This window comes from Cohnella endophytica (assembly GCF_003628305.1).
Classification (GTDB): Bacteria; Bacillota; Bacilli; order Paenibacillales; family Paenibacillaceae; genus Cohnella; species Cohnella endophytica.
Window position 1 is genome coordinate 115343 of the sequence record NZ_RBZM01000006.1, and the last position, 57671, is coordinate 173013.

At 52.9% G+C, this 57671-nt stretch carries 47 protein-coding genes (2 of these 47 running past the window's edge); 39 read left to right on the top strand and 8 right to left on the bottom strand.

Going from position 1 to position 57671, the window contains the following annotated elements; genetic code table 11:
• The 9 genes from D7Z26_RS14435 to D7Z26_RS14480 form a co-directional block, all read left to right on the top strand.
• Positions 1-1944 carry the 3' end of an Ig-like domain-containing protein gene (locus D7Z26_RS14435; protein WP_158602318.1) on the top strand. 4230 nt of this gene lie to the left of the window's left edge, so 1944 of the gene's 6174 nt are visible here — the last part of the coding sequence; its start codon lies beyond the left edge, outside the window; its stop codon occupies positions 1942-1944.
• A 137-nt stretch (positions 1945-2081) separates the two neighbouring features.
• Complete coding sequence (locus tag D7Z26_RS14440) at positions 2082-3884, top strand: glycoside hydrolase family 36 protein (protein ID WP_120977687.1); 1803 nt, start codon at positions 2082-2084, stop codon at positions 3882-3884.
• 136 nt (positions 3885-4020) lie between these two features.
• Complete coding sequence (locus D7Z26_RS14445; protein ID WP_120977688.1) at positions 4021-4971, top strand: ABC transporter permease; 951 nt, start codon at positions 4021-4023, stop codon at positions 4969-4971.
• A 19-nt stretch (positions 4972-4990) separates the two neighbouring features.
• Entirely contained in the window at positions 4991-5866 is an 876-nt protein-coding gene (locus D7Z26_RS14450) for a carbohydrate ABC transporter permease (protein WP_158602319.1), read from the top strand.
• A gap of 81 nt (positions 5867-5947) precedes the next feature.
• Positions 5948-7609, top strand: a complete 1662-nt coding sequence (locus D7Z26_RS14455; protein ID WP_120977690.1) for an extracellular solute-binding protein — start codon at positions 5948-5950, stop codon at positions 7607-7609.
• Positions 7610-7690: 81 nt separating this feature from the next.
• Entirely contained in the window at positions 7691-13813 is a 6123-nt protein-coding gene (locus D7Z26_RS14460; RefSeq protein WP_158602320.1) for an S-layer homology domain-containing protein, read from the top strand.
• A 98-nt stretch (positions 13814-13911) separates the two neighbouring features.
• Positions 13912-15753, top strand: coding sequence for a cache domain-containing sensor histidine kinase (locus D7Z26_RS14465; RefSeq protein ID WP_158602321.1), 1842 nt, complete (start codon positions 13912-13914; stop codon positions 15751-15753).
• The gene (locus tag D7Z26_RS27190) at positions 15746-16552 is read left to right on the top strand and encodes a response regulator transcription factor (RefSeq protein ID WP_158602322.1); all 807 of its coding nucleotides are present in this window, start codon (positions 15746-15748) and stop codon (positions 16550-16552) included. The genes D7Z26_RS14465 and D7Z26_RS27190 overlap by 8 nt, the downstream gene beginning before the upstream one ends.
• Positions 16553-16589: 37 nt before the next feature.
• The gene (locus D7Z26_RS14480; protein ID WP_158602323.1) at positions 16590-17675 is read left to right on the top strand and encodes a glycoside hydrolase family 88/105 protein; all 1086 of its coding nucleotides are present in this window, start codon (positions 16590-16592) and stop codon (positions 17673-17675) included.
• 158 nt (positions 17676-17833) lie between these two features.
• Here D7Z26_RS14480 and D7Z26_RS14485 read toward each other — a convergent pair whose 3' ends face one another.
• Positions 17834-18697, bottom strand: a complete 864-nt coding sequence (locus tag D7Z26_RS14485; RefSeq protein WP_120977694.1) for a helix-turn-helix transcriptional regulator — start codon at positions 18695-18697, stop codon at positions 17834-17836.
• A 108-nt stretch (positions 18698-18805) separates the two neighbouring features.
• Between D7Z26_RS14485 and D7Z26_RS14490 the strand changes: the two genes are divergently transcribed.
• Positions 18806-20701: a beta-L-arabinofuranosidase domain-containing protein gene (locus tag D7Z26_RS14490; RefSeq protein ID WP_120977695.1), complete on the top strand. Its 1896-nt coding sequence runs from the start codon at positions 18806-18808 to the stop codon at positions 20699-20701.
• Between the two features lie 99 nt (positions 20702-20800).
• On the opposite strand, the gene D7Z26_RS14495 is transcribed toward D7Z26_RS14490, so the two are convergent.
• Complete coding sequence (locus D7Z26_RS14495) at positions 20801-21805, bottom strand: N-acetylglucosamine kinase (protein WP_120977696.1); 1005 nt, start codon at positions 21803-21805, stop codon at positions 20801-20803.
• A 2-nt stretch (positions 21806-21807) separates the two neighbouring features.
• Entirely contained in the window at positions 21808-23106 is a 1299-nt protein-coding gene (locus tag D7Z26_RS14500) for a 6-phospho-beta-glucosidase (protein ID WP_120977697.1), read from the bottom strand.
• Positions 23107-23358: 252 nt separating this feature from the next.
• On the opposite strand from D7Z26_RS14500, the gene D7Z26_RS14505 reads away from it, so the two are divergent.
• The 11 genes from D7Z26_RS14505 (at position 23359) to D7Z26_RS14555 (ending at position 35258) form a co-directional block, all read left to right on the top strand.
• Positions 23359-24222 (top strand): MurR/RpiR family transcriptional regulator, encoded by an 864-nt coding sequence (locus D7Z26_RS14505; protein ID WP_120977698.1) that lies wholly within the window; start codon positions 23359-23361, stop codon positions 24220-24222.
• A gap of 200 nt (positions 24223-24422) precedes the next feature.
• Complete coding sequence (gene murQ / locus D7Z26_RS14510) at positions 24423-25337, top strand: N-acetylmuramic acid 6-phosphate etherase (protein ID WP_120977699.1); 915 nt, start codon at positions 24423-24425, stop codon at positions 25335-25337.
• Between the two features lie 51 nt (positions 25338-25388).
• Positions 25389-26828: an ABC transporter substrate-binding protein gene (locus tag D7Z26_RS14515; protein WP_120977700.1), complete on the top strand. Its 1440-nt coding sequence runs from the start codon at positions 25389-25391 to the stop codon at positions 26826-26828.
• 99 nt (positions 26829-26927) lie between these two features.
• Positions 26928-27830 (top strand): carbohydrate ABC transporter permease, encoded by a 903-nt coding sequence (locus D7Z26_RS14520; RefSeq protein WP_120977701.1) that lies wholly within the window; start codon positions 26928-26930, stop codon positions 27828-27830.
• A gap of 18 nt (positions 27831-27848) precedes the next feature.
• Positions 27849-28706: a carbohydrate ABC transporter permease gene (locus D7Z26_RS14525; protein WP_120977702.1), complete on the top strand. Its 858-nt coding sequence runs from the start codon at positions 27849-27851 to the stop codon at positions 28704-28706.
• Position 28707: 1 nt separating this feature from the next.
• Positions 28708-29904, top strand: coding sequence for an anhydro-N-acetylmuramic acid kinase (locus D7Z26_RS14530; protein ID WP_120977703.1), 1197 nt, complete (start codon positions 28708-28710; stop codon positions 29902-29904).
• A 20-nt stretch (positions 29905-29924) separates the two neighbouring features.
• Positions 29925-30911 carry a GNAT family N-acetyltransferase gene (locus D7Z26_RS14535; RefSeq protein ID WP_407643519.1) on the top strand — a complete coding sequence of 329 codons (987 nt, stop codon included), beginning with the start codon at positions 29925-29927 and terminating at the stop codon, positions 30909-30911.
• A complete protein-coding gene (locus D7Z26_RS14540; protein ID WP_120977704.1) occupies positions 30908-31615 on the top strand; it encodes a PIG-L deacetylase family protein in 708 nt (235 codons plus the stop codon). The genes D7Z26_RS14535 and D7Z26_RS14540 overlap by 4 nt, the downstream gene beginning before the upstream one ends.
• Positions 31612-32751, top strand: coding sequence for an exo-beta-N-acetylmuramidase NamZ family protein (locus tag D7Z26_RS14545; protein WP_120977705.1), 1140 nt, complete (start codon positions 31612-31614; stop codon positions 32749-32751). Before D7Z26_RS14540 ends, D7Z26_RS14545 begins: the two co-directional genes overlap by 4 nt.
• A gap of 14 nt (positions 32752-32765) precedes the next feature.
• Positions 32766-34334 carry a glycoside hydrolase family 3 protein gene (locus D7Z26_RS14550; RefSeq protein ID WP_120977706.1) on the top strand — a complete coding sequence of 523 codons (1569 nt, stop codon included), beginning with the start codon at positions 32766-32768 and terminating at the stop codon, positions 34332-34334.
• Between the two features lie 15 nt (positions 34335-34349).
• Positions 34350-35258, top strand: coding sequence for an N-acetylglucosamine kinase (locus D7Z26_RS14555; RefSeq protein WP_120977707.1), 909 nt, complete (start codon positions 34350-34352; stop codon positions 35256-35258).
• Between the two features lie 123 nt (positions 35259-35381).
• Here the strand turns inward: D7Z26_RS14555 and D7Z26_RS14560 are convergent, their stop codons facing one another.
• A complete protein-coding gene (locus tag D7Z26_RS14560) occupies positions 35382-35810 on the bottom strand; it encodes an SRPBCC family protein (RefSeq protein ID WP_120977708.1) in 429 nt (142 codons plus the stop codon).
• Positions 35811-36130: 320 nt separating this feature from the next.
• On the opposite strand from D7Z26_RS14560, the gene D7Z26_RS14565 reads away from it, so the two are divergent.
• Both D7Z26_RS14565 and D7Z26_RS14570 read left to right on the top strand, forming a co-directional pair.
• Positions 36131-36928: an SRPBCC family protein gene (locus D7Z26_RS14565; protein WP_158602324.1), complete on the top strand. Its 798-nt coding sequence runs from the start codon at positions 36131-36133 to the stop codon at positions 36926-36928.
• 55 nt (positions 36929-36983) lie between these two features.
• A complete protein-coding gene (locus tag D7Z26_RS14570) occupies positions 36984-37316 on the top strand; it encodes a hypothetical protein (protein ID WP_120977710.1) in 333 nt (110 codons plus the stop codon).
• 63 nt (positions 37317-37379) lie between these two features.
• Here the strand turns inward: D7Z26_RS14570 and D7Z26_RS14575 are convergent, their stop codons facing one another.
• On the bottom strand, positions 37380-37835 hold the full coding sequence (locus D7Z26_RS14575) for a hypothetical protein (RefSeq protein WP_120977711.1): 456 nt from the start codon (positions 37833-37835) through the stop codon (positions 37380-37382).
• A 308-nt stretch (positions 37836-38143) separates the two neighbouring features.
• On the bottom strand, positions 38144-38905 hold the full coding sequence (locus D7Z26_RS14580) for a Crp/Fnr family transcriptional regulator (protein ID WP_120977712.1): 762 nt from the start codon (positions 38903-38905) through the stop codon (positions 38144-38146).
• A 232-nt stretch (positions 38906-39137) separates the two neighbouring features.
• Here D7Z26_RS14580 and D7Z26_RS14585 point away from each other — a divergent pair, with 232 nt between their 5' ends.
• From D7Z26_RS14585 to D7Z26_RS14635, 11 genes are all read left to right on the top strand, one after another.
• A complete protein-coding gene (locus D7Z26_RS14585) occupies positions 39138-39605 on the top strand; it encodes a GAF domain-containing protein (protein WP_120977713.1) in 468 nt (155 codons plus the stop codon).
• 43 nt (positions 39606-39648) lie between these two features.
• Complete coding sequence (locus tag D7Z26_RS14590; RefSeq protein ID WP_120977714.1) at positions 39649-40302, top strand: response regulator transcription factor; 654 nt, start codon at positions 39649-39651, stop codon at positions 40300-40302.
• Entirely contained in the window at positions 40295-41416 is a 1122-nt protein-coding gene (locus D7Z26_RS14595; RefSeq protein WP_407643520.1) for a PAS domain S-box protein, read from the top strand. The genes D7Z26_RS14590 and D7Z26_RS14595 overlap by 8 nt, the downstream gene beginning before the upstream one ends.
• A gap of 781 nt (positions 41417-42197) precedes the next feature.
• Positions 42198-42749 (top strand): hypothetical protein, encoded by a 552-nt coding sequence (locus tag D7Z26_RS14600; RefSeq protein WP_120977715.1) that lies wholly within the window; start codon positions 42198-42200, stop codon positions 42747-42749.
• A 123-nt stretch (positions 42750-42872) separates the two neighbouring features.
• Complete coding sequence (locus D7Z26_RS14605; protein WP_120977716.1) at positions 42873-43412, top strand: DoxX family protein; 540 nt, start codon at positions 42873-42875, stop codon at positions 43410-43412.
• Between the two features lie 25 nt (positions 43413-43437).
• Positions 43438-43923: a hemerythrin domain-containing protein gene (locus tag D7Z26_RS14610; RefSeq protein ID WP_120977717.1), complete on the top strand. Its 486-nt coding sequence runs from the start codon at positions 43438-43440 to the stop codon at positions 43921-43923.
• Between the two features lie 26 nt (positions 43924-43949).
• A complete protein-coding gene (gene adhE, locus D7Z26_RS14615) occupies positions 43950-46559 on the top strand; it encodes a bifunctional acetaldehyde-CoA/alcohol dehydrogenase (protein WP_120977718.1) in 2610 nt (869 codons plus the stop codon).
• A gap of 28 nt (positions 46560-46587) precedes the next feature.
• Positions 46588-48864 (top strand): formate C-acetyltransferase, encoded by a 2277-nt coding sequence (pflB, locus tag D7Z26_RS14620; RefSeq protein WP_120977719.1) that lies wholly within the window; start codon positions 46588-46590, stop codon positions 48862-48864.
• Positions 48865-48903: 39 nt separating this feature from the next.
• Positions 48904-49638 (top strand): pyruvate formate-lyase-activating protein, encoded by a 735-nt coding sequence (pflA, locus tag D7Z26_RS14625; RefSeq protein ID WP_120977720.1) that lies wholly within the window; start codon positions 48904-48906, stop codon positions 49636-49638.
• Positions 49639-49703: 65 nt separating this feature from the next.
• On the top strand, positions 49704-50348 hold the full coding sequence (locus D7Z26_RS14630; protein WP_158602325.1) for a molybdenum cofactor guanylyltransferase: 645 nt from the start codon (positions 49704-49706) through the stop codon (positions 50346-50348).
• A 27-nt stretch (positions 50349-50375) separates the two neighbouring features.
• Positions 50376-50807 carry a universal stress protein gene (locus tag D7Z26_RS14635; RefSeq protein ID WP_120977722.1) on the top strand — a complete coding sequence of 144 codons (432 nt, stop codon included), beginning with the start codon at positions 50376-50378 and terminating at the stop codon, positions 50805-50807.
• 148 nt (positions 50808-50955) lie between these two features.
• Here the strand turns inward: D7Z26_RS14635 and D7Z26_RS14640 are convergent, their stop codons facing one another.
• Positions 50956-51792: an AraC family transcriptional regulator gene (locus tag D7Z26_RS14640; protein WP_120977723.1), complete on the bottom strand. Its 837-nt coding sequence runs from the start codon at positions 51790-51792 to the stop codon at positions 50956-50958.
• A gap of 143 nt (positions 51793-51935) precedes the next feature.
• Here D7Z26_RS14640 and D7Z26_RS14645 point away from each other — a divergent pair, with 143 nt between their 5' ends.
• From D7Z26_RS14645 to D7Z26_RS14655, 3 genes are all read left to right on the top strand, one after another.
• Positions 51936-53999: a beta-galactosidase gene (locus D7Z26_RS14645; protein ID WP_120977724.1), complete on the top strand. Its 2064-nt coding sequence runs from the start codon at positions 51936-51938 to the stop codon at positions 53997-53999.
• Positions 54000-54254: 255 nt separating this feature from the next.
• Positions 54255-55040: a phytanoyl-CoA dioxygenase family protein gene (locus D7Z26_RS14650; RefSeq protein WP_120977725.1), complete on the top strand. Its 786-nt coding sequence runs from the start codon at positions 54255-54257 to the stop codon at positions 55038-55040.
• 71 nt (positions 55041-55111) lie between these two features.
• Positions 55112-55996 carry a helix-turn-helix transcriptional regulator gene (locus tag D7Z26_RS14655; protein ID WP_120977726.1) on the top strand — a complete coding sequence of 295 codons (885 nt, stop codon included), beginning with the start codon at positions 55112-55114 and terminating at the stop codon, positions 55994-55996.
• A gap of 491 nt (positions 55997-56487) precedes the next feature.
• Here D7Z26_RS14655 and D7Z26_RS27195 read toward each other — a convergent pair whose 3' ends face one another.
• On the bottom strand, positions 56488-56841 hold the full coding sequence (locus D7Z26_RS27195) for a hypothetical protein (protein WP_147423861.1): 354 nt from the start codon (positions 56839-56841) through the stop codon (positions 56488-56490).
• 198 nt (positions 56842-57039) lie between these two features.
• Here D7Z26_RS27195 and D7Z26_RS14665 point away from each other — a divergent pair, with 198 nt between their 5' ends.
• Positions 57040-57393 carry a CidA/LrgA family protein gene (locus D7Z26_RS14665; protein WP_120977728.1) on the top strand — a complete coding sequence of 118 codons (354 nt, stop codon included), beginning with the start codon at positions 57040-57042 and terminating at the stop codon, positions 57391-57393.
• Positions 57380-57671 carry the beginning of an LrgB family protein gene (locus D7Z26_RS14670; protein ID WP_120977729.1) on the top strand. 401 nt of this gene lie beyond the right edge of the window, so only the first 292 of its 693 coding nucleotides appear in the window; the start codon lies at positions 57380-57382; the stop codon falls past the right edge of the window. The genes D7Z26_RS14665 and D7Z26_RS14670 overlap by 14 nt, the downstream gene beginning before the upstream one ends.

Below are 57671 nucleotides of genomic sequence, written 5' to 3' on the forward strand. Positions count from 1 at the left end.
AAGGTTGATGTGACCGGCGTAACGTTGAATCCGAGCACAGTGTCACTTACAGCAGGAGGATCAGCGACGTTGCTTGCAACGGTAACTCCTGCAGAAGCGACGAACAAAGCGGTAACGTGGGGTACGAGCAATTCTTCGATCGTAACCGTTGACAGCAGTGGGAAAGTCACAGCAGTCGGAGCTGGTACAGCAGTGATTACGGTAACGACAACTGACGGCGACCACACAGCAAGCAGCGAAGTAACCGTAACTGCGGCAGAAGTAAGCGTACCTGTAACCGGTGTATCGTTGAATCCGAGCACAGTGTCACTTACAGCAGGAGGATCAGCGACGTTGCTTGCAACGGTAACTCCTGCGGAAGCGACGAATAAAGCGGTAACGTGGGGTACGAGCAATTCTTCGATCGCATCCGTTGACAGCAGTGGGAAAGTCACTGCAGTCGGAGCTGGTACAGCAGTGATTACGGTAACGACAACTGACGGCGACCACACAGCAAGCAGCGAAGTAACTGTAACTGCGGCAGAAGTAAGCGTACCTGTAACCGGAATATCGATGGATCAAGAGACGTTGTCGCTCAAAACGGGAGACACTGCAACACTGCAGGCAACTATAAGTCCTGTGGATGCAACGAACAAAGCGGTAACTTGGAGTACAAGCAACCCATTGTTCGCTACCGTGGACAACAACGGAAAAGTAACTGCCGTTGGAGCAGGAAATGTGGTGATAACAGTAACGACAGTTGATGGTGGTTACACCGCAAGCTGCAATGTAACCGTAACTGACACACCACCCACAACGACTGGAACCGGAAATGATCAACCGGTCACGCCTTCAGCTTCCGGAATAATAACAGTTCCGGCGAATTCACTCAAGAATGGCTCCAATGGCAGAAGCACTGTCGAGGTACCTGCGAATACGACGGAAGTTAAGATTCCCGCGAATGCAGCGTCGCTTCTCGCTGAGAACAATCTTGAAGTGAAGACAGATAAACTTGCGCTTGAAATTCCATCTGCTTTGTTCAAGCAATTAGCAGGCCAAATCTCGGCAGAAGAACTGCAAGGCAGCACGATATCGCTGAAGCTCGAGCCGCTGAAGTCTTCCGAGTCTCAGGCGCTTCTCGCCAAAGGGCAGCAATTGGCTAACGCGGCCATCAAACATGGCAGCGACGTATACGAGTTGAGCCTAACTCTTACAACGGCAAGCGGCGGTACCAAGAAGCTGACGAAATTCGATCAGCCGATCACGATCCGGCTGAAGATTGACTCTTCCATGAATCCGAAGCTTACAGGCATCTATTACCTCTCTGACGAGGGTCAGCTTGAATGGATCGGCGGGAAATATGTCGACGGTGAAATGATCGCGGAAATCCAGCACTTCAGTAAATATGCAGTTTTTGAAGTGAAGAAGGATTTCGCCGACCTTGCAACCAATCATTGGGCTTACAATGTGATCCAGGAATTGGCGGATAAGCAGATCATCCAAGGTACAAGCGCTGCGAAGTTCGAGCCTGGCCGTTCTATCACGCGCGCGGAATTTACAGCGATGCTGGTGAATGCGCTGAAGCTAACGAAGTCGGGCGAGAATTCATTCGCCGATGTGCCTGCGGATAAATGGTATGCGCAAGCGGTGTCCATCGCTTATGAAGCGGGAATCGTCACCGGTACGGGCGCAACGACGTTTGATCCGAACGGCCTCATTACGCGAGAGCAAATGGTGACCATGACGATGAAGGCGTATCGGTCCATCAACGGAAATATGACTGCCGATGCAAGCGCAACGTTTACGGATGCATCTCAATTCTCTGCCTGGGCTACACCGTACGTGAAGGAAGCGGCAGCGCTTGAGCTGATCCGCGGCCGGGCAGAGGGATTGTTCGTACCGAAGGGCCTCTCCACTCGCGCAGAAGCTGCTCAAGTGATCTATGGGTTACTGAATCTGCAATAGAATTTTAATGGGTGTATCGGATGCCATCCGCCAAGATGGCGTCCGATATACTATCATTCAAACAATGCCGGATTGCGCGTTGCTGCGGTCGGGCGCTCTTTCTTGCTGCCCAAATTCATGCTGGAGGTACCACAAACATGCCATTTGCACAGAAATCAAGACAGGATCACTATCAACTGATAGGCAGCGGAGACAGGTTTCAGTCGATTGTTGAAGTAGAAACTCCCGAGGAAGGCATTGACCTTGTTCATATTCGAATTACGGCTGACTCGCCGGATACGCCGCCGGTATTTCGGCTGATCTGGAAGCATCCGATTGTCGATATCCACGGCGTGTGGCACCCGAACGGTTATCGCAACCGTGGGCTCGCGCCGGATTGGACTAGCGGCTACACAAGCAAGTCTACGAATTCGGCGCCGGTCGTAAGTCTATTTAGCAGCACTGGCCAAAGCCGAATGACATTCGCCTACTCGGATACGCTCAATCCGGTTGTGTGCAAGGCTGGAGTCAACGAAGAGCTGGCGGAGTTTCATTGTTCGATTCATTTATTCGAGGAGCCGACATCCCCGATCGACAATTACGAGGCAACGCTTCGAGTAGATTATCGTGATCGGGCCTATTACGACTGCCTGAACGATGTACAGATGTGGTGGAGCGGATTCCCGGGCTTAACTCCGTCACCGGTTCCTGCCCCAGCGCGTGAGCCAATGTATTCAACTTGGTACAGCTTTCATCAAGACGTCGAGCCGGAAGCGATTGAGGAACAGTGCCGGTTGGCGAAAGCATTAGGCTGCGAGACGGTCATCGTAGATGACGGCTGGCAAACGGCCAACAGCGTGCGCGGTTATGCCTACTGCGGCGATTGGGAGGTCTGCACGGACAAGATACCGGATATGAAGGCTCATGTCGAACGGGTTCATAGCCTCGGAATGAAATATATGCTGTGGTATTCCGTACCCTTCGTTGGGATACACAGTAAAACTTGGGATCGATTCCGCGACAAGATGCTGTACACCATCGAATCACGGGGCTGGGGAATCGTGGACCCAAGATTTCCGGAGATCAGGGAATATTTGATCGGAATTTATGAACGGGCGATGCACGAATGGAATTTGGACGGCTTCAAGCTGGACTTTGTGGATAGCTTTAATCTGCCCGAGGAGAAGAAACAGGAATACGGCTGGGGAAGGGACTACGTCTCGGTACCGGAGGCGGTTGATCGGCTTATGTCCGATATTATGGACCGGCTTCGAGCGATTAATCCGGAGGTCATGATCGAATTTCGTCAAAGCTATGTGGGGCCATATATGCGCAAATACGGCAATATGTTCAGAGCGGCGGATTGCCCCAATGATTCTCTCGAGAACAGAGTCCGGACTCTGGATATTCGTCTGCTATGCGGCGATACGGCTGCACACGCCGATATGTTGATGTGGCATCCGGAGGATCCCGTGGAGAGCGCAGCGCTACAGCTTATCAACGTGCTGTTCGCGGTGCCGCAAATCTCCGTTAAGCTTGATCGATTGCCGGAGGAGCATGTCGAGATGGTTGCGTATTGGCTTAGCTTCTGGAACGAGCATCGTGGCGTCCTACTGGACGGACGATTGGAGCCGCATCATCCTGAGCTCATGTACCCGCTCGTCGAAGCGAGCGATTCCGACAAGCTAATTGCCGCAGTGTATCAGCGAACGATCGTTACGCTAGATCGCGACCGCAAGTTGCCAAAGACAATTATTCTTATAAACGGCACAAGGAGCGAGGGAGTGTATATTGAGCTGGCAGCAGACGGTGGAAGCCGGGAGATAGAGATCAAGGACTGCAAGGGGAACGTCGTTGAACGCTCTACGCTGCCGCTGCGATCCGGCGTTCGACGACTCCATGTTCCGCCGGCTGGCGTCATCACCTTAACGGAAAATGATCGCAACTCTCTCATCAGGTGACCTGATAAATATGACTTTTCACGGGTATTATCGTCCTTCATTCCGGTTTTCCGGCTCTATTTTTTCAGATAAGCTAGCTAATGGAAGCACTTACATGATTGCTAAACAGCTAGAGAGAAGATAGGAGGAAAGCAAGATGGAGCTGGTTGCCGCCAAGAAGACCAAAGAAAGAGCGCCGATGCCCAGGTGGAAGCTCAAGCAGATCTGGAAATACAAATTATTATACATTTTACTGCTTCCCGCATTTGTATGGGTTTTCATTTTCGATTACCTCCCTCTTAACGGGATCAGAATCGCATTTATGGATTACAACATAATTCAAGGTTTCCCGGCGAGCCATTGGGTTGGACCGAAGTATTTCAAAATGCTCTTCGAGTCTGAGATGTTCCGCAACGCGTTCATGAATACGTTGCTCATCAGCCTGTACAAGATGATTAGCGGTTTCCTGGCTCCGATTGTGTTAGCTCTTGCATTAAATGAAATCCGCACGATGTGGTTTAAGAAGACGCTTCAAACCGCCGTTTATTTACCGAGATTCGTGTCATGGGTTGTATATGGGGGAATTATTACCATCCTGCTCTCGCCAGAAACCGGTATTATCAACAAAATCATTGAGTTCTTCGGCGGAAAACCGGCGTACCTGCTCGTTGAACCGAATTACTTCCGGACCATCCTTGTCGTAACTGACGCGCTTAAAGAGATGGGGTGGGCAGCAATTATCTATATCGCCGCCATCGCCGGACTTAATCCAGAGGTTTACGAAGCAGCCACGATGGATGGAGCTACAAGGTTTAAGAAGATGCTTCACGTCACCTTGCCGGGTATAACCGGAACGATCATTGTCATTTTCATCCTAAGAGTGGGATACGTGATGAGCGCCGGATTGGATCAGATCATCAACTTGTACAATCCGATGGTTTTCGAGGTGGGGGACATTCTCGATACTTACATCTACAGAGTAGGAATCGAGCAGTTTAACCTTAGCCTTGCGGCCGCAGCAGATGTAATCAAGGGTGTCATCGGATTTGTGCTGGTGCTTATCGCGAACCAAATCGCCAAGAAAGTCAATGATTCGGGTATTTTCTGACAAGGGGGGGAGAAATCCTATGAAGCTCACAAGAGGGGAGTCCGTATTCGTCGCCTCCAACTATATTTTTCTCACGATCCTAACCTTAATCATTATTATTCCTTTTTGGTACGTCATATCCGTCTCGATTACGCCTTACCATCTATTCAGCGAGAAGAACGGAATGATCCTATTCCCATCTAACTTCAGCTTGGACTATTACAAATATTTATTGAAAGATGGCTCGATGATCTATACCGCTTATGGGAACACGCTCCGTAACACGGTGGGAGGCGTTGCGCTTGCCTTGTTTCTCACCGTTACTGCAGCCTATGCTCTGGCGGAGAAAAAACTGCCCGGCAGGCGGATCATTATGGTGTATTTTGTGCTCACGATGCTCTTCAAGGGCGGGATGATCCCCACCTACATTACGATCAAGCAATTGGGTCTGCTGAATACGAACTATGTCCTCATATTGATCATGGCCTACAGCGCATTCAACATGATCATCATGAAGTCATTCTTCGAAGGCATTCCCGAGAGCTTGCGAGAATCCGCTTCGATTGACGGAGCCTCCGAGTTCAGAATATTGTGGCGGATCGTGCTCCCTCTGTCTATGCCGGTCATCGCAACCGTCGGACTTCTCTATCTAGTCGTATATTGGAACGATTTCTTCAATGCCTTGCTGTATGTGACCGATTGGCACAAAGCACCTGTACAGCTCGTGCTTCGAACCATTATTGCCAGCTCCAGTCTTCCTCCTGAACTGCTTGAGCAAGCGGGAACGGCGCCACCGCCAACGATTGGCATTCAGATGGCCGCGATCGTGATCGTGGCACTGCCGATGATGGTTATCTACCCGTTCATTCAAAGGTTTTTCGAGCAGGGGATGTTGATTGGATCGGTTAAAGGTTAGGCGCTTGTTCGTTACCGCCGGTTTATCCCCACCAGGGTAAATATAAATGAAAAGGATTTCATCCAAGGAGGTCAATTGTACATGTCAAAACAAAAGAAAAAGCGGTCTTATGGCTTAGTTGCAGCTGTACTGGCTGGCGTGTTATTGGTTACCGGATGCAGCAAGGGCAATGATGCAAGCAATGCTTCCCCTTCCCTTACTCCTTCCGCATCGCCATCGGCATCAAGCTCGGAGTCAGCACCGGCGTCGCCCCAAGCAGAGGAGCCTTACGAACTCAAATGGTTGAAGGCCCAAGATATATCCAAGCCTTACGATCCGGCGCAAGACGTCGTCAAGCAAGCGATCGAAGAGAAGCTGAACATCAAGATCATTCCTGAAATGGTGGATGTCCAGCAGTATAAAACAAAGCTTAATCTGAAAATGGCAAGCGGCGATATTCCTGATGTGGTAAGAATCGACTTCGCCGATGATTTCCAGAAGTATGCGCAACAAGGCGCATTTGTCGACCTTACGGATCTTATCAACGAGACGGATACGCCGAATATTATGCGTGAGGTTTCGCCGGAAGTATTCGAGAAGGCGAAAGTTAACGGCAAAATCTATGGCATTCCGTACCAAGGCGGACCTGGAGCAGGATACCGTTGGGATTTGGTAATGCGGAAGGATTACTTGAAGGAAATCGGTGCCGAGGTTCCGCAAACGCTGGACGAGTATTACAACGTTCTGAAAACGATCAAAGCGAAGTATAAGGATGTCATTCCGTTAGGCGGATATACGGCACAAATCGGCGAGCAGAAATTCGCGAACAACTCCTTTGACAATATCTTCGGCGCTTTCGGCGTGACGCCGGGCTTCTTCACGGAGAAGGACGGAAAGTTCAGCAATTATGACATTGAGCCGCAAATGAAAGAAGCTCTTCTATTCCTGCAAAAAATGTATAAGGAAGGCCTCATCGACAAGGAGTTCGCGACGATCAAGGAAGAGCAGCTGCGGACGAAGCTATACAGCGGCAAGCTGTTCTCCTGGATGGGCTGGTGGTCTACGGCGGGCGGATACGATACGCAGATTGAAACGAACATGCTGATCAAAAGCGGGGATCTGAAGTCTGATGGAACTCTCCCGGATCAATCCAATGAAGAGTACAAATATTTGACTTTGAAGGACTCGCTTGTCGGTCCTGACGGCACGGCAGTAGCTCCGGCCGGGGCTCCATTCAGCCAGATGAACGCGATCAGCGTGAAAACGAAGGATCCGAAGAAGGTACTAGCTATAATCGAACAATCCTTGTCCCCGGAAAACCAAATGCTGACCGTATGGGGAATCGAAGGGGAAGATTACAAGATCGATAACGGTTCGATGAAAGCGGTAACCGATTTGGTCGATCCGACAACGATGAAGGATAAAGACGGGAAATACCGTGGTATTCAGAGCTATCTGTTTGCCCCGGGATTGAAAGGCTGGCCGCGTTATCTGGAATCGCTGCCGTTGCGGTTCTCCGAGTCGTTGGGCGTGGCGATCAATAACAAATACCAAATTACAGATGCTTCGAACTACCTGGAATCTCCGACGAAAATCGCCAAGCTGGTAGAATTGAACACGATGCGTGATGCCACATTTACGCAAATCATCATGGGCGGCGATATTAAGAAGTTCGACGATTTCGTTGAAAAATGGAAGTCTCAGGGCGGTACGCAAATCCTGAGCGAGCTGGAAGCGTCCTTCAAGACAAAATCAGGCAAATAATATTCGTATATCCCAAAGCCCCCGCCATGGTTTTCCTGAAATGGCGGGGGTCTTTAGACCATTATGGAAGGTGGTTATCGAATGAAAAAGATTCTCCGCAGCATATCCACGCTGCTGATCGTTTCTTTGTTGCTGCCCGTGTTACCGGTTTCGACTCAAGCGGCGGCACCGACTCCGTTATACGAAGACAGCTTTGCCGGGGGTTTGGGAAACTGGGATCTATTCGGGAGTACCTCGTGGCAAGTTCAGGGCAACGGAACGGAGGCCCAGCTCAAAGGTACAACGACGCTAACGGGACCCCAACGCGCGGTAGTCAAAGCGACCCAGCTTCCTTACACGGTCACGGATTACAATCTAGAGTTCAAGGCGCAAGGAGATCGCTTCCGGACGATATTCCGGTACTCCTCCAGTACGAGCTATTACTTTCTAGAATTTAAGAACTCCAATTTCGTAGAATTATGGAAATACCCGAATTCCTCGACAACCGAAATTGTCGGCGCTCCGGTGAATATCGCTACTGCGATCCCGGGTTTTAATCTGACGGATTGGCATCAGTATAAAGTAGAGGTAAAGGGGTCTGAATTCAAGCTTTATATCGATGGTACATTGGTGACCGTATTCACCGATTCCTCCTTAATGGCGGGCGGGATTGGCTTTTCTCTGAAAAGTCTGACTGCAGGTACGGCTGTCTATCTGAATGTGGATCAAGTAACGGTTGCGCCGATTGCCGCTGCACCCGCTGAATATTCCATTGCGCACATGCCTGTGACGGATGTTCCATACAATGCGAACGTGCCTGTTACCTTTTCCGTCACGGATGCCACCTATTCTACTTCAGCAATCATCCATTACGGTTATGGAAATGATGCGCTCGATCTCATGCTGCAACCGAGCGGAATTGGAAGCGGTGTCTTTTCGGGGACGATTCCGGGATCGAGCCAATCCGATCAGATCCGTTATTATATAACGGCGCAGAATGGGGAGGGCGGTATTGCTCGTTATCCGGAAACCGGCGAGATTACGGTTTCCTTGGGAGTGATTGCACCGTACACGAACAACTTTGACGGCGAGACGCCGAACACGGTTCCCGCAGGGTGGACGGTAGGCGGAAATACGAGGGTGATTGAGCTTCCGGACGGTAACAAGGTGTTCAATCTGAATGGTTCCGGAAGCGCTAAACTGAACCTTCCCATGTACCAGAACGTGGACAATTTTATCGTCAAATTCAAAGTAAAATATGAACGGACAAGCGATGCGGTGCAGAATACTTGGCGTTTCCGTTACCGCGCCATAGATGATGCGAACAACAACGCGATGGAATGGGCAACTCATAACTCGAAATATTTTATTATGCGCAAGACTACGCTCGGAGGTAACTACTATCTAGCGAACTACGTGAAATCATTGCTAGACGAGTGGCATGAGTATGAGCTGCAAGTAAGCGGTATCACCCACAAGCTGTTCATAGATGGTCTCGAGATCGCCAGCGGAGAGGATTCCGACTCGCTGGCGCTCACCAAGGGCTACTTTCAATGGAACGTAGTCGGCGGCATTAATCTCATGATTGATGATTTCTCTATTGAACCAGTACAGTCGCCTTACGTTGTAGATCTTCAACCATCCGGCAATTTCGTGGGAATCTATACGCAGGACGAGGTTCCAGGACTCGCCTTGGCATTGGACGCCGGAGCAGCAGCGCATGAGTTCCAGATGAACTATTCGGTGCGCCGCGCGGATGGCGACAAGGCGGTTGTTGCTTCCGGGACGAAAAGCTATAGCCTTGGTAAGTATGCGACAAGCAAAGATATAATCGCTTTCGAGCCGCGGCTTAACTCTGTCGGAACCTATGAGGTGTCAGCCGACTTTAAAGTAGACGGAGTGAAACAGTCTGATAAATCGAAACGAATGCGCCTTGCAGTCATAAAGAAGGCCGCACCGGTAAAAGGGCTTGATCTGGATAATGAGAGCAAGTTCGGACTAAACACGCACTATGCTCTGAATTGGAAGGACGACATAATTGACGGAGCCCGTAAGATGGGAGCCCGTCACCACCGATCCGGCATTACATGGGAGGACGTGGACAAGAATGTTAAGGATGCGTCAGGAGCAACCGTGTACGATTATAGCAGGGTCGATCCTCAACTGGATAAGCTGTTCTCGTACGGATTTAACCAAATTACGGTACTAGCTATCGACAAAAATGCGAATTATCAATCCGGCACCGTGAATACGACATCCGCCTTGAAAGCGATGGGCGATTTCGTTGCGAATACGGTTGCGAAATATAAAGGCAAGATCCGGCAATGGGAAATGCCGAACGAGCCGGAGATTTTCTCGAAGCCTTATTTCCCTGCGGAATTCGTACAGCTGCAGAAGGTCGCTTATCTCAACATGAAGAAGGCGGATCCGGATGCGATGCTGCTCGCCGGCGACCACACCTCCAGTGTGCTAAGCGTTCTTCCGAAGGAACTGGAGCTAGGATCATTTGATTATGCAGACGCCTATTCTTACCATCCGTATGTGTATAACTCCATGCCGGACGGCAACCTGCAGAACCTTATGAATGGCGTTAAGGATCTGGTCAACGCTTATGGAGGCTGGAAGGATTACTATTTGACTGAGGGCGGCTGGCCGACCGCCAATAGCGGCTATCCATCCGTGTCGGAAGAAATCCAACGGGATTATATCGTACGCGCCTTCCTGAATTATATGGTAACGGACCAGGTGAAGGCTTATGAATATTACGATTACAAGAACGATGGAACTGACGATCGTTATTACGACATCTTCTGGGGGATTACGGACAATAATGGGCGGCCTAAGCTTGCTTATCCGGCAGTCAACCAGTTGATGACGACGTTGGACAAGGCTCGTTACATTGGAACCTGGGATACCGGGAATCCGGACGTTACGGTTGAAGTGTTCTTGAGTGATGGACAGCCCGTGATTACGGCTTGGAAGAAGGTTGATCATAAGGACAATCCGGCTGTCAAGCCTCCTACTAGCACCATAACGCTTCCGTTCGGAGCAGCGGGATTGAAGGTTATGGATATTAATGGCGTTGAAATCCCTGTAACGGTAGGCGCAGGCGGTATCCAGCTCGTTGTGTCCGGATCGCCCGTCTATCTTACAGGGGCTCCTGCGGACTTCGTGTTCCAATCTGCGGCCCAGCTTCTTCAAAACAAGAAGCAGGAAGCGATCGTCAAGCTGAACAAGACGCGGGTTACGGGCAATGCTGCTCTTATCGACAGCGATGCGGCCGAGATTGCGCGAATCATGCTGCAGTTGGCTGCGGCTAGCGGGAATGGAAGCCATTCTGCAGGTTTGGAGCAGGGAATCAAAGATATTTACACGCTGATGGTACAGATTGCTGGCCAGATCAAGAACGGCTCCATGGAGAGCGCTCCTGGATATGTTGCGTTGGAAGCCTTATACAACCTAGCGGAAAGCGCTTCGGTCGCATTAGTGTATGCGCTTGACGGTGCTGGCACGAACAGCTTGGACTACAGCGCCGCTGTACAAACGGCAGTTGCTTCGTTCAATGCTAAGAAAGGCGACTACAGCGTCATGCCGGTATCCGCGTCAGCGGTGCTCCGTCTGAATAGATACGGCAGACTGGCAGAGGCTGCATTCTTACGAGGCAGTCATGCGGAAAGCTATGCTTATAATTTACTGGCGCGGGAATTCGCGGGCGTCGCGTCAGCGATGGTCGACTCTGAGCAGGCCAAGTTCATTGGAGTGTTGTCCAATGTTACACCGACTCAGGTTAACGGGGAGGCCGGCTATGCCACTGAGCTTAATCTTTCCTTAGTAAATAGCACGGAAGCTCCGCAGCAGGTAAAGGTAAATTTGAAGTTACCGAATGGTTGGGAGTCCTCGCAAACGGAGCCTAGCATGAGAGATTTGACGATTCCTGCCCAAGGTTCGCTAGACCAGCCTTATCAGGTGCTCGTACCGGAGGGGACGCTTAAGGGTCGTTACGAGATCGAACTTGAAGTCGTGCACGACGGAGCAGCGTTCGACACGAAGAAGGTTCAGTTGACCGTTGAGGACGGGCTGGATGTAAAGCTTCTTCCTGTTAAGAAGACGATTGAGGAGCTGGATGTGGTCACTGTGCAATTGACGGGAACATCATCCTCGGAAAAGTCGGGTAAAGTGAGCATCAAAGGACCTGATGGAAGTCTGCTAACTCCGGTTATCTCGAGCGCCTTCAGCGGGCTGAAGAAGGGCGATCGTATTCAAATGGATTTCCGCTGGACACATCATGAGCGCGCTGATTTCAATGAATATCATGTCGACCTGCAAGTGGAGGAGACATCGAGCGGCAAGGTGATTTTCCACGACATGGCTATGCCGCTGGACTTTAACCTTATTCAGTCGATAAACGGCGTGACGGTTGATGGAAACTTGAAGGATTGGAAGGACGCCTATCCGATTCATCTCCGCAGAAAGGACCAGAATGCGACAGGACACCACGATCCTGATAATCTTGAGGCGGTAGCGTATGCCAAGTGGGCTGCCGACGGGATGTATTTCGCGGTATCCGTCCGAGACAACGTACACAAGCAATCGGAAAATGCGGCGAATATGTGGAAGAACGACTCGGTACAGGTAAGTCTGGATCCTCTGAATAATCGGCAGTCCCCTTACGGTTCCGACGATGTCGAGTGGGGTCTTGCGTTGGCGGATGATGGCACGCACCTTGTTAATATTTTCTACTCGGCGCCGCCTAATCCGAATGGCGATGTAAGCGGGCAAGTTCCTTTCAAAGCGATTCGGGATGAGGCAGCGGGCAGAACAATTTATGAATTTAAGATTCCGACTGCGTACGTCAAGGATTTAATGCCGAAGCTTGGCCATACCATTGGATTTAACATCGCGGTCAACGATGCGGATTATCAGAACGGCAGAGATAACTTTATTCAATGGACTCAAGGAACGGCTGACTCGAAGAACACCGCGCTATACGACGCCTTCGAATTCATAGATCATCATCCAGTGCCTCCCGATGAAAATGAAGGAAGCGGTGGAGATGGCGAGGGTCCGTCATTGCCGCCAACGACGGGAACCGGAATAGGTCAACCGGTCACGCCTTCAGCATCCGGAATAGTAACAGTTCCGGCGAATTCACTCAAGAATGGCTCCAATGGCAGAAGCACTGTCGAGGTGCCGGCGAATACGACGGAAGTTAAGCTGCCCGCGAATGCAGCGGCCCTTCTGGCGGAGAACAAGCTTGAAGTGAAGACAGATAGGCTTGCGCTTGAAATTCCGTCTGCTTTGTTCCAACAATTAGCAGGCCGAATCTCGGCAGAGGAGCTGCAAGACAGCACGATATCGCTGAAGCTCGAGCCGCTGAAGTCTTCCGACGCCCAGGCGCTTCTTGCCAAAGGTCAGCAATTGGCTAACGCGGCCATCAAGCATGGTAGCGACGTCTACGAGTTGAGCCTAACCCTTACAACGGCAAGTGGAAGTATCGAGAAGCTGACGAATTTCGATCAGCCGATCACGATCCGGTTGAAGATTGACTCTTCCATGAATCCGAAGCTGACAGGCATCTATTTCCTCTCCGAAGAGGGTCAGCTTGAATGGATCGGCGGGAAATATGACGACGGTGAAATGATCGCGGAAATTCGGCACTTCAGTAAATATGCGGTTCTTGAGGTGAAGAAGGATTTCGCCGACCTGTCGACCAAGCATTGGGCTTACAATGTGATCCAGGAATTGACGGCTAAGCAGATCATCCAAGGTACAAGCGCTGCGAAGTTCGAGCCTGGCCGTTCCATCACGCGCGCGGAATTTACAGCGATGCTGGTGAATGCGCTGAAACTAACGAAGTCGGGCGAGAATTCATTCGCCGATGTGCCTGCGGATAAATGGTATGCGCAAGCGGTGTCGATCGCTTATGAAGCGGGAATCGTCACCGGTACGAGCGCAACGATGTTTGATCCGTACGGCCTCATGACGCGAGAGCAAATGGTGACCATGACGATGAAGGCGTATCGGTCCATAAATGGAAATATGGCTTCCGGTGCAAGCGCAACGTTCACGGACGCATCTCGAATCTCTGCCTGGGCTTTACCATACGTGAAGGATGCGGCAGCATTTAAGCTGATCCGCGGCCGGGCAGAGGGCTTGTTCGTACCGAATGGCATCTCTACTCGCGCTGAGGCGGCTCAGGTGATTTACAATCTAATCAACGTATAAGTTCTGACAATCTAAGATGGAGGAGCCCCTCGGACGGTGAATACCGGCCGATGGGGCTTCTGCGATAACAACGGTGAAGGAAGAGGGAGAGGATGACCATGCGTAAACGAACGAAGAACGGGAGTTCCGGATTGCTTTCACGTCTCAGTCTTCCTATCTTTGCGCTGATCGTCATCATCATCACTTTTTTTGCCTCTGCAGCCAGCTACATTCTCATTCGAGTTCAGAATGATCATACGCTCAACATGGCAGATCAATCGATGAAATTCGTCTATAGGAACGTATGGTATCAATTCGATACGATGAATAATGTGGCAGCCTTTATTTTATCCAATCCATCGATAGAAGGCTTGCTCGAAAACAGGTACCAACAATCTTATGAAGCGGTCGGAGATTATTTCGCCTTGCAGACGAATCTGGAGAATCTGTCCCTGCTATCCCTCCTTAACGATTTTGGTTCGCGCAGCGCCGCCAAGAAGTCTTACGTAGTTTCCGTTGCTCTGGAGCCGGAAAGCGGTCTATTTGACATAGCAACCGATCATTTCGATCCAACGACAGGTATCTACAAATACGATGATTTACAAAATCAGGAGTGGTATCGCAGCTTGAAACGCGGTGCACGGCAGACCGAGTGGTGGGGGCAGAGGACGGGACAATCCAATTCTACCATGATCTATTCGGCGAGAACGAAGACTAGCATTAAAGACGGTCGGAGCATTGGCACCGTCATCATCGGAGCGGACACGGGGAGCATTCAAAGCGTATTCGAAAATGCGCAGCTGGAGAAGGGGTATCATCTCTTGCTGGATGAGAGCAATCAAGTCATCTTTAGTGAGCGGTACAGTTTCTTAGAGCCTGTAGGAGAACTACCGTATGTGCGTGCAATGGAAGGAAATAAGGGGTCGTTGGTCTCGAGAATCGACGGCGAGCAGCACCGGGTGATGTACGAGACATTCGCGAATGGATGGAAGCTGCTGACGGTCGTTCCGGAAAGCCATTTCAGCCAATATACCTTCGCCATATCGGCAATAGGCGCGGCAACCGCAATCGCTGCCTTGCTGATCGCGGGCTTTATTCTTCGAAGGATCGTCGTGCGGGTAACCGTTCCGATTACTAGGCTGGTCTCGGCGATGCATCGTCCGGAGGTTCTAGAATTCAAGGAGCCGCTGCCCGAGCAGAATTCGGGGATTTACGAGGTGGATGAGCTGGGTCAGAAATTCTCCTCTATGCTCATTACTCTGCATGGACTCATCGAGAAGTCCTTCGTCGAAGAGATGGAACGCCGACAGCTTCAACTTGAGCTGTTGCATTCCCAGATTAACCCCCATTTCCTCTACAATACTCTGGATCTTATCAATTGCCGTGCGATTATGGCGGGAGATCGGGAAGCGAGCCAGATTGTTCGTTCTCTAGCCAACGTATTCCGTCACAGTTTGAATCGGGGAGAAGCTTGGATTTCCTTGGGGGATGAGGTGCGGATGGTCGAAGCTTATCTTCATATTCAACAGATGATGATGGACAATCTTCAGGTGGAGATCAGGGTGCCGGAGGATATTTTATCGGCCCTAATCGTACATCTTACGTTGCAGCCGTTAGTCGAGAATGCCATTATACACGGGTTCGCGGAGCGTACGTCCGAGTGCAGGATTGCCATTACCGCCCGGCTTAAGGACAAGGCGATCATTCTGCGCATCGAAGACAATGGAAGAGGCTGCGATCCCGAGCGGATGAATCGCATGCTTCGGGATCATACGGGCGGCGAGGTCGAGGGCAGGAACGGCGGCATGAAAACAGGTTACGGCACGTTAAACGTCCATCGGAGAATCCAATTGCATTGTGGCGAGGCTTACGGCTTGCGGTATGCGGATATCGAAGAGGGAACCTGCGTCGAAGTCGTCGTTCCTTACCGGATTAGAACGGAGGTGCTCGCGAATGTATAAGCTTCTCATTGCCGAAGACGTGAAAACCGTGCGGGATACGCTGGTTCGCTCTATTCCTTGGGAGACGTTAGGCATAACGTTACTTGGCGCCGTCCCTAACGGCAAAGAAGCATTGGATCGGCTGGAGGACGAGGATGCGGATCTCCTGTTAACGGATATCGGGATGCCCAAGATGAACGGATTAGAGCTGATAGAAGCCATTCAGGTCCGTAGGCCCGATATCCGGTGCATCATACTTTCCGGGCTGAACGAATTCGAGCATGCCAGGAAAGCGATCAAGCTCCAGGTGCTCGACTATGTGCTGAAGCCGATCGATCCGGCCGAGATTGAGACCGTCGTGTCTCGCGCGACCGCGACGATAAGCAAGGAACGGGAAGAACGCCGGGAGCGGGCGATCGCAGAACAGGTATCGAAGGATAAGCTGCCTCATCTATCGGAGATGTTGCTTCCCGGCGAGATGTCCGGCAATTTGAAAAAGAAGAAGTTGGTCGAGCAAGCGATTCGGTATGTGAAGGATCGATTCATGAGCAGGGATCTGGCTTTGTCGGACGTAGCGACGGCGGTCGGACTGAGCGAGAAATATATGAACCTGCTCGTGAAGGACGTGACCGGCACGACGATCAACCATCTGATCATCCGACTGCGCATGGAAGAAGCGGCGCGTTTATTGCTGGATCCCGGCAACCGGATTTACGAGATTTGCGACAGGATCGGCTATGCGGATCAGGATCATTTTCGCGAGAGCTTTAAGAAGCAGTACGGGCTGACGCCGACCGAATACCGCAATCAAGCGTGGTAAAGGTAACGGAGTCGAATAGAAAAAGGGGATGTTCAGGTTGAGAAGGAGCGATTTGGAAGCGGCGGCAGGCAAAGTCTACAGTTATATGATGCATGGCGAGCCTTCGGAATGGGGCGACCATGAATGGACGGACTGGGCGATGAATATCGATCGGTGGGATTGGAATTCCGGCGTGGGAATTATCGCTGCCGCGGAGTATGGGGAGGTGACGGGCGACGAACGCGCCATCGAAGAGGTAGCGGCTTGGGTGGAGAAGAACAAGGGGCAGTCCGATTCCGTCAAAGTCATCAATTCGATGGCGCCTTTCGCCATCTTCCCGCAGTTATACGCGAAAAAGGGAATGTTGTATTACGAATCGAAAGCAGAGGAAATCGCCTATTGGATGATGGAGCAGGCTCCCCGGACGAAGAACGGCGCTTTCGAGCATACGGTCACCGAGAACGCCTCGTTTCGCGAACAGATTTGGGCCGATACGATTTTCATGGCCGTTCTGTTCCTGGCGCGAACCGCTCGGATGTTAAAGGATCGCAGGATGGCGGACGAGGCGCTTCGGCAGGTGCTTCTGCACCTTCAAGCCTTGCAGGACGAAGAGACGGGTTTGCTCTTCCACGGTTGGAACTGCGAAGCGGGCGATTGGATGTCCGCGGCCAGATGGAATCGGGCGAACGCCTGGAACGTTTGCGGAATTCCGATGATATTGGAGGCGCTGGAGGGAGCGGGAGACTTCGGACTTGGCGATCCTGGGGTGCTGGAGGAGATCAATGCAAGGTATCGTAAGCTCGCCGAGGCGATAGTCGCGCGGCAGAACGAAAGCGGGCTATGGCCGACCGTATTGGACCACTCCGACTATTACGAAGAAACATCGGGATCGGCCGGCATCGCTTACGGCTTGTACAAGGCGGCCCGCATGGGACTCGTTCCCGAAGCGATGAAGAGCAGCGCAGACCGAACGGTAGCCGCCGTGCTGTCCAAGATCGCCGACAACGGCGCGGTCGATGGCGTTTCCGGCGGCACGCCCGTGCTCGAGAGCGTGGAGGCGTACGATCGGGTACCGATCTTCCCGACATTGTACGGGCAAGGATTGACGCTGTTGTTGCTGACGGAAGCCTTAACCTATGAATAATCGGTAAGTATATATAAAGAAAGGACAAGCGGATTCCGCTTGTCCTTTCTTATTGCTGAGAAAATAAGACCTCGGTGATGTTGCGATCGGACAATAAGTGTGTGTATTCGGATATCGGAAAAAGGGATCTATCGGTGCTATAGTAAAGTTATCCAATTTTATCCGTAAGGAGAGCGAAATCGCATTCGGAACGCCTTGGGCGTAGCCCCGACCTGCCGGCCGAAGCAACGGACGAAATAAGGGAAGGAGCCGAAGCCGGTTTCCTCGGCGATCCTGCCGACAGGCTCGTTCGTATCGATTAGCAGCCGCTTTGCTTGTTCTACGCGATAGCGGGTCAAGTACTCGAGCGGCGTGTAGCCGTAGGCACGTTTCATGCAGAGGGCGATATAATTGAAATGAAAGTGGAGCTCTTCGGACATCGCTTTATAGGATAACGACTCTTTGTAATTTCGGCGCAGGAAAGAGGCGGCTTCGTCGGCGATCTTCAAATAGGAGCTACTCTCGGGTAGCTTCGTATCATCTTGCAGGCGCAATAGCAACTCCTGGAAGACGAGCTGTTGCCGCCATTGCGAAGTCGAGGAGGAGTCCGTCTGCAAAGATATCAGTTGGCGCAACCAAGCGTACGCAGCGTCCGGAGACGACAATTTCCCGGATCGGGGCAAGTAAAAAGCGAAACGGTGGATTTCGCGGAAGGCGTCGTCCGGCCGGAGCTCGTCCGGACCAAGCTCCGCTTCCGTCTCGTGCCAACTGCCGAGCGTCTGGAAGTGTGCCCAGAAGAAATGGGTTTCCTCCCGGCAAGGCTCCGTCGTCCGATGCGCGCGATCCGGCCGAAGCAGGGCGAACGAACCTGAAGGAATGGTGAGCGATACCGACTCTTCAGCCATATAAAGGCATCCGCGCGTAACGATCAGAAGATCGAATTCGCCGATTCCGGAACGGTCGGAATGCCGACCACCGGCAGGATACGTGTCTTCCCCGCAGACGATGAAGTGCGGTAAAGGCGGAGAGATGAATCGGAACATTCGGTATCCTCCAATAACGACAGTCTCGTCTTTTAAGTATAAAGAAAACAAGGCGGCAAGTCTCTTTATTATCCTAATAGATATTACAAATAAGCGAGGTGCGAGACGATGAAAACAACCTATACGGCATTCGAAGAGCTACCGCTAGGAGCGATCAAACCCGGCGAGTGGCTTCGCGATCAATTGCGAATTCAAGCGGACGGCTTAACCGGTCATCTCGAGGAACATTGGGCGGACGTCGGCCCGGATAACGGCTGGATCGGGGGCAAGGGGGAGAGCTGGGAACGTGGCCCTTATTACTTGGACGGCTTGCTTCCGCTTGCTTATCTGTTGGAAGACGGACATTTGATCGCCAAGGCCAATCGCTGGGTCGAATGGTCGCTGGGAAGCCAGCGGGAGGACGGTTCCTTCGGTCCGGAGCGAATCGAGACGGTTAACGGCGACGTGGACAAGGAGCAAGATTGGTGGCATTACATGATCATGCTTAAGGTCATGACGCAATACGCGGAAGCTTCCCAAGATACGCGGGTGGTCCCGTTCTTGACGTCGTTTTTCCGTTATGTGCATAAAACGATCGAAGATCAGCCTTTAAGAGGGTGGGCCGAAGCCCGCGGCATGGAGATGCTGTTGACGATCCATTGGCTGCATAGGAAGACGAATGATTCGTTTCTCTTGGAGTTGGCGGCAATCGTTGCCGGACAGACGACGGGTTGGACCGAAGTGTTCCGCGACTTCCCGTTCTGGCGGAAAGTCGAGCAATGGGATTGGAAGACGCACGTAGTCAACGTAGCGATGGGCATCAAGGCGCCTGGCGTCCGTTACGAACTAACGGGAGATGCCAAGGAAAGAGACGCCGTGCATAGGGGCATCGACAGTCTGATGACTTACCACGGTCAAGCCCATGGCATGTTCTCGGGAGACGAGTGGCTATCCGGTACGCATCCGAGCCAAGGCGTCGAGCTGTGCGCAGTCGTGGAATACATGTTTTCCATGGAACAGCTAACAAGAGTGTTCGGGGAAGGCCGGTTCGGCGACATTCTCGAGAAGGTCGCGTTTAACGCGCTGCCCGCGACGATCTCCAAGGACTGGACGTCGCATCAATACGATCAGCAAGTCAACCAGATCGTGTGCAACGTCGCACCGCGTTCTTGGAGCAACGGCCCGGATGCCAACTTGTTCGGCCTGGAGCCTAACTTCGGCTGTTGCACCTCGAACATGCACCAAGGGTGGCCGAAATTCGTCTCGCATTTGTGGATGAAAGACGGAGCGGGCGGACTCGTAGCGGTGTCCTATGCGCCTTGCACGGTGAAGACGGAAGTGGGCTATGCCGGAGCAAACGAAGCGGCAGCGGAGCTCGAGGTTACCGGCAACTACCCGTTCCGTGAAACGGTCGAAATCTCGTTGAAACTGAGCCGTCAGGCGACGTTCGGCATCACGCTTCGAATTCCCGAATGGAGCATCGATCCTACTCTGACGGTGAACGGCGAGCTCGTCCAGCTTCAGGTCAACAACGGCTATGCCAACGTTACTCGCAATTGGGGGAGCGGAGACCGATTGTCATTGAACCTCCCGATGACGGTCAAGACGGTCAATCGCAATCTATATGCGGTTAGCGTGGAGAGAGGTCCTCTTGTCTACGCGCTTCCGGTCCAAGAGAACTGGCAACTGTTGACGAAACGGGAGAAATTCCACGATTGGGAAATCTACCCGGGTTCCCCGTGGAAATACGGCTTGTTATCCGAGAACGAATTCCAAGTCGAGTTGTCCGATATGGCCTATCAACCTTTCGACGTGAACGACTCGCCCATCCGGCTGAAAGCGAAAGGGCAGCTGATTCGCGATTGGAAAATGGAGGGCAACAACGCGGGTACTCCACCTCTTCATCCGAACTCGGACGGTCAACCGATCGTGGATCTTGAACTCGTGCCATACGGCGGTGCCAAGCTGAGAATCGGGGAGTTTCCCGTAATCGGGCATCCGCTGGAAGCTAGAAAACATATGTGAAGAAGTGGATAACATCGAGCTAGGGACATGGATACTATCGAAAAAAGAGGCAGAGCCAAGATCGTAATCAACCTTAGGCTCTGCCTCTTCCGTTTAGTTCTAACCCAACTGCTCCACAGCCTCGATGACCGACCTGCGAGTGTCCGAATCCACGGGCTGACCGTGGGCCAACTCGAGTGCCCACAATGCGGCTCCGGTCGCCGGAGGAATCCGCAGCCGGATGAAATTGCACCGCCGATCCGTCAGCCCGGCGACTTCCGCCCGGTAAAGGTCGAACAAGAGCGGGCTTTCCGCCTTGATCCAGACGGAGCCGGCCAGCACGACGTCGACTTCCTCGCCGAAGTCCAAGTTTCGGATGCAACCCGCGGTGGAGCGTGCCAACTGGCGTGCCGTATGTTTAACAACCCCGATCGCCGCGGCATCCCCGGCGTCCGCCGCGGAGAACAAGATCCGCATAAGCGCGGTGTTCGGAAGCGTCCGCTTCAGAACGCCTTCCACCGCATGCTCCATGAAGGATTCGCGGTTCGGGATTCCGAGCAGCTCCATAACCGGGTCGGCCATGGACGTGTCTTCGCCCATTCTATAGAAGGAATCGTACACGGTCCGGAGCACTTTCCTCGCGAGATAGAAACCTCCTGCCTCGTCTCCGGCCAGTTCGCTGCCGACTCCGCCGATCTGAAGACGCCTGCCGCTCGGCGAGATTCCGCCGGTAACGGTGCCCGAACCGTTGATGGAGCAAATGCCGTAGCCTTTCTCGGAGGCGGCCTTAATGCCGAGGAACGAGTCGTTGTCGACGGCATAATTCGTAAAGCCGATCCTCTCGACGACTCGACCTAGCTGATCCTTCTGGGAAGGGATATCCGCCCCGGCCAGTCCGAAGGCTCCGGCTTCCACGTCGTTCATCGAGAGGCGATTGCGCTCCAGCAAAAGCTTAATGTTCTCGTTCATGATGCGATGGGCACTCTCGTAAGCGTCCGGAAAACGTTCGTGGCTGCAGGTCCCGGCATTGACATGATCGACGAACCGGCCCTGCGTATCGAATAACAAATAATCGGTTTTGCTATTGCCGCCGTCTACTCCGATAACATAATCGCGTCTCGTCATGCTTACGGTTGATCGCGATAGAACTGAGGCAAATATTCTTTATGCGCTTCTTTTAACTCTTGGAAGCAATCGTACGCCGCGTCATAATCGCCGACGAGCGGGTTCATGAGAAGCGCGCGCATGGCTGCGTCTTCGCTGCCGGATACGGCGGCGGCCACCGTCTCGCGCTCGTATGCTTTCACCATGCGCATATAATCGATAATGTGTTGGTTGTCGAAGCCCTCGAGCTTGATCGGCTTCGCTCCGTCTTTGCCTACGACGCAGCACACTTCGATGGCGTCGGAATCTTCCATGAAGCTAAGCGCGCCGTTGTTAAGAACGTTGACGACATGAACTTCTTGTTTATCGTTATAGATAGCGTCTACCAAACTGATGGCTACCTCGGAATAATTGGCTCCTCCGCGGGTGGAGAGCAGCTCCGGTTTGGAATGCAATTCGGAGTCGGAATAGATGTTCAGAAGTTCATCTTCGATCTGGATGCACTTTTCTCCGCGGGACAGCTCGCTTTCCTTGACGATCTTCAGTTTCTTTTCTTTGAAGTAATAGTATTCCAAGTAAGAGGAAGGAATCGCGCCGACCATCTGGATGAGTTCTTTGCTAAAGCCGCTGGATGGAATGTTTTTCATCGTTTCGCTGTTCAGTCCCATGTCCAAAGCCGTCTTCAAGTAGTCTTTGCCATCTTGTTCGATAGCCGTAATCCAGCTGAGATGGTTCAGGCCGACATATTCAATGCGGGGCTGATCGAGCTGGAGAGATTCGCGAATGCTTTTGAACATATTATAGGGAACGTTGCACAAGCCCATCATTTTTACGCCGGTATGGTTCAGAATCGCTTCCGTGATAATGCCCGCCGGATTGGAGAAGTTGATGAGCCAAGCGTCGGGACAAAGAACCTTCATGCGTTCGGCGATCTCGAGCATGACGGGAATCGTGCGCATAGCTTTGAAGAAGCCGCCGATGCCGCAAGTTTCCTGGCCGATCAGATCGTATTTCAGAGGGATCTTCTCGTCCTGAACCCGAGCGGGCAGCTTGCCGACGCGTATTTGTCCGAGCACGAAATCCGCGTTAACCAAAGCTTCGTCCAGCTCGTGGGTCATGACGACTTTGCACGGAATATCCGCCGCGCGAATCATTCGCTCGCACAGCTCGCCGACGACGCGCAGTTTTCTATCGTCGATATCCATCAGCACAAGCTCGCCGATGGGGAGTACGTCTTTGCGCTTGATCATGCCTTCGATCAATTCCGGCGTATACGTGCTTCCGGAACCGATGATCGCGATCTTGATTTTGTCCTTGGCCATGAATTCCACCCTCTGATTCGTTATGACGTATGTTGCGACGTAATGTATGTGAATTATAACACGCTTAAACGTCATCTAACAATAAAAATCAGGTTTATAATTTCAACATGGAATATAATTTTGAAATAAAATTTCTTAAATTAACGAGCGGAGCGAGAGCGGGTTACGTCTGTTCTTCTTGTATTTTCCTAACGTACCGCTTAAGATAGAGTTGAAATTCACTCGGGATAATATGGGGCGAGTAGGAAAACCATGGCGATAAACGATAATATATTGATCAAGATTCGGGACATGAAGGATAGCCTGACTCCCGTAGAGAAGCTGGTTGCCGAATGTATACTCGAGAACACGGATGATATTCCGCATCTGTCGATCAAGAACTTGGCCCAACTCAGCAAGACAAGCGACGCATCCGTCCTCCGTTTCTGCAAGACACTGGGGTACAGCGGCTACCGAAGCTTTATCGTTAGCATTTCCGCATCTCTCGGATCCCGGGATGACGAGCAGAAAGACCAGTACACCGATATTCAACCCGGAGACGATCTATCCATTATTATTTCCAACATTTCTTTGAACAACATGAAGTCGATCGAAGACACGCTCAGCGTCATCAACCGCAATGAGGTTGCCCGCGCGGTGAAGGTGCTTCGCTCCAGCAGCCGTATCGTGTTTTTCGGTATCGGAGCTTCGGGTATCGTTTGCAAGGACGGGGAACAGAAGTTTTCCCGCATTAATAAAATGTGCCATGCCTACACGGACGGGCATAGTCAACTTACCGCGGCTACTTTGCTTGGCAAAGGCGACGTGGCGATCTTCGTCTCGAATTCCGGAGATACAGTAGAAATCATCGAAGCGCTGGAAGTCGTGAAGAAGAACGGCGCCACCTCGATTGCCATAACCAAGTACAATAAGAGCGAGCTTGCGGATAAGTCCGACATTCTGCTAAGCATCTCGACGCCCGAATTAACTTTCCGCAGCGGCGCTATGGGATCGCGAATCGCCATGCTTACTGTGATAGACATTCTGTTCGCGGGAGTCGCGAGCGCCGAATATCAGAACGTGAAGAAGTATCTCACGAAGACTCACAACATCTTAGCGAGCAAACACAGAAAATAGTTGTTCCTGGACATGGGCAATCTTATGATGACCATGTCTTTTTTATGCCTAAATACAAAATAAAAAAACAAATAAAAATTTTACAATAAAATTTTATTTCAGAATCTATTGACGAGATGGCGTCGGCGCAGGTAAGATGAGTCTAAGAAATAAGAATGTCAGATTACCTCACATCATGACATCAAGGTAGGAGAATGGCGATGAATGAATATCTTGCTGGATTAACGACGGAGGAGATTAACAATGACACTCGGATGATCGACGAATGCACGACGGAGGAAATGCTAAATCTGCTTAATCGGGAAGACGCCAAGGTTCCGGCCGCGGTGAAGGCTGAAATTCCGCAGATCGTGAAAGCGGTTGATATTTTGCATCGCTTGCTCAAGAACGGCGGAAGAATGTTCTACATCGGGGCAGGCACTTCCGGAAGATTGGGCGTGCTTGACGCATCGGAATGTCTGCCGACCTTCGGCGTCGATCCTTCGCTAGTGCAGGGTCATATCGCGGGCGGAGATATCGCCCTGAGAGTGGCCGTGGAAGGCTTCGAAGACAACGCGGAAGAGGGGGTCGCTTTAATCGATCGTTGCGGGGTGACGGAGAAGGATGCGGTCATCGGGATTTCGGCGAGCGGAAGCGCGAATTTCGTTATCGCCGGCCTGAAGAGAGCCGCCGAGCTCGGCGCGGCGACGATCGGGGTAGTTAATAATAAGAATTCCAAGCTGGAAAGCGTCTGCGATGTTTGCATAGCGCCGGTAGTCGGACCCGAAGCCATTATGGGTTCTACCCGATTGAAGGCGGGAACGGCCCAGAAGCTCGTACTGAACATGCTTACGACAAGCACGATGGTAAAGCTCGGTAAGACGTACAACAACCTCATGGTAGATCTCAAAGCTAGCAACAACAAGCTGAATGATCGGTCGGTTCGCATCGTAAGGACCGCGACGGGAGTCGATTCGGAGACTGCCGAGCAGTATCTCAAGAAAGCTTCGATGAGCTGCAAGCTGGCCATCATGATGATTATTACCGGTTTGAACGCGAAGGAAGCCGAACAAGAGCTGGAAAACAGCGAAGGCAACCTGAAAGCGGCGATACGGAGTTGCACGAAAATCGGTTAACTGGCTAGGAACAGGACATTATAATGCTGAATCCTGAGGAGGATTATTCTTATGAAGAGAAATTCGCGCGTATTGGCATCCGTATTGGCATTGAGCTTATCCGTAACGACATTGGCAGCATGTTCATCGAACAATAACGGTAACAACTCGGCACCTAGCGGGACTTCGAGCGCGGGCACATCCGAGGCTAAAGATACGATCACGGCGCTATTGCCTCCGGTTTCCCCGACTTACCAAGACAATTTCGAACAAATGGCCAAAGATTTTAATGCCCTCTACCCTAACCTGACTTTGAAAATAGAGCCCGCGAGCTGGGAAGACATGACGCAGAAGCTGGACACGCAAGTGAACGCGGGCAGTCCGCCGGATATCGCGTTCATCGGATCCGAAGGGATCTCCAAGTACGTTCAGCAAGGCATGGTTATGGATATCACGGATGCCGCGACCCCGGAAATGATCGGCGATTTCGATGCGGCGCCGCTTGAATACATGAAGAACGGTAACGGCATCTACGGTTTCCCTGCTTACATGGAAGCGCATGCTCTTGGCGGCAATAAAGCATTCCTAGAGCAAGCCGGCATCGACTATAAAGACGTTCAGAAAAACGGTTGGACTTACGATCAATTCCGCGAAGCCATCAAGAAAGGCGTCGTGAAAGACGGAAGCAAAACGAGCCGCTACGGTTTCGTGTTCGCGACCGCAGGCGTTGCTTCCAAAGACTACTTGAACATTCTGGTGAAAAACGCGGGCATGCCGTCGCCGTTCACGACGGACTTGAAATACGCTTACACGAGCAACAACTACCTGGAAGTATTGAAAGACGTTCGCCAACTTATCGACGACGGTTCTATGCCGAAAGAATTGAGCTCGGTAGACGCGGGCAAACGTTGGAACATGTTCCTTACCGGCCAAACGATGATCACGGGTAAAGGCCTGGCTACGTTCGAGAACTCCGCGAACAAAAACAACGCCAAAATCGAAGCGAACGACGGCAGCGCGGTACAAGGAAGCATCAAAGCGGAGTATATCGTTCTTCCGGTGCCGTCCTTCTTGGGTAAAGATCCCGTAACGACGGTTGCGGTAGACGGCTACGTCACCTTCCGCGGTAAAAAAGAGCCGACGGCCGAACACAAAGCCAACGTCGTTAAAGCGGCTTACTATTTGGCAAGCGGCAAAGTCGCGGCAACGACCAACAACGATCTGTTCGTAGCCCACATTACCAAAACAGGTAAAGAAGCGGCCGCAAGCATGATCGTAAACCGGAACCCCGACAACGTAGCCGCAGTTCAAGTCATGCTCTCCCATGCGGCTCCTGCCCGTCCCGACATTCCGGTCGAATTGGGCGCGAAAGCGATCAAGCTGGAAGACGAAGTCATCATCCCTAAATTGCAAGCGCTGATTGCCGGCGAGATTACTCCGCAAGCGATGTATGATGCCGTGAAGAAAGCGGCGATCAGCACGTTCGGCGAAGACGGAGTCGTCAAAGAATAATCAAGTCTCGAGGTTCGGATAGTTGCGCGGAGGTTCGGGCGACTATCCGAAATCTATTTTTAACGCGAATCATTGATTGTTGAAAAGAGGTGTTACCTTATGATGCAAGCAACGAAAACCATTAAAAAACGAAAAGTTAAAGGTGATGCGGGATGGGGGTATACCTTCATCGCGGTCGCATTGGTTATTTTCGCATTGTTCACGGCTTATCCGGTCGCCAGCGCTTTCATCATCAGCTTTCAAGAATACAAACCGTTAGGCTCCACCTTTATCGGTTTCGATAATTACGTCGAAACGTTAAGCGATTCGCTCTTCTGGAAATCCATACGCACGACTATCGTTTATACGATACTAACCGTTCCGGTAGCTTTGTTCCTTTCGTTCGCGGTGGCGATTCTGATTCTTCCGTTGAAAAAATGGATGCAAACGACTTTTAAGGCCGTTTTCTACTTGCCTGCCGTCGCATCCGGCGTTGCGCTGTCCGTCGTATGGCTTTGGATCTTCGATCCGATGCCGTCGGGTATTCTCAATAAGCTCATCGGCACGGTCGGCGCGGATAACCAGAACTGGCTCGGCTCCAGTAGCACGGCGATGTTATCTTTGGTTCTTATGGCTTGGCTATCCAGTCATGGCACGAGCATCATCATCTACTTGGCCGCATTGCTAGGCATCGACAACAGCTATTACGAAGCGGCCGATCTAGATGGAGCGACTTTCCTGCAGAAGCTTCGGTACATCGTCGTTCCTTGCTTGAAGCCAACGACGTTATTCCTGCTCGTGACCGGTGTTATCGGTTCCTTCCAAGTATTCCAGAACGCTTTCCTCATGACGGGCGGAGGCCCGGATAACGCGACCACGATGGTCGGTTTGCTGATCTTCAACAACGCATTCAAATATTTCGAATTCGGTAAAGCCGCAGCCCAATCGTTAATATTGGCGCTTCTGATCGCCGGGGTAGCCTTGGTCCAATTCAAATTCCTGGGCAAAGAAGTGGAATATTAAAGGAAGGGGGATCCGAAGATGCTTTTCAAAAATCACGCAAGCAACAGCATGACCAAATATATTCGCAACGGCACGATTACTTTGTTATTGCTTATTTTCGCCTTGGCGACGCTGTTCCCGATTTACTTCATGATCATTTCTTCCTTAGGGGATCCCGTCGAAGCCGGAGCGATGAACTATTCGCTGTTTCCCAGCAAAATCTCCTTCGCTTCTTATAAGTTTTTCTTCGACTATAGCGCGTATTCCCTGAGATGGTTGTTCAACTCGTTGATCGTGGCGGGGACCGTGACGGTGTCCAACGTATTTTTCGCCAGCATGGCGGGTTATGCGTTTTCCAAAATTCAGTTCAAAGGCAGAGCTTTCCTGTTTACTTTGCTGCTTATCGCGATGATGATTCCGTACCAAGTCACGCAAGTGCCCTTGTATATTCTCATCGTTAACATTTTCCACATTCAGAACACGTATAGCGCGTTGATCTTGCCGGGCTTAGTGTCCGTCTACAACATTTTCTTGGCGAAGCAATTCATGGGCTCCATTCCGAAGGAAATCATCGAAAGCGCGAAGATGGAAGGCTGCAACCAATTCCAGATTTACTGGAGAATCATTCTCCCGTTGTCCAAGACCGTCTTGGCCGTCATGGCGATTCTCACGTTCATGGAAAACTGGAATACTTTCTTCTGGCCGTTCCTCGTGACCAACACCATGGACATGCAGACGATCCAAGTCGGCTTGAAAAACTTCCGTTTCGCGAACACGACGTACTTCGCTCCGATGATGGCGGGCGCTACGATCTCGGCCTTGCCGATGTTCGTCCTGTTCTTCAGCCTGCAGAAATACTTCCTCGAAGGCGTTACCGTCGGCGCGGTGAAAGGCTAATATGGACGATCGGACTAGGTTGGAAAATAGGGAGCGTTATGTCGTCGGGCTAATGTCGGGAACGTCCGTGGACGGGATCGACGCGGCCGTCGTCCGGATTGCCGGCAAGGCGGGACAACAACCGGAAGTCAGTCTCGTAGCGTTCGAGAATCGATCTTATCCTTTGGACGTGCGAAGCGAGATTTTCGAGCTGTTCAATCCTTCCCGGGCTACGGTAGACAGGGTAGGGCGAATGAACGCGCATCTAGGCGAACTGTATGCGCAAGCCGCGTTGTCCGTGATCGCGAAGGCCGGACTTCGGCCCGAAGACATCGCGTCTATCGGATCGCACGGACAGACGATCTATCACGCCCCGGAAGCTTATATTAGAGACGGCTTCGACCTCCGTTATACCGTTCAGATCGGCGAGGGAGCGGTCATTGCCGCAAGAACGGGCATTCCCTGCGTGACGGATTTCCGCGTAGCCGATATGGCCGCGGGCGGGCAAGGCGCGCCGCTCGTGCCTTTCACGGAATATTTGCTCTACCGGGAAGAGAGCCGGACGCTGCTGCTCCAGAACATCGGGGGCATCGGCAACATTACGGTAATCCCGGCGGGCTGCGCGCCCGAGCAAGTGTATGCTTTCGATACGGGACCGGGAAACATGCTGATCGACGGCATCGTCACGAGACTCTATGGAGGCTCGATTACGATGGATACGGGCGGAGAGATTGCGAGAAAAGGCAACGTGAACGATGCAATGCTACGGTGGCTGCAGCAAGAGCCTTACTACGCGTCCCCGTTGCCCAAATCGACGGGCCGGGAAAGATTCGGCTCCGATTACGTCGAAGACCTGCTTCGCTATCAGCGGGAACATGGTTTGTCGTCCGAAGATCTCGTCGCGACGGTCACCAAGCTGACGGCTTGGTCTATCGGCGACGCCTATCGCCGTTTCGTGCGAAGCGAGAATCCGGCGGACGAGATGCTCGTAGGCGGAGGGGGGAGCTACAACCCGACGCTTATCGGATTCTTGAAGCAAGAGATGGAGCCGATGGGCGTTCGCGTACGGATACAGGAAGAAATCGGCCTGAGCAGCGACGCCAAAGAGGCGATCGCCTTCGCGTTGTTGGCCGATTATACGATCGCCCGATTGCCTAACAATTTACCTAGCGTCACGGGCGCAAGCCGAGCCGTCGTCATGGGGAAAGTATCATACTAGCGGAAAGCGCGGTGGGTACGGTGGAACGATTGAGGATCAGCGCTTACGAAAGGCGTTATTTGCGGCAAACGATCGAGCTGTGGAACTTGGAAGCCGTGCAAGAAGATTATAAGGAGCTCGACGAAGAAAGCTTCGATCGTATTTTCGCGGGCAATCCTTATTTCGATAAGTTTAACGCCTTCTTGCTGCTAGATTCGGAAGATCAAGTGAAGGGCTTCGCATGCGGATGCACGGGGGAGGATTTGCCCTTGGGCGATACGGCCGGCTATCTTACTTGCGTCGTGATCGCCGGCGAATTCCGGAACGACGAGAATTACGGTTTGCTGCTGGACGAGATTGAGCGTCGGTTCTTGGATTTAGGCAAGAAACAATCCGATGTCCTGTTCTTTAACCCGATGATGCTGCCGTGGACGATACCGGGCACTCCGAAGCACGAGCACAATAATGCTCCCGGAGTCCCGCTCGAAGGGGAGCTTTACGGTTTCTTGCTTCGACGAGGTTATGTTGAGCGGGCGAAGGAAAACGCCATGTACTTAGAACTTTCGGGCTTCTCCATTCCGGAAGAGATTCGGGCGAAAGAGGAGAAGGCGAGAGCGGACTCCTATGAAGTCGAGCTATACGATCCGAACAAGCACGAAGGATTGGACCGCATGCTCGGCGGGTTAAACAATCCGCTATGGATCAAGGAAATTTCGCGAAGCGCGGCCGAAGGCGTACCTTTCGTCCTTGCGGCGAAGGATGGAACTGCCGTCGGTTTCGCGGGTCCGGTCATCCGTCAGGACAACGGTAGAGGTTATTTCGCCGGAATCGGCGTGTTGCCCGAGCATGAAGGACATGGACTGGGCAGCATTTTGTTCTTCAAGCTATGCGAAGCGTTCCGGCAGATCGGGACGGAATATATGTCTCTCTACACGGGAAGCACGAATCCGGCGATCCGAATCTACGAGAAAGCCGGATTCCGAACGGTCAAACAATTTGCGGTGATGCGAAGGGAGCTCTTGCGATGAGCGATCAACGACTGACGATATTGGGAATCGGCGGACACGTAGGCGATATGGAATTAACGGCTGGCGGCGTATTGGCGAGCCACTCCTTAAAGGGCGACCGGATCGTAACGTTGGCGCTGACGGCGGGTGAGCGCGGCGTGCCGGCAGGCCGGGATCTTGCGGATTACCGCGCGCAGAAGGTGCGGGAAGCCGAACAATTCGCGGAAATGCTAGGCGGCGAAGCGATCGTATTCGAAACTCCGGACGGAGAGCTTCAAGATAGCGAAGAGATGCGTTACCGGGTATGCGACGTTATCCGTCAAGTAAAGCCGAACGTCATCATTACCCACTTCAAGAACAGCATGCACAAGGATCATATGACGACTCATCGGATCGTGAACGACGCCCGGTTTTTCGCCGGTCTGGCCGCCATGAAGCGGGAACTGCCTTCCCATTTCGCCTCCAAGCTGTATTACGCGGAGAACTGGGAGGATGCGGTCGACTATAAGCCGTACGTATACGTCGACTTCAACGAAGAAGCTTACGAGCTATGGGTCAAAGCCGTTTCCCAGCACTGGTTCGTGACGGGCAGCAAGTCGTTCCCGTATTTGGAGTATTACAAGCATTTGGCCAGAGTTCGCGGAATCGAAGCCAGGAAACAATACGCGGAGACGTTCATGGTACCGGAAGAAACGATGCGCGTCTTGCAGGGCGGCTTGGTATGATTCTGAACGGAATCGATCGTATCGGACAATACGCGCATTTGTTCCAAGGCAAAAGAATCGGATTGATCACGTCGCCGACAGGGCTTGCCGAAGACTTCCGGTCGACCATTCAGATCTTGCACGATCGCTTCCGTCTGACAGCCCTATTTTCTCCCGAGCATGGCGTTCGGGGGGATCAGGATGCCGGAGGTTTGGTGGACACTTACATCGACGATCAGACGGGCGTTCCGGTCCATAGCTTGTACCGCAAAGATTCCAAACGTCTCACTTCCGAAATGTTGGACGAGGTCGACCTCGTCGTCTACGACATTCAGGACGTCGGCATTCGTTATTATACATTCATCTACACGATGTTATATGCTTTGGAAGATTGCGCGAAAGCCGGCAAGGAGTTTGTCGTGCTTGACCGAATCAATCCGCTGGATGGCGTAACCGTAGAAGGTAACGTGCTGAAGCCGGGTTTTCACTCGTTCGTCGGCAATTATCCTCTGAGCGTACGCTACGGTTTAACCGCAGGAGAGATCGCCACGATGGCTAACGACGAGATGGGCTGGCAATGCCGACTGCATGTCGTCCCTTGCGACGGTTGGGAGAGGAGCATGGTATTTCCCGACACGGGCCGCATCTGGGTGCAGCCTTCTTTGGGCATCCCGCGCTTTCAAACCGCGCTGCTCTATGGCGGGACGTGTTTGTTCGAGGGAACGAACCTATCGGAAGGACGGGGGACTACTTTCCCATTCGAAATGATCGGAGCGCCTTTCATCGATGCGCAGCGACTCGCGGACGAGATGAACGGATATCGTCTTCCGGGCGTGATTTTCCGTCCGGCGTATTTCAAGCCGACGGCTTCCAAACATCAAGGGGAGCATTGCGGAGGCGTTCAGCTTCACGTGACCGACGAACGCGCGGTTCAAGCCGTGGCGACCGGGGTGACATTGATGTACGCCGTCAAACGCAACTACGAGCAATTCGCTTTCTTGCCGCCGCTGAAGGAAGGCTCGCGTCCGTTCATCGATCTGTTGGGCGGGGATAGTCTCTACCGGGACGACAACGTAGACGTCGCCGCGTTGCTTGAACATTTTCAAGAAGAGAGTAAAGCGTTCGCGGTTAGGAAGCAACGCTATCATCTATATTAATGGAGAGATCAAGCATGAAAACTCTGACGTTAAGGGAAAAGATCGGCCAGCTCATCGTTGCCGGATTCCCGGCGCCCAGCCTAACCGAGGATTTGAAACGGCTGATCCGGGATTACAAAATCGGGAATGTCATCTTGTTCTCTCATAACATAGAGAACAAGCAGCAGCTTCGGTCCTTGTGCGACGAGCTGCAAAGCTCGATTACGGAGCATACGGGATATCCCGCGCTTATCTCGATCGACCAAGAAGGAGGCCGGGTGACCCGTCTTCCGGCGGACGCCTCCAACGTGCCGGGCGCGATGGCGATCGCCTCGACTGGGCGTCCGGAGAACGCGTATGCCGCCGGACGATTGACGGCGCGCGAACTGCGCGCGCTCGGCGTGAATTTCAATCTTGCTCCCGTGCTGGACATTAACAACAATAAGCTGAATCCGGTCATCAACGTTAGAGCTTACGGGGATACCGCGGAGACGGTGGAAACTTACGGCTTGCAGATGATGAACGGTTTGCGCGACGGTGGCGTTCTTACGGCGGTGAAGCATTTCCCCGGGCATGGCGATACGGCGGTCGATTCGCACCTGGGCTTGCCTACGATAGACAAGACGCTGGAGGAGTTGCTGGAGCTTGAGCTTAAGCCTTTCCAAGCGGCGATAGACGCCGGAGCCGAGGGCTTAACGATCGCGCATATTTTGTACCCGCGGATCGAGCCGGAACGAGTTCCCGCGACGATGTCGAGGGCGATCGTGACAGATCTGCTCAAGATGAAAATGGGTTATCGGGGACTCGTCATTTCCGATTGCCTCGAGATGGATGCGATCAAGAAGTATTACGGCACGGCGAACGGAGCTCTGGGCGCGCTCCAAGCGGGCGTGCATCAGGTATTCGTCAGCCATTCGGCGCAGCTTGTCATAGAGACGGTGGAGACGATCGAGAATGCCGTCGCCTCCGGCGAGCTCGCGATGTCCGTCTTGGACGAAGCAGTCCAAGAAGTGCTGCGTTGGAAAGAGAAATACGGGCGCGTCGAGACGGACGAACTGTCCGTCGTCGGCTGCGAGGATCACTGCCGTGCGATCGCGGCGATTAGCGAAGAGAGCATTTGCTTGGTGCGAGGCAGCTTAGCGCCCGTTCGCAAGGGGGATGCCTCCGACACGTTCTTCGTCGGCAGCACGCCTTACCGGACGGATCTCGCTTCCAGCGTCGCGCGTACGGATCTGAACTTCCCTGCGACGATGGGCAAGGCGTTCTCCGCCGCCCACGCTTTGATCGGCATCGATCCGGATGACGGCGAGATCGAGCGGACCGTTGCTTTGATCGAGTCGGGTCGGCATACTCGCGTTGTCATCGGATTGTACAACGGCCGCGAGAACGCCGGGCAGCTGAAGCTCGCGAACCGCTTGATCGCGAACGGGCTTCGGGTTACGGCCGTCGCGCTTGGCAAACCCTACGATCTGGAGCTTCTCGAAGGAGAGTTCTGCGGCTTGGCCGCTTTCGAATACACCTCGCTCGCCCTTGTTTCCTTGGTCAGGATTTTGGGCGGAGAAGTCGTCCCGACGGGCAGATTAAGCGTTGCGGGCGAACGATAAGGACGTGAACGGAAGATGAAATACGTGGCCGGATTGGATGGCGGAGGAACGAAAACCGCCGTGACCGTCGCCGACGAGAACGGCAAGACGGTGCGTACCTTCGTTACTGGCGCGATCAACTATAACGGGCAAGACGAGATCAGCATTCGGGATAGCTTCCGGCGGATCATGGCGGAGATCGGCGACGCCTGCGGCGGGTTGGCCCATTGCGTGCAGATTTGCATCGGCGCGGCCGGCGTCAGCAATCCGACGGTTCATGATCGGATAACGGCAAACGTTAGGGAATCCGGCTACGAAGGCGGCTTGCTCATCGTCGGCGACCAGGAGACGGCTCTGTGCGGGGCGCTTGGAACGACCCACGGCATGATTCTGATCGCGGGCACCGGATCGATCTGTTTCGGCAGGAACGAAGCCGATCTCACTCATCGCGCGGGCGGTTGCGGCCATCTGATCGACGACGAGGGGAGCGGCTACAGCATCGGTCGCGACCTAATGACTGCGGTCGTTAAGGCAAATGACGGTCGGATCGCTCCGACGCTCATAACCGATTTGGTATTCGGGCGGCTGGGAATGGAGTCGGTACGGGAACTGATCGGATTCGCGCACGATAAGAAGACGAACAAGAAGGACATCGCGGCGCTTGCGCCGCTGCTGTCGGAAGCGTGCGAAGCGGGAGATGCTTCGGCGCTGGAAATTGTTCGGAAGAGCGCGGCGTCTTTGCTGGAGCTGGTCGTCCCGGTGGCGAACACGCTCGACATGAGCGCGGGAAATCTCGTTCTAGCGGGCAGCGTGCTGCTCAAGAACGCGTTTATTCGGATCGCGTTCGAAGGTCGGCTGAAGGAAGCCTATCCGAACATGCGCTGCGTGTCCGCTCCGGAGGATGCATCCCAAGGCGCGGTGACGATGGCTTTAAGCCGATTATAATCGCATAGCTGTGCGTATTCGGCCCTCGCCGCGAAAGGTTTCTCGCGGCGAGGGTTGTTTGTGTTTTTGCGTAAAAAAACCTTCCGGAAGGAAGGTTTAATTGAATGTGATCAAGAATTGTTCTTATTTAGAAGATTCGCTATATTTTTTGAAGTTGTCCAGAATCGCCTGAAAGCCTGCTTGTTGCATTTCGATGGGGTTGGTGGATTCTGCTTCAAAGGTTTCAATTACTTTAGTATCGTTATCTTGGCTAATAAAAGTAATCGCTACTTTTCTTCCGTCACCAATCGTGTAAGAAATAAACTCGTTTATTCTCACTTCATCATAAACGCCGCCAAAATCAAATCCAAAGCTGCCATCCTTGGCTTCCATTCTGGTTACAAAGCTCCCGCCAGCCCGCAAATCATTTTCGGCATTTGGCGCATGCCAGTCATCGGAAGCGAAACACCATTTTGTTATATGCTGCGGCTCCGTCCAATAACTCCACACATCCCCAACCGGCTTATGAACTGTAGTTTCTACCGTCAATGTTACGCGATTACCTGTTTCCATTTTTATTAGCCACCTCACTTAATAAAATTTTGCTCAATTATACCATTAAACAAATGGGACACAAAAGGACTTGTGAACAGAGGTTCTACGTTTTTTAGTACCCCATCTTAATATGCCTCCCATAAAAGATAGAACTGAACGGATTCCGTCCGGGAGGTTATGATCGAGACAAGAACAATCAGCGGGAGATGATTTGTAAGCATGAACAGGAAACTAGCGATCGGACTCGGCCTTATGATTTCGAATGCGTTGGGCTCTTAGTTGTAAAATTGACTTCGTTCACCTTCGAACAGTTTTATGATGTAGACGGAATTGTGATTTTGGCAGAATTTGTTCTGCTTCCATTCGCGATGGGCATCATCAATACGTATTTTTGGAAAGATTACGATGTATCCGGATCTGCGAGTTGGGGTTACGGCTTCATAAGCTTCATCATCGCCTTGTTTGGTAGCGCGTTCTTCATGGGAGAAGGCTACATTTGCCTAATCATAGTTTCCCCGCTGATATTCCTATTTATGATGTCCGGCATTTGGGCTGGCCGGGCTATATTCAGGCAGGGCAATAACAAGTTAAACGTTAGCGTGGCAGGGGCTATTGTAGCTTTTATGGCTATCAACGTCGCTTTCGCCGGACCCTCGGAGAAAGTGGTTTCCGACCGTATCGTCATTCAGGCAAGTCCGGATCAGGTATGGAAGTATATCGTTTCGTTCCCGGCAATCGAGGAAAAGCCCTCATACTGGATGTTCCGGATCGGCCTGCCGGCCCCTGTTCAATCGGTTGCAGAAGGCGAGTTCGTCGGGGCGAACCGCCAGTGCGTTTTTAACGGCGGAATCGTGTTTGATGAGAAAATCGTCGAGCTTGTCCCTGGTCGCAAATTGACATTCGATATCGTGAAACAGCCGGAGGATCCGGAGATCATGGGTCATCTCGAATTACGCCGCGGCCAATTCGTTCTCGAGGACAATGGCGACGGTACAACGACCTTGATCGGTAATAGTTGGTATGATCTCAAGGTGAGGCCCTCTGCGTATTTTGACTGGTGGACGCAAGATATCATCCGCGCAGTTCATATTCGCGTCATGGAGCACATCAAGGCTTTGGCAGAAAATGATAATTGAACGAATTATGCGAGGCAACGATACCGCTCATATCAAGCGGCAAAGAGGTGTGATTATGAAAATCTCCTTTTCTGGAATGGCTGCGTCCGTCGGATGTATGATTCTTTGTTTCATCTTTCTGTATTGGAATCCTTATTCAGGTGATGAACCCAATAGCGGTACGGTGAGAATCATGTTTATGATGTTGATTCTTCCCGCATGTATAGGCTTAGTGAATTCGTTTTTTAGAAATCGGACCTTAATGTATATCGTGTTTGCTTGGTCGCTTCCTTATGGACTTTATGTAGCTGTTGCATCAATTCCGAGCATTTGGAATCTCTATGTTGGAGTGCTGGTTCTATATCTTGTTTCCTCCATTTGGGAAAATAAGCGCGAAGCAATCAAATAATCTCCCGGAATATAGGAGAAGGATGTTCATTAAATACTGAACATCCTTCTTTTTTATAGATAATCACTCTATCCCCAGCGTTTTGACGATTTTCGGAACGTCCTCGTTCACCATACGTTTAAGCAGGCGAATCGGTCTGCCGTATTTTTTATAATCGTAGTCCTGTTTCGATTTGCTGAGAAAATCAGCAGGAAGTTCTCCCGGAACCGTATAAGCAAAAATTAATCCATTTCGCTCTGCAAGGAAGATAATAGGGGAGTCATCATAGCCTTTTTTACGCCATTGCTTCCGAGTCATCCGGAAAACAAGCAGAGACAACACCTCCTCATACACCTTTCCCTTGTATTTAAAGAAGAAAAATACGCCGTACTCGGCATCGATCAACCGTTTGTTACTTTTAACGACTATGAATCTCTTCCACCAGCTAGGAAGCCGTAGGCTAAAACCATATTTCGGATCCTTGTAAGAAAGTTTAGAGATGGATGTCGATCTTCCCAGTATGATTTTATTGCTTATCATAATCACTCCCTCTGGAACCATCATTATCAGATGCTTATCATTAAAGTTAGGATATTCAAGCACTCAAATGTGTGACTGTGCTTTCGAATATTCATTGGCCACAGATTTATATAAGTGAGTGCGTATATGAAAATTTATCGAAGCGGGAGAGAGGAAATAACAATGGACGAGCCGGAAGGTAGAGTTGGAAGGTAAAGCGGGAAGGTAGAGTGGGATTACGAGGTTTGGGATAGATTTCTCGGCCGTCTGAGAAAATAATCGCGAACGAAGCCTCGATCATCCGCCTTGGCGGCCGATCAAGGCTTTTTTTAGATACGGCATACTTCCTTCGGGCAGGCCGGGGAAGAAGGACAGCGGCATATGCCCCGGAGATCGCTTAACTTCAGGATAATGATGCGACCGTTGCGGATCGCGATCGTGCCTTCATCCTTCAGTCCGTTCAGCATTCGGTTCACGCTCTCTCGCGAAGTCCCGATGAAATCGGCCAACTCGGCATTCGTCAGCTTGATGTTGATTCGAATGCCTTCGGCGCATGCTACGCCATACGAGTTGGCGAGGCGAATAAGCGTTGAAGCAAGCGCGCCGGGTTTGCCGAACAGCAGCAGGTCGCGGAATTTGGAATCGGTCACGCGGTGCATGAGAGCCATCCAGTTCATGAACCGGACCGCGAAGTCACCATGCCGGTACAAAAGAATTTCGAGATCCTGCCACTGAATGACGCCGAGCTCGGCATCCTCCATCGCTTCCGCGCTGAAGCTGTGAACGGCGCGCATTCCGTCCTCCGGTTCGCACAGCATATCGCCTGCCTGCAGAATCGAGAGAATGAAGTCTTTTCCGTCTTCCGTGGACTTTCTTAGCTTTATTTTTCCCGAACGAATATAGTAAAGCTTGCCCGTGGGTTCTCCTTCCCAGAACAAGTAACTGCCGGCTTCCGCATGTTTCGGGTACATCAATTCCTCCAGGCGGCCGAACTGCTCGGGAGAGAAGAAGCTGGTTATCGCATGCGGATGAGAAGCCCGTTTTTCCGAGTGAACCCTCTCGTTTGTCGGAATTGCTTTAACAATAGCCATCGTTCCGCTCTCCCCTTCCAATCGTTGCTCATACTTTCATCTTACGCTAGCCGTTCTCGCGACGATATCGGGGAAACTCCTGAATTCCTCGGGGTATTTCCCTTATTTTGACTTGAAGAGCAGGATAACGGCGTAAAAATCAGGACTTTCCCCCCTAGCGAAATCAGGGAGTTCCCCGAATTACCCCGAACGGAGTTTCCGTTACACTTAATGTACGGAAGGGGAGATTGCTTTGGAGGATCGGAGCTCGGACGAAAGGATGCTAGAGGAACTGCACCGGTTGAGATCGGATATCGGCTGCGATTTTGGCGCGATAGGATTAGCTGAAGGGCAGTCCGGAGAGCTTCGTTGGAAACTGGTTTCCGGCAACGGAAACGATAAGTATAGGGAGATGACGGAGCGGCAGGGCAAGGGCTTTTCCGGTTCGGTCATCAAAGTCGGAAGAGCGATGACTTTCCAACTCGTAGAGATCGTGGCGACGCGCCGGCTTCATGAATACCCGCTGCTGCTCGCCGAGAATTTGAGATCGGCTTACGCATCTCCCGTTACGGAAAGCGCGGGACCCGTTCGGGGCGTATTGTTGGTCGGCGATCGGAAAAGGCGTATTTATCGTCCGGAGGATCGGCAAAGGGTGGCTGAAGCGAGCGAACGAATTTTCGAGATCATCGTAGGCAAACCCGCGATACTGCGCTCGCTATGATAAAATAAAGGGATAAGAACGCGCAGACGGGAGGAGCAGTCAAATGATTCGAATCGTTGTAGTGGACGATCATGCTATCGTACGTTCGGGACTGGTCATGCTGCTGAACGGCAGGCACGGCATGGAAGTCGTCGGTGAAGCGGCGGACGGGGACGAAGCGATTAGGAAAGCCGAAGAGCTTAGCCCGGACGTCGTGCTCATGGACTTAAGCATGCCGCATGGCAAGGACGGATTGACGGCGACGGGAGAGCTCAAGAAGCGGGTACCCGATACGGCCGTGCTCGTCTTGACCATGCACGACGACGAAGAATATTTGTTCAGGGCGATACATGCGGGCGCATCCGGCTACATTCTCAAAAGCGCTCCCCACGAGGAGATGCTTTCGGCGATTCAGCATGTTGCCGCAGGCAACGCTTATTTATATCCGTCGGCAACGAAGCGGCTAATGAGCGATTACTTAGAGAAGATGAAAAGCGGCGAGCACGCGGGAGCTTACGGTACTTTGTCCGACCGCGAGAAGGAAATTCTGGCGAAGATCGCCCAAGGCTACTCCAATCGCGATATCGCGGAGCAACTCGTCATCAGCGTGAAGACGGTAGAGTCCCATAAGAGCAATCTGATGGATAAATTGGACTTGCGAACGAGGCCGGATCTCGTCAAATTCGCGATGAAGAAGGGGCTGCTGAATTTTGAGTGAGCAAATCGGACAGGAACGTTACCCTTCGGAAAATATCGCCGAGAACGTGAAGCCGCTATTGAGCCAGATAGAGACGAATATTACCGATCCGGAACTTCGAGTAGTGCTGCAGCGTTCACTTAAGCAGTTGGCGGACGTCAAGTTCGCGTTGGACGAAGCGTCGATCGTAGCCGTGACGGATCGCAAAGGCAAGATTCAATACGTTAACGATAAGTTTTGCGAGATCTCCGGTTACTCCCGAGACGAGTTGATCGGCAACGACCACCGGATCGTGAACTCGGGCAACCATGGCCAACCGTTCATGCGCGAGCTGTGGGATACGATCTCCTCGGGACGCGTATGGCGGGGAGAGATCAAAAACCGCGCCAAACACGGAGGTTACTATTGGGTAGATACGACGATCGTTCCGTTCGTAGACGGGAATGGCGCGCCCTACCAGTATTTGGCGATCCGTCATGAGGTGACCCGGTTGAAGGAAACCGAGGTGCAGCTTCAGTTGATGATGACGCAGATCATGCAGATACAGGAGGAGGAGCGGAGGCGATTCTCCCGGGATTTGCACGACGGGATCGGGCAAAGCTTGTTTTCTCTGAAAATAACGCTGGATCGCATGATGCCGGACGGAGGAGACGCCAACTTGGAGGCGCTCGGGCGGCAGGTGTCGCAATTGATGGAGGAAGTGCGGGGACTCGCATGGGAGCTTCGACCGTCGGTGCTCGACGACTTGGGCGTCGTCCCGGCGCTGCGAACGTACATCGACAATTTCGAGCGGCATTACGGAATTCGCGTCCGGTTCGATTGCGACCTGCGGACAAGGCCGGATCTGCTCGCGGAGACGACGATCTACCGCGTCGTTCAGGAAGCGCTAACGAACGTGGGCAAATACGCAGACGTGTCGGAAGCCTTCGTTACGCTGCACGGGAAGGGTTCTTACGTCGAAGCCACCGTCTCCGATCGCGGTGTGGGCTTTCAGCGCGAACAATCGGCCCGGGGCGTCGGACTGTTCAGCATGGAGGAGCGCGCGCGCGCGGTTTCCGGCGAACTGCTCGTCCGTTCGGAGCCGGGTCAAGGCACGATCGTTACATTGAAGGTTCCGGTTAAGACGGTGGATTGAAGGTAGGCTGGCGCGTGCTGGCCATCTTCTTCCGCTTCGTTGCACAGGTGAAAGTCTCTTCGCGCGCCATTAGTACACTCCCAGCGTCTTAAATCGGCGAAAGCCTCTCCGCGCGCGCCATTTAGTACGCTCCCAGCGTCTTAAATCGCCGAAAGACGCTCCGCTCGCACCATTAGTACGCTCCCAGCGTCTTAAATCGGCGAAAGTCGCACCGCGCGCACAGTAGTACGCTCCCGGCGTACTACATCGTCGAAAGTCGCTCCGCGCGCACCAGTAGTACGCTCCCGGCGTACTACATCGGCGAAAGTCGCTCCGCGCGCACCAGTAGTACGCTCCCGGCGTGCTACATCGGCGAAAGTCGCTCCGCGCGCACCAGTAGTACGCTCCCGGCGTACTACATCGGCGAAGCCCCCTCCACGCACCGCCACCATCCTCGCACCGACTCTATCTCTTCGAATGTTCCGCCCGCATCAAACTACCCTTTCCCTAACGGCCTTTTATGTCGTTTCCGTGTCAACGTAACAATCGTGATGGATGTCACAGTAGATAGGAATCGAGCAGTTTATATTAAGTACATATCGAACCTGCAGATAGCCTACGGAATGCACGGTCAAGCGTGGATCAGAGCGCAATGTATTCGAGGTTCGCTTATTTCGGAGTAACCGATCATGCAATTCAGCAGGTCCCAGACTTTCGTTCGCTAGAACAATGAAAGTCGCTCATCCCAGGCCACTCATGTGATTTTTTTCACAAAACTAAAATCGAGAGGAGTTAGTTGCTAATGATTATCGCAAACGCAAAAGCAAATAGTCGAATGAATTATCCGCACGACGATGCAGATCCGGAGGCTCGTTATTGTCTTCTGGAGCAAGCGATCGAACGGGCAAAGCAAGAACGCGGAGTGCTGAATGAGGAGTTGAAGGCAATATACGATCAAACCTGCGCCGTGAGCAACGATAAGGATACCGTTAGTTTGAATCGTGACGTGGAATTGTTGACAGAGTGCGTGAGACATTTCATTAGGGATTGGAGCGAATATAAGAGCTGGGAGGATGCGGAGCTTTTCCCGCACGCGGCATTGTACCTCGGCGTCGAATCGGATTCGTTCGAGCTGATGGAGCGAGAATACGAGCTCGGGGAGCGTCTGCTAGAGGCATGCGGGCATCATCTGGACGGTTCTTTGCGAGTGGCGGCAACGCCGGAGAACGTCCGGGCGGTGACTTCTTCCTTGCTGCAGGCTTACGCGTTCCTGAAAAACCGATTCCGAGAGGAAGAAGAAATGATGGAGGCGTTGGAGGACCAGACGGACCGGTCGAACAAGTTCGGATTTTAGGCGCTAACAATTGCAGTAATTGTGATAAACATCACATTCAAGCTCTTCATTCCCCTGCATACTGAAGGCGTAAGGAAAACAAAGGAAACAACAAAAACCGAATCCCGGAGGGAGATGACCATCATGGTCATGAAATGGTACAAAGAAAACGTATGGGCGGCCGTAGCACTCGTGTTCGTCAGATTATATGTCGGTTGGCAATGGGTGGACGCGGGCTGGCACAAGTTAACCGGAGGTTTCGACGCCGGCGGCTTCCTTAAAGGAGCTATCGCGAAGCCGGTGGCCGATCACGCGACGAACGCAGTCATTTTCCCGAATTACACGTACTTCATCGAGCATTTCGCGCTTCCGAACGTGAAGCTGATCAACGTCCTCATTCCGCTAGGCGAATTCCTGATCGGCATCGGGCTGATTGTCGGGGGCTTGACGCTAACGGCTGCGTTCTTCGGAATGATGCTTAACTTCCTGTTCCTGTTCGCCGGCACGGTAAGCACGAACCCATGGTTGCTGCTGCTTGGAATGATCGTCTTCACGGCAGGAACCAACGCCGGACGCTTCGGGCTTGACGCTTACTTGCTGCCTTACCTCCGCAAAGTCTGGACGAAACTCGCGCATACCAGAGACAAGAAGCTAGCGGGCGGAGGCAAAACCGTCCCTCATTAAAGCATAGGCGAAGGAGGATGCCGAGATGTCTGCCGACCAACCATCGTTGCTGGAAAGCTATCGCTCCTACGATCAATGGAAGAACGAGCATGACGACCTGTATGTCCGATTGCTGGAACTGTGCCGTTTGATGAAGTGGAATCCGACGAACTACGACTACTCCGACTGGGAAACGCATCATCGGACGGTACGCGGCATCTTCGTTCCCTTCATGCGGGAGTGGCAGGTGCATCTGGAGAAGGAGCGCAAAGCGCTATATCCCATCGTCGAAGCCGCGATCTGCGGAGGCCCGATCGGTCCGGCCAGCGTCCTCGAGCAGGACGGCCGGATCGTCGGACAGTTCCAGGAACAATACGAGAAGGCCGTCGGCGAAGGCGTAGAGCCGGAAGAAGCGTTGCGATTAATGCTTCAAGTGTTGACCGTCGTCGCGGAGCATTTCCGACTGGAAGACGAGAACGTCGTTCCTGCAACGGAGCGGTTCATGGAACAAATCGAATACAGCGGTTCCTAGGAACCGAATCGAATGGAGGCTAACCCATGGCAACGAAGGAAAAGGCGCAGGCGGAGCCCGCGACCGCGCAGGATGAAGTAAATCGGCTCGCAAAGCAAGCGAGATTGGCGCTTGAAGCCTATATGCAGCTTAACCAGGAGCAAGTGAACGAGATTGTTCACCGTATGGCTTTGGCCGGTCTCGATAGACATATGACGTTGGCGAAAATGGCGACGGAAGAAACCGGACGCGGCGTATACGAGGACAAAATCACGAAAAACCTGTTCGCCACCGAGTACATTTACCATAGCATCAAGAACGAGAAAACGGTCGGCGTCATCGAAGACAACGTGTACGAGAACTACCGTAAGGTGGCGGAGCCCGTCGGCGTCATCGCGGGCATTACGCCGGTGACGAATCCGACTTCCACGACGATGTTCAAGGCGCTGATCGCGGCGAAAACTCGCAACCCGATCATCTTCGCATTCCATCCGTCGGCGCAGCGCTCGAGCGCGGAAGCGGCGAGGACTTTGCTGGAAGCGGCGGTCGCCGCAGGCGCACCGGAGCACTGCATCCAATGGATCGAGCAGCCTTCCGTCGAGGCAACACAGCTGTTAATGAACCATAAAGACGTGGCGCTAGTTCTCGCCACCGGCGGCTCCGCGATGGTGAAGGCCGCGTACAGCACGGGTAAGCCGGCACTTGGCGTCGGGCCGGGCAACGTTCCTTGCATCATCGAAAGGACGGCGGATTTGGAACAAGCGGTGACGGATCTGATTCTGTCCAAGACGTTCGATAACGGCATGATCTGCGCTTCCGAGCAAGCGGTTATCCTCGACGAGCCGATCTACGATGCCGCGAAGAAGCTCATGCTCCGACAAGGCTGTTATTTCCTGAACAAAGAGGAAATCGATGCCGTTTCCCGTCTCGTCATTAATCCCGAGAAATGCGCCGTCAACGCGGTCATCGTCGGCCAACCGGCAACCAAGATCGCCGAGATGGCGGGGCTGTCCGTACCGGCAGGCACGAAGATTCTGGTCGCGGAGCTCGCCGGAGTCGGAGATAACTATCCCTTGTCCGCCGAAAAGCTCAGTCCCGTACTCGCCTGCTACAAAGCGAAATCCGCGGAGCAGGGTATCGAGCGAGCGGCGCAGATCGTCGCCTATGGCGGTATGGGGCATTCCTCGGTTATCCATTCGAAGGACGAAGCGGTGATCGCCGCATTCTCCGCCCGGCTGCAGACGGGACGTATCATAGTGAACGCTCCTTCGACGCATGGAGCGATCGGCGACATCTATAATACGAACCTGCCGTCCCTTACGCTTGGCTGCGGTTCCTACGGAAGCAATTCCACGACGTCGAACGTCACGGCCGTCAATCTAATCAACGTGAAGAGGGTGGCGTATCGGACGCTCAACATGCAATGGTTCAAGGTGCCGCCGAAAATTTACTTCGAACGGGGCGCGACGCAGTATTTAGAGAAAATGCCGGACATCGGCCGCGTCATGATCGTCACGGACGCCGCGATGGTAAAGCTGGGTTACGCGGAAAAGGTCGAGTATTACTTGCGCAAGCGGATGACTCCGGTAGCCGTCGAAATCTTTTCCGACGTGGAACCGGATCCGTCGGTCGATACGGTGGAACGCGGGGCGAAGCTGATGGCGCAATTCAAGCCGGACTGCATCATCGCTCTCGGCGGAGGTTCCCCGATGGACGCGGCGAAGGCGATGTGGCTGTTCTATGAATATCCCGATACGAGCTTCGACTCGCTGAAAATGAAGTTCCTGGATATCCGCAAACGCATCTACAAGTACCCGCGCCTAGGCCGGAAGGCGAAATTCGTAGCCATCCCGACGACATCGGGAACGGGTTCGGAAGTGACGTCGTTCGCGGTCATTACGGATAAGAACAAAGGCAACACGAAGTATCCGCTCGCCGATTACGAATTGACGCCCGACGTCGCGATCATCGATCCGGATTACGTGTACAGTCTGCCGAAGACGTCGGTTGCGGACACCGGCATGGACGTGTTGACGCACGCCATCGAAGCGTACGTATCCGTCATGGCGAACGATTACACGGACGGCTTGGCGCTGAAGGCGATTCAACTCGTATTCGAGAACTTAGAGGCGTCCTACCATCAGGCCGATCCGAAGGCTCGGGAGAAAATGCACAATGCCTCGACGATCGCCGGGATGGCTTTCGCGAACGCGTTCCTAGGCATTAACCATAGCCTCGCGCACAAGTGGGGCGGAGAATACCATACGGCGCACGGACGTACGAATGCGATCCTGCTGCCGCACGTGATCCGCTACAATGCGCAGCTGCCGACGAAGTTCGCGTCGTTCCCGAAATACGACCATTTCATTGCCGATAAGCGTTACGCGGACATCGCTCGCCTGTTGGGATTGCCTGCTCGCACGACGGAAGAGGCCGTGAACTCGCTGATCGAAGCGATCCGCAAGCTGAACCGCTCGCTCGATATTCCCGAATCGTTCCAGGCGCTAGGTTTTGACGCCGGCAATTTCGAATTGAAAGTCGAAGGCTTGGCCGACCGTGCGTTCGAGGACCAATGCACGACCGCCAATCCGAGAATGCCGCTCGTGACGGAGCTGGCCGACGTGTACCGCAACGCCTTTTACGGAAAGTTCGAATAAACGCTCGTCCTAAGAGGAGGGATATCCCATGAGCACGACGGAAAACAACTTATTCGCGGAATCCTCCGCCGGTTCGCAAGACGGATGGAGGGGATTTAAGTCCGGCATATGGAACGGTGCGATCGACGTCAATGACTTCTTGACTTTGAATCTGACGCCTTACGAGGGAGATGGACGTTTCCTCGCCGAACCGACGGACGAGACGAAACGCCTGTGGGAAATCGTGTTGGAGCTGATGCGCCAAGAACGGGACAACGGCGGCGTGCTTGACGTCGATACGGATACGGTTTCTTCGATTACCTCCCATCGGCCGGGCTACATCGACCGCGAGTTGGAACAGATCGTGGGCTTGCAGACGGATGCGCCGCTCAAGCGCTCCGTGCAGCCGTTCGGCGGAATCCGGATGGTCATGGACGCCTGCGAAGCCTACGGTTACAAGCTTCCGGAGGAGATCGTGCGGCTGTTCACCGATATTCGCAAGACGCACAACCAAGGGGTGTTCGATGCCTATACGACGGAGATGAAGCTGGCGCGCAAAGCCGGAATCGTAACCGGTCTGCCTGATGCATACGGTCGCGGCCGCATTATCGGCGACTACCGCAGAGTCGCGCTTTACGGGACGGACCGGCTCGTCGCCGCCAAAAAAGCCGATCTGCTGCAGCTTGAGCGCCAAGCGATGTCGGAGGAAGTCATTCGCGCCCGCGAGGAGTTATCGGAGCAAATTCGCAGCTTGGGCGAGCTGAAGGCGATGGCCGGCGAATACGGATACGACGTTTCGCGGCCGGCGATAAACGCGAAGGAAGCCGTCCAATGGGTGTATTTCGCTTACTTGGCGGCGATCAAGGAGCAAAACGGAGCGGCGATGAGCCTCGGTCGCGTGTCCAGCTTTCTAGACGTTTACCTCGAGCGCGACATGAGGGAAGGCGTATTAAACGAAGCCGAGGCGCAGCAACTGATCGACCACCTCGTCATGAAGCTGCGTCTCGTGAAGTTCCTGCGAACGCCCGATTACAACGAGTTGTTCAGCGGAGACCCGACATGGGTGACCGAGTCGATCGGCGGCATGGGCACGAACGGCAAGACGCGCGTGACGCGTACCTCTTTCCGTTTTCTTCATACGCTATATAATCTAGGACCTGCGCCTGAGCCGAACTTGACGGTGCTGTGGTCGACGGAGCTGCCGCAAGGCTTCAAACAATATTGTGCCAAAGTATCCGTAGATACGAGCTCCATCCAATACGAGAACGACGATCTGATGAGGCCGGTTTACGGAGACGACTACGGTATCGCTTGCTGCGTGTCGGCGATGCGGATCGGCAAGCAAATGCAATTTTTCGGGGCGCGGGCCAATCTGGCCAAAGCTCTCCTGTACGCGATCAACGGCGGCGTCGACGAGAAGCTGGGCGTTCAAGTCGGTCCGGCGCGCGAGCCTCTGCAAGGGGAAACGTTAAGCTACGACGAGGTCATGGCGCGTTACGACGAGATGCTGGATTGGCTAGCGGAGCTATACATGAACACGCTTAACGTAATTCACTACATGCACGACAAGTACAGCTATGAGCGGATCGAGATGGCGCTGCACGACACGGATATCCTGCGCACGATGGCATGCGGAATCGCCGGCCTGTCGGTCGTGGCCGATTCGCTTAGCGCCATCAAGCATGCGAAGGTAAAGCCGATCCGCAACGACAAGGGACTGGCCGTTGACTTCGTCATCGAGGGCGTATACCCGCAGTACGGGAATAACGAAGCCGCTGTGGACGACATCGCCGTCGCGTTGACGAAGACGTTCATGGACAAACTTAACAAACACCGCACTTACCGGGATGCGACGCCTACGATGTCCGTTCTGACGATAACGTCCAACGTCGTATATGGCAAAAAAACGGGCAGCACGCCGGATGGCCGCAAAGCCGGTGAGCCTTTCGCGCCGGGCGCGAACCCGATGCACGGCCGCGACCGCAAGGGAGCGCTCGCATCGTTGAATTCGGTCGCCAAGCTTCCGTACGAAAGCTGTCTAGACGGCATCTCGAACACGTTCTCGATTATTCCGAAGGCTCTCGGCAAGGAGCCCGAAGTCCGGGCAAGCAATCTCGTATCGCTGCTCGACGGTTACTCGGCGAAAGGCGGGCATCATCTGAACATAAACGTGTTCAACCGCGAGCAGTTGCTCGATGCCATGGAGCATCCGGAGCAGTATCCGCAGCTCACGATTCGGGTGTCCGGTTACGCGGTCAACTTCATTAAGCTGACTCGCGAGCAGCAGCTTGACGTTATCAATCGGACGTTCCACGGCTCGGTCTAAACTGCGGCGGATGACCGAAAAGAGAAAGGATGAGCACACATGAGCACGGGCGTCGCGACAACGGGGAGAATCCATTCTCTGGACACGTTCGGGACGGTCGACGGTCCCGGAATTCGGTTCGTCCTGTTCATGCAAGGCTGCGCGTTGCAATGTCGTTATTGCCATAATCCCGATTCTTGGGATCCGAATGCAGGTACGGCAGTAACCGTGGGAGAGGTGCTCGCGGAGATCGAGCCTTACGTCGATTACTACCTACGCTCCGGAGGCGGCATAACCGTGACGGGAGGAGAACCGACGCTGCAGGCCCCGTTCGTCGCCGAGCTGTTCCGGGAATGCAAGCGAAGGTGGGGGCTGCATACGGCGCTCGATACTTCCGGATTTTGCGAGGCGGCTCATGCGGAGACGCTTCTCAGCTTGACGGACCTGGTGCTTCTGGATTTGAAGCTGATGGACCGTGAAGCGCATATCGCATTGACGGGACAACCAAACGACCGGATCCTGGCTTTCTCCGACTATCTCTCCCGACGCCAATCGAAAATGTGGATCCGCCGGGTGCTCGTTCCGGGATGGACGGACGGGGCGGACGACTTGCTGGCCTTGGGTCGGTTTTTACGGGAGTTAGACGGAGTGGACAAAGTCGAAGTGCTCCCCTACCACCGGATGGGCGCATATAAATGGAAGCAATTAGGCATACCTTATCCGCTCGAAGGAGTCATCGAGCCAGGTCCGGAGGAAGTCGAACGGGCTTACCGATTAATCGGGGGCGGCAGTTAAGGTCGTCATGTATCAAGGGTCGCTCGTCAAGAACGGCTCTTCCCCACGAAAGGGAGGGAATTGCGATGGGAGATTCATCCGGCACGGTTATTACGGGAGCCATTCTGGCGGGGGGCATGAACTCCGTATTGGCGGAAGGTGCGAAAGCGCTCCTTCCGCTGGGCGGAGAGACGTTGATCGAGCGACAGGTTCGCGAGATGAGGAAGTTGTGCGCGGAAGTCATCGTCGTCACGAATACGCCGAAGCTTTTTTTCCGGACGTTGGATCCTTCGGTTCGAATCATTACGGACTTTTTTCCGGATTGCGGTCCCCTCGGAGGCATTCATTCGGCGCTCTATCTCGCGCGTAATTCGACCGTGTGGATCGCGGGCTGTGACATGCCGTTTCTTTCTTCCGAGGCAGCGAAGTGGTTGGCGGGGAATCGAACTTCGGCGGCCGACGCGGTCATTCCGATCGTTCATGGCCAGCCGGCGCCATTGCACGGGATCTACGACAAACGTTGCGCCCAAGTCGCGGCAAGGCTGCTTGCGGCGGGAGAGCGGGGACTTGGAGCGTTTCTCGGAAGCGTTTGCTGGCTCGGAATGTCGGAGGAAACCCGGACGAAGAGGGAAGACGATTTGGATTACACATTTGCCATTCGAGATCAGAAGGACTACGAGCAGGCTAAGCAACTGTTAATGGCAAGCGGATTAACGGGCGCGGAGATGTAGCTTGGGTCCGCATAAGGAGCGAACAACATGATTTATCATCGCATAATGGTCGCGTACGACGGATCGAAAGCTTCGGAAAAAGCCTTGCGGCACGCCGTTGCGCTCGCCGAGAGCAAGCCGGGTTCCCGGCTGACGGTTGCCTACGTAAAGTACCGGCCGCCGTTCACGGTTGGAGGATACGGATTTATTCCGCCTTCCGGCTATGACGAGCAATTGCACAATTACGAAACGGACCTGCTTGCGAAAGTTAAAACTACCATCGCTTCGTTGTCCTATGCCGGCGTACAGGTGCTGGAAGGAAATCCGGCGGCTGCCCTGTTGGATTATGCGCATGCAAACAACTTCGATCTCCTCGTCATGGGCAACCGGGGCATGGGAGTTCTTAGAGAATGGGTGCTGGGCAGCGTCAGTCACCATGTCGTCCAGCATGCTCGGTTCCCCGTCTTGGTCGTGAAGTAAGTAGCGGTGATTTCGACTGCTAATATCGATGGCGTAGCGCGTACAACGTCCCTATTTGCCGCTAGCAAAAAAACCGACATCTTCCTAACGAGATGCCGGTTTTTTCGTTTTCGGTCAGTCGTGCGTTCTGCCCTGCAATATCTTGGAGCTACTTTTTCATATATTGTTTCGGCGTCGCGCCGTAAGTTCGCTTGAATATGCGGATGAAGTAGCTCGTTTCCATCCCGAGCTGTTGAGCTACCTTCTCGACCGGAATGCCGGGAGTATCCTGAAACAGTTGAACCGACCTGCGCATCCGGAGCTGCAAAATATATTGCTGCGGAGTCATGCCGTAGCTGGCGACGAACAGTCGGTGAAAATGCTGGACCGAATAACCTACCGCTCTGGCGACGTTGGCGAGTAGAAGCCGCTCGTTATAGTGATCATGGATGAGCCGGATCGCCGCATCGAGGGCGGAATTCGGCTGTGCTACCGTGGAGGGGCCGTTCACGGTTTTCTTGCTCGGAGTAATGCCTTCCAGCAGGGAAACCGCCATATCGTACATTTGCTTGGACGTTTCCCAATAAGCATGCTCCCCGTTCAAGCTGATCGCATGCCATAACGAGGCCAATTGGTCCCATAACGCTTCGAAATTCGGAATCTCGACGACGGTCATTGAAATCCGTTCCAGGAGCTCCAGTATAGGAATTGCGGCTTTGCCGCCGAAGGCGACGAATCCCAGATCCCAGGCTTCGCCGGAACGATTCGGATAATAAGCATGCGGGACGCCGGAGGGGAGAAGGAGAACGGTGCCGGGTGTCATGACCAGATCGCGCTGGTCTTCGATTCGGAAAACGCCGCTGCCGCCTCTGCATAAGAAGAGCTGGTGCGCCGGGTATCCGTTCCGTCTGTTCAGCTGCTTCTGCTCGTGGCTTCCGACACAGGTTACGTATAGCGGGAGGATCGTTTCCCGGTTGGCGAATTCGGCGAGCAGGAAGGGCATCATGCCTGCGGATCAACTCCATCTTCTATTTTCCATGTTAAGATCGTACGATTATTGGAGGGTTCTATTCTATATTATAGGTGCTTTATCGTCTAAGATAAATGTAGATGAGTGAATATGACGATATTTTGAGGAGCGATGCTACTATGGCTAATAAATTTCCTCCCGTAAGCGGGAAGCTACCTGTAATGATGCATGGAGCGGATTATAATCCGGATCAATGGCTGCATGACCCGCGAGTGTTCGAAGAGGATATCCGGTTGATGAAGCTGGCCGGTTGCAACGTTATGGCAGTCGGTATTTTCTCTTGGGCAGCTTTGGAGCCGTCCGAAGGAACGTTCACGTTCGAGTGGCTAGACCACGTGCTCGATACGTTCGCGGATAACGGGATTTACGCGTGGCTTGCGACCCCGAGCGGAGCTCGTCCGGCTTGGATGTCCGAGAAGTATACCGAAGTGCTGCGCGTGGAGGCAAACCGGGTCCGCAACCTGCACGGCATGCGGCATAACCATTGCTACACGTCGCCTGTCTATCGCGAGAAGACCGCCATTATGAACGGCAAGTTGGCGGAACGTTACGGACAGCATCCTGCCGTCATCGGCTGGCACATCTCCAACGAGTTCGGCGGCGATTGCCATTGCGATTACTGCCAAGAGGCTTTCCGCCAGTGGCTGCAAGCCAAATACGGCTCGCTAGAGGCGCTTAACCTCGCTTGGTGGACTTCGTTCTGGGCGCACACCTACACGGATTGGGAACAAGTCGTGTCTCCGGCTCCGCACGGAGAGAACATGGTACACGGACATAATCTCGACTGGCGCCGTTTCGTGTCCGAACAGATCGCCAATTTCTGCCGTCACGAGATCGATGCCGTCCGCGCGGCCAATCCCGATTTGCCGGCCACGACGAATATGCATATGATCGACGGACTGGATTACCGCGTACTCGCGGAAACGATAGACGTCATCTCCTGGGATGCTTATCCGACCTGGCATGAACAGAAGGACGACAGCCAACTCGCTTCTTCGTTCGCGTTCTACCATGACTTGTATCGCTCCCTTAAGCAAAAGCCTTTCCTGCTCATGGAGAGCACGCCGAGCGCAACGAACTGGCAAAATGTCAGCAAGCTGAAGCGCCCCGGAATGCATCGGTTGTCTTCGCTGCAAGCCGTCGCGCATGGTTCGGATTCGGTGCAATACTTCCAATGGCGCAAGAGCCGCGGCTCCAGCGAGAAATTCCACGGCGCGGTCGTGGATCACGCGGGGCATGAAAATACGCGGGTGTTCCGGGATGTGGCCGATCTGGGCCGAACGCTGGCGGATATCTCGGAGATCGTAGGCACCTCGACTCCTTCGGAGACGGCGATCCTATTCGATTGGGATAACCGTTGGGCGGTCAAAGATGCGGCTGGACCGCGGAACATGGGCATCCATTACGAAGAGACGGTTATTGCCCATCACCGCGCTTTCTGGGAACAGGGAGTACTGACGGATATTATCGGTTCAAGTGACGACATCTCTTCGTACAAGCTGATCGTCGCTCCGATGCTCTATCTTTGCCGGGAAGAAACGGGACGGAAATTGGAAGCGTTCGTGGAAAACGGCGGCGTGCTAGTGACCACATATTGGTCTGGCGTAGTGAACGAGAGCGATCTTTGTCATCTCGGAGGTTTCCCTGGACCGCTTCGGAAGACGCTCGGCCTATGGGCGGAAGAAATCGAGGGGCTGTACGATTACGATCGGAACGGAATTTCTATGGCGGCTGGCAATCCGCTCGGCTTGGCTGGTACGTTCGAAGCCCATGAAATATGCGAGATCGTACATCCGGAAGGCGCCGAGGTGCTAGGCGTTTACACCGACGATTTCTATGCCGGACGTCCGGCTCTTACGTTGAACCGGTTGGGCAACGGCCGCGCTTATCATATGGCGACGCGGTTAAAAGGCGACTTCTTGGGCGCGTTCTACCGGAAAGTCGTCGATGAAGCAGGAATCGCACGCGTTTTGAATTCAGATTTGCCAGTAGGCGTAACCGCTCAGGTTCGGACAGACGGGGATTCGGATTACGTGTTCCTCCTGAATTTCGGCGGAGAAGAGCGGAGCGTCGCCTTGGATAACCGTTCGTATTCGGATCTTGAGACAGGAGAGTCCGCAAGCGGCGAGATCGTGCTTCCGGTCAACGGAGTACGGATTTTGAAGCGGCCGGCGGGAATTTAAATTTGTGTAGGTCATATACGTCATAGCGAAAAAACAAGCCAGCGGCCGGGATGCCGCTGGCTTGTTTCGTTCGTTTTTCGTTCGCAGGTTCAGGGACGCGGAGGGGAAGACTCCCCAGCAATTCAGATTCATGCGTCAATAGCCAATAGGAGTAGAAAATACAACGAATGGTGGAATCGCTCCATTGTGAAGGGGTTTCCCGTTATCGATAATGAGGATAGTTAAAATTCCACTTTTACGAAGGAGCGATTCGCGATGTCGACCGTTCATGCGGGCCAGTCCGTAATCCTTACCGAAGAGCAAATGAAACACTACGGGGAGCAAGGCTATATCATTTTCGAAGAGTTGTTTAGTAATGAGGAGATGGACCGCGTTCGAGGGTTGATCGACGCGTTCGACGAGGAGTCGGAGCGGGAGCTGAGAGAGAAAGAGCGAAACGGAGACTTCATCAGCACCGCGGGGAAAATCAATTTTACGGCGAATTTGAATTTCCGCCATCCCAGGCTGCAACGATTTAGCGCGGATCAACGTTTCGTGGACATCACGACGGCGATTCTCGGCCCGGATACGAAGCTATATTGGGACCAATCGGTATACAAAAGGCCCGAAGCGGATCGGGATTTCCCTTGGCATCAAGATAACGGCTACGCCCCGACAAGTCCTGTGCATTACTTGACCTGCTGGCTCGCTCTGGAAGATACCACGATCGAGAACGGATGCATATGGGTAAAGCCGGGTTCCCACCGGCAAGGTTTCGTGAAGCACGTGAAGACGGATATCGGCTGGGTGTGCTACTTCGGGGAAGATCCCGGCATTCCGGTCGAGCTGAAAAAAGGCAGCATGGTCGCATTCCACTCCTTGCTCTTCCATAGGAGCACGCCGAACCTTAGCAAGACGACTACTCGCAAAGGTTACGTCTTACAGTATTCGGTCGACGGTTCGTTTAATCCGGATACGAATCAGGTATATCGCAACGGCCCTCTTATCGCCAGGGGCGGAGTGTCCGCCTATACCGGATTCGTACCTCAGGAATATTGCTAGGAAATATGTCGACTGGGGACTATACAACCTCCCGCCGATCGTTTAAGTTCAGGTTAGCGAGGTGAACGCGAATGTCGGCCAAACCGATGGATTGGGTTCAAGGACCTTGGACCGTAGAGTTGCATACCATAAGCCGTTCGACTTACGATGGGCTGCGTCTTGACGATGTCGTATTTCCTCATTGGATTATCAGCTACGTTCAAGAGGGAAACGTGAGGACGGGAAGCGGAGGGGAATTCCACCGCGTAAAAGCGGGCGAGGTCATGCTTCATCCGCCTAACTTGCCGTTCACGGAGCATGCGGATGGGCGAGGCGCCCATCTGTGGCTTCAGGCGAGTATCCTCTGCTCGCATCATCTTGATTTGCTGCAGCTCTATCGCGTTAGTCCGGTCGTCGCGATTCCCGAGCCCGTAAAGTTCGAGAAGGTGTTTTTTCAACTCCAATCCGCATGGAGCAACCGCAAGCAATCGTTCAGGGATCTGAAGCTCACGTCGGGTATGCTGCAATTGACGGAGCAAATACTGGCCGGTTGGGAGAACGCGGGAAGCGTCGAACGTTCGGAAGCGTACGAGAGCGAGGGGAACCGATATGCCCGACTCGTCGGGCATATGTCTTCGCGGCTAGCGGACAAGCTCGATCGGGAGCAACTGGCCGCTTACGTGCGCTTAAGCCCCAATTACCTGGATCGCGTCTTTCAGGCCGAATACGGGCTAACGCCCATGCAGATGCTGAGGGACTTGCGTTTGAAGCATTCGAGGCTACTTCTCCAACGAAGCGAGGAAACGCTGGAATCGATCGCCCTTCAATGCGGCATGAACGATGCCTCTTACTTGTGCAAGCAGTTCAAGAAACATTACGGAATGCTTCCCGGACAATATCGCGAGCTTGCGTTAAGCGCCCAAGCGGAAGATTTGTACGGCGGCACCGCCGGGGGCGTACGTCGTCATTATCGTTGAAGCGATGAAAAACATCGTAACAATTGTTTTTTTCTAGTAAACCGCACTTCTTACGATGAAAAACATTCTATCGGCGACCAAATGGACGAGAAATGGCAGAATTTCGCCTTGATGCGATGAAAAACATCGTAACACTTGCTTTTTTCTAGAAAACCACACTTCTTACGATGAAAAACATTCTATCGGTGACCAAATGGACGAGAAATGGCAGAATTTTTCCTTCATGCGATGATAAACATCGTAACGGTCGGAACCCCGCTATTGTGCTGTTAAACTTCCGAAATGCATCGACACAGAATAACGACCGGTGGGATTGGCTGATAGAGGCGTTCCGGTTTGAAAATGCGATTATCGCCCCTCAATGAGGGGCGATTTTCTATGTTCGCCAGTATCGATTGACGATGCGGTTGCGTCTCATTCTTTTTATTGATATGAACAAAAAGCCACTCGAATGAGTGACTAGGAATTCTTAATATGTGTAACATCTTCTATTACTCAGATACCATTCCTATGATTAAGAGCAAGGCCATCAATACAATAACACTTCCGCCTATCGAAATACCTGTTATCGAGAATCCTTTTTTTGGACTTTTTCGAATAGAGACTAATCCGAATATCAATGCCAAAATAGAAATGAGAAAACTTAAGAGTACAACAGATCCTGCGGCTGCGCTTGTGTCTCCAGGTAAAGCGGAAACGACAAAAAGCAAAAAGAAAAATGCTCCGCCGATTATACCTAACACTAACGAGGCGGTAGCCAATCCAGTTCTATGAACCGGTTCAGGAACTCGTATGATTTCTTTGGGAGTTACGGTATCTTCCCTGTATTCAATATTCTCATTCATACACTCACCCCCAGTTAGATAGACTCATTCGACAAAAGGATATAAATTCCTTTTTCTTGTCGAAGTATGTCTAACAAGGGGCTGGTGTACCACCGAATTCCATCTTGAACCGAAAAGATTATCCCCGGTTGAGAAATTCGTAATCAAAGTGGTAGCATAGGGGGATAGAAAAGAGGGATAGCGAAAGGGGAAGGCAGCATGCTAGGCTTGGCGATATTGCTCGGATACGAGCTCATCGGCTATGTTTTTCATCAATTTCTGGGTGTTCCGTTGCCCGCGAACGTGATCGGACTGATTCTATTATTCGTATCCTTGATGCGGGGATGGGTTAAGCTGGAATGGATCGAACAGCCTGCTCGGTTTTTGCTGAAGCATATGATGATTTTCTTTGCCCCGACGATCGTCGGGGTGCTTGTTTTCGCCGACCGCATCGGCGAGGAATGGGCGGCGATCTCGATTAGTCTGGTAGGAAGCACGATTGTCGTGCTTCTGCTTACGGGTTGGACGACGACGTGGCTGGCGAAAGAGAGGCAACGAGATGACATCGCTTGAACAACTGACCTCGACGCCTTTGTTTGGGGTGGCGGCAACGGTAATCTTTTATGCGGCGGCTCAGTTGCTGAATCGGAAATGGAATTGGTTGCACCCGTTGTTTTTGACGGCGGGCGGTCTGATCGTTTTACTTGTGTTATGTGGAATTCCGTACGAGGAATACAAAGGCGGAGGGGATATTGTCGGTTTCTTCCTAGGTCCGGCGACGGTCGCGCTGGCCGTCCCGTTGTACGAATCATTGAAACGGCTACGGGGTAAAATCCGGGCTGTCGTAATTG

Excerpts from the sequence above, each read along its gene's own strand:
- D7Z26_RS14445 (WP_120977688.1), top strand. The coding sequence starts at position 4,021 with ATGGAGCTGGTTGCCGCCAAGAAGACCAAAGAAAGAGCGCCGATGCCC.
- D7Z26_RS14655 (WP_120977726.1), top strand. The coding sequence starts at position 55,112 with ATGTCGGCCAAACCGATGGATTGGGTTCAAGGACCTTGGACCGTAGAG.
- D7Z26_RS14525 (WP_120977702.1), top strand. The coding sequence starts at position 27,849 with ATGCTTTTCAAAAATCACGCAAGCAACAGCATGACCAAATATATTCGC.
- D7Z26_RS14495 (WP_120977696.1), bottom strand. The coding sequence starts at position 21,805 with ATGACGAGACGCGATTATGTTATCGGAGTAGACGGCGGCAATAGCAAA.
- pflB (WP_120977719.1), top strand. The coding sequence starts at position 46,588 with ATGAGCACGACGGAAAACAACTTATTCGCGGAATCCTCCGCCGGTTCG.
- D7Z26_RS14610 (WP_120977717.1), top strand. The coding sequence starts at position 43,438 with ATGTCTGCCGACCAACCATCGTTGCTGGAAAGCTATCGCTCCTACGAT.
- D7Z26_RS14515 (WP_120977700.1), top strand. The coding sequence starts at position 25,389 with ATGAAGAGAAATTCGCGCGTATTGGCATCCGTATTGGCATTGAGCTTA.
- D7Z26_RS14635 (WP_120977722.1), top strand. The coding sequence starts at position 50,376 with ATGATTTATCATCGCATAATGGTCGCGTACGACGGATCGAAAGCTTCG.
- D7Z26_RS14500 (WP_120977697.1), bottom strand. The coding sequence starts at position 23,106 with ATGGCCAAGGACAAAATCAAGATCGCGATCATCGGTTCCGGAAGCACG.
- D7Z26_RS14570 (WP_120977710.1), top strand. The coding sequence starts at position 36,984 with ATGAAAATCTCCTTTTCTGGAATGGCTGCGTCCGTCGGATGTATGATT.
- D7Z26_RS14490 (WP_120977695.1), top strand. The coding sequence starts at position 18,806 with ATGAAAACAACCTATACGGCATTCGAAGAGCTACCGCTAGGAGCGATC.
- D7Z26_RS14590 (WP_120977714.1), top strand. The coding sequence starts at position 39,649 with ATGATTCGAATCGTTGTAGTGGACGATCATGCTATCGTACGTTCGGGA.
- D7Z26_RS14505 (WP_120977698.1), top strand. The coding sequence starts at position 23,359 with ATGGCGATAAACGATAATATATTGATCAAGATTCGGGACATGAAGGAT.
- D7Z26_RS14450 (WP_158602319.1), top strand. The coding sequence starts at position 4,991 with ATGAAGCTCACAAGAGGGGAGTCCGTATTCGTCGCCTCCAACTATATT.
- D7Z26_RS27195 (WP_147423861.1), bottom strand. The coding sequence starts at position 56,841 with ATGAATGAGAATATTGAATACAGGGAAGATACCGTAACTCCCAAAGAA.
- pflA (WP_120977720.1), top strand. The coding sequence starts at position 48,904 with ATGAGCACGGGCGTCGCGACAACGGGGAGAATCCATTCTCTGGACACG.
- D7Z26_RS14440 (WP_120977687.1), top strand. The coding sequence starts at position 2,082 with ATGCCATTTGCACAGAAATCAAGACAGGATCACTATCAACTGATAGGC.
- D7Z26_RS14530 (WP_120977703.1), top strand. The coding sequence starts at position 28,708 with ATGGACGATCGGACTAGGTTGGAAAATAGGGAGCGTTATGTCGTCGGG.
- D7Z26_RS14485 (WP_120977694.1), bottom strand. The coding sequence starts at position 18,697 with ATGTTCCGATTCATCTCTCCGCCTTTACCGCACTTCATCGTCTGCGGG.
- D7Z26_RS14605 (WP_120977716.1), top strand. The coding sequence starts at position 42,873 with ATGGTCATGAAATGGTACAAAGAAAACGTATGGGCGGCCGTAGCACTC.
- D7Z26_RS14540 (WP_120977704.1), top strand. The coding sequence starts at position 30,908 with ATGAGCGATCAACGACTGACGATATTGGGAATCGGCGGACACGTAGGC.
- D7Z26_RS14665 (WP_120977728.1), top strand. The coding sequence starts at position 57,040 with ATGCTAGGCTTGGCGATATTGCTCGGATACGAGCTCATCGGCTATGTT.
- D7Z26_RS14575 (WP_120977711.1), bottom strand. The coding sequence starts at position 37,835 with ATGATAAGCAATAAAATCATACTGGGAAGATCGACATCCATCTCTAAA.
- murQ (WP_120977699.1), top strand. The coding sequence starts at position 24,423 with ATGAATGAATATCTTGCTGGATTAACGACGGAGGAGATTAACAATGAC.
- D7Z26_RS14520 (WP_120977701.1), top strand. The coding sequence starts at position 26,928 with ATGATGCAAGCAACGAAAACCATTAAAAAACGAAAAGTTAAAGGTGAT.
- D7Z26_RS27190 (WP_158602322.1), top strand. The coding sequence starts at position 15,746 with ATGTATAAGCTTCTCATTGCCGAAGACGTGAAAACCGTGCGGGATACG.
- D7Z26_RS14560 (WP_120977708.1), bottom strand. The coding sequence starts at position 35,810 with ATGGAAACAGGTAATCGCGTAACATTGACGGTAGAAACTACAGTTCAT.
- D7Z26_RS14550 (WP_120977706.1), top strand. The coding sequence starts at position 32,766 with ATGAAAACTCTGACGTTAAGGGAAAAGATCGGCCAGCTCATCGTTGCC.
- D7Z26_RS14545 (WP_120977705.1), top strand. The coding sequence starts at position 31,612 with ATGATTCTGAACGGAATCGATCGTATCGGACAATACGCGCATTTGTTC.
- D7Z26_RS14640 (WP_120977723.1), bottom strand. The coding sequence starts at position 51,792 with ATGATGCCCTTCCTGCTCGCCGAATTCGCCAACCGGGAAACGATCCTC.
- D7Z26_RS14600 (WP_120977715.1), top strand. The coding sequence starts at position 42,198 with ATGATTATCGCAAACGCAAAAGCAAATAGTCGAATGAATTATCCGCAC.
- D7Z26_RS14630 (WP_158602325.1), top strand. The coding sequence starts at position 49,704 with ATGGGAGATTCATCCGGCACGGTTATTACGGGAGCCATTCTGGCGGGG.
- D7Z26_RS14650 (WP_120977725.1), top strand. The coding sequence starts at position 54,255 with ATGTCGACCGTTCATGCGGGCCAGTCCGTAATCCTTACCGAAGAGCAA.
- adhE (WP_120977718.1), top strand. The coding sequence starts at position 43,950 with ATGGCAACGAAGGAAAAGGCGCAGGCGGAGCCCGCGACCGCGCAGGAT.
- D7Z26_RS14645 (WP_120977724.1), top strand. The coding sequence starts at position 51,936 with ATGGCTAATAAATTTCCTCCCGTAAGCGGGAAGCTACCTGTAATGATG.
- D7Z26_RS14580 (WP_120977712.1), bottom strand. The coding sequence starts at position 38,905 with ATGGCTATTGTTAAAGCAATTCCGACAAACGAGAGGGTTCACTCGGAA.
- D7Z26_RS14555 (WP_120977707.1), top strand. The coding sequence starts at position 34,350 with ATGAAATACGTGGCCGGATTGGATGGCGGAGGAACGAAAACCGCCGTG.
- D7Z26_RS14460 (WP_158602320.1), top strand. The coding sequence starts at position 7,691 with ATGAAAAAGATTCTCCGCAGCATATCCACGCTGCTGATCGTTTCTTTG.
- D7Z26_RS14465 (WP_158602321.1), top strand. The coding sequence starts at position 13,912 with ATGCGTAAACGAACGAAGAACGGGAGTTCCGGATTGCTTTCACGTCTC.
- D7Z26_RS14455 (WP_120977690.1), top strand. The coding sequence starts at position 5,948 with ATGTCAAAACAAAAGAAAAAGCGGTCTTATGGCTTAGTTGCAGCTGTA.